Source organism: Brasilonema sennae CENA114 (genome assembly GCF_006968745.1).
Taxonomy (GTDB): domain Bacteria; phylum Cyanobacteriota; class Cyanobacteriia; order Cyanobacteriales; family Nostocaceae; genus Brasilonema; species Brasilonema sennae.
Genome location: NZ_CP030118.1, coordinates 2,858,395 through 2,916,065, shown reverse-complemented (window position 1 = coordinate 2,916,065; position 57,671 = coordinate 2,858,395). Strand labels below are relative to the sequence as shown.

The following is a 57,671-nucleotide window of genomic DNA, read 5'->3' as shown; positions in this document are numbered from 1 at the left end:
TTAACCAAGTCGTTCCAATCACGAACTTGTTTAGGATTGCCTTTACGAGTCACCAACGCAACCACGGACTTAGTAACAATCCCATTGTTAGGAGCCTCTTTTTCCCAGTTAGGACCGATTAGCCCTGCCTTCTGGATTTGGTTCACGTCTTGTCCTAACGCCAGCGCTACTACATCAGCTTCCAAACCATCAATCACTGCTCGTGTTTGGGAACCAGAACCACCATAACTTTCTCGAAAAGTGATATCCTGCTTGCGTTCTTGCTTCCACTTTTTAACAAATAGAGGAATAATTTTTGAGTAAGCCTCTTTGGTTACAGCGTAGGAAACCAGAGTTAATTCAAGTGGTTTTTGGTTCTGACTGATGAGTTCAGGCTTAGAAGTTGGGTTTTGTAGAGTCGCTCCTGCATAGACAGGTATGACTGCGCCAACACTTAAACCCGCAGCAATGAACAGGGTACGGGCACGGGTTGAAGACTTTTGCCAAGGTTGTGACCAAGACTTCCAAGTTTTGATTAGATCCATGATTGAAAATTGCTCCAGAAATAAAAGTACGGCTATTTGACTGAAAAATGTGTTTATTGATTTAATACAGTTCCATAGACTGATTAAAAAATCAAGTACCTGTGGTAACCATGACTCGCGATTAACAGAAGTCAGTTTTTCAAACCAAGTGTGAGCAACGCAGTACTGCAGGCGAGTTCCCCGACTAACAACGTCCTTCAATTGATTTCACTCCCTCCTTCCCTCTTTCCCTCAAGAGTGTTTCTTTGATTGGTCACGGGTTGCAATCGCTGCCCGTGAAGCGTTCCTACAGAACTGAACAGTGAATTTTTGTGGAATGAAACATTCGTACCAGATCAATTGAGCGATTCTGGATTATCTTGATCCCAGCCACTAGTCTAAAATTCAGAGTTTCAACATCCATGTGCCAACTGCTGGGAATGAATTGCAATGTACCAACTGATATTTGCTTTTCTTTTGAGGGCTTTTCGACGCGGGGAGGCAAAACTGACGACCATCGCGATGGTTGGGGAATTGCTTTCTTTGAAGGGAAAGGATGCCGATTTTTTTTAGATGCCAAACCCTCTGTTTTCTCTCCCGTCGCTGAGTTTGTGCGACACTATCCTATCCACTCCACTCACGTAATTGCTCATATCCGCAAAGCAACTCAAGGCAAAGTTACTTTGGAAAACTGCCATCCCTTCCGTCGTGAACTGTGGGGAAGATACTGGGTATTTGCCCACAATGGAGATTTGCCAGGTTTTGATCCTAAAGACTTTAGTTTTTATCAACCTGTAGGTAACACCGATAGTGAAAAAGCTTTTTGCCTCATACTGGAAAGATTTCGAGAATATTTTCCTCAGAAAAAGCCTCCTTTGGAGAAACTTTACTCAGTACTTAAGGAAGTCAGTGAAAAATTAGCACAAAAAGGTATTTTTAACTACTTACTTTCCGATGGCGAACACTTTTTTGCTCACTGCTCAACAAAACTCAGCTACATCGTACGTCAAGCGCCCTTTGCAGCGGCTCATTTAATTGACCAAGACGTGACTGTTGATTTTAGTGAATTGACCAGTCCAAGCGATCGCGTTGCTGTCATCGCCACCACTCCTCTAACTGACAACGAAGTCTGGACGCAAATCCTCCCCGGAGAACTGCTAGTCTTTCAAGATGGGTTACCTCATAAGTTTCCATAGCTGCTTCCCGCAACAGTTTCTCCGGCAATAGCTCCCAAAAACTTCCACTTTTCTTATCAAGAAAGTGATGAATTTCTCTTGCATTTTCGGCAAATTCTATGTATTATATCTCACAATACGCTATAAATACGGTTAACTTAGCGCTATGCCGTAAAATGTCAGGGAAAAACAACATGAGTTTTTGGCAGCATATCTTGGAATCAAAGCAAATATTCTTAAAAATAGTTAATAAATTTAGGCTGAATTCTATAAAAGGCTTTCTGTCACTGTTTTTGGTGGGAGTAAGTTTGAGTGTAGCGATCGCCGCTTGCTCTGGTAACGGTGCGAGTAATTCCTCCACTAGCACTGATGCAGGTGGTTCCACAGCAACTCCTGTAGCTGCCAACAAGCAAGATGTGAGATTAACTCTTGTTTCTTTTGCCGTCACAAAAGCAGCTCATGACGCCATTATTCCAAAATTCGTGGAACAGTGGAAGAAAGAACATAACCAGAATGTCTCCTTTGATCAAAGCTATGGGGGTTCTGGTTCTCAAACCCGTGCTGTGATTGATGGTTTAGAAGCAGATGTTGTTCACCTAGCACTTGGGTTAGACGTAGACAAGATTCAGAAGGCTAAGTTAATTGAGCCAGGATGGGAGAAAGAATTTCCCAATAATGCCATTGTCTCCAAATCTGTTGCTGCATTAGTCACTCGCCCAGGTAATCCAAAAGGTCTCAAAACTTGGGCAGATTTGGCAAAGGATAACGTAAAGTTAATTACCGCTGACCCCAAAACCTCTGGTATAGCTCGTTGGAACTTCCTCGCGCTTTGGAATTCTGTCGCGAAAACAGGAGGAGGAGATCAAAAAGCGCTAGAGTTTGTGACCAAGGTGTACAAAAATGTGCCTATTTTAACAAAAGATGCTCGTGAAGCAACTGATATCTTTGCTAAGCGGGGTCAAGGGGATGCGCTAATCAACTACGAAAACGAGATTATTCTTGCGCAACAAAAGGGCGAAAAAGTAGATTACGTCATTCCTGATGTAAACGTCTCCATCGACAATCCAATCGCAATTGTAGATCAGAACGTCGATAAACACCGAAATCGGGAAGTTGCTGAAGCTTTTGTCAAATACTTGTACACTCCAGAAGCACAGCAGGAATTTGCCAAAGTGGGATTCCGACCTATAGAAGAAACTCCACAGACCAAGGAACTTGCTAGCAAATATCCCAAGGTCAAAAGTCTAGGTACAGTTCAAGATTACGGTGGCTGGGACTCTATTCAGAAGAAGTTCTTTGAAGATGGGGCTGTTTTTGACCAAATTCAAGCAAAAAAATAGTCATTAGTCATTAGTCATAAATTATCACTAATGACTCTCTCCCAGCCTACGGCTTGCTAGCCCCGGAGGGGGCGCTGCGCAAACGCTAACACTCCCCCATCTCCCTACTTTCTCACTCACTGCTTATGACTATATCTTCACCTCCATCATCTTCACAGGAAAAACAGGTTCGTCGAAAACTTCCAGGTTGGAAGAGCTACCTGGTTGGTTTGGCTAAGCTTCCCTGGACATGGCGAATTACTTTCTTGTACTTAGCTGTAATGTTGTTTTTACCAGTAACTGCGATGTTACTGAAAGCAGGTACTGAACCTCCTGCTAAGTTTTGGGAAATTGCCACCAGTGAAATTGCGCTCTCGACATACCAAGTCACTTTTTTAACAGCCCTAGCAGCAGGTCTCATCAATGGTGTCTTTGGCACACTTATTGCTTGGGTCTTTGTCCGCTATGATTTTCCTTTTAAGCGTTTGCTTGATGCCACCGTAGATTTACCGTTTGCATTACCAACGGCAGTAGCAGGGCTAACCCTAGCAACCGTTTACAGTGACAACGGCTGGATTGGCTCTTTATTAGCACCATTTGGGATCAAGATAGCTTTCACTCGCGCAGGTGTAGCAATAGCAATGATATTCATATCCTTACCATTTATCGTCAGAACAGTACAACCTGTACTGCTAGAGATGGAAAAGGAAACTGAAGAAGCAGCTTGGAGCTTGGGTGCATCTGAGTCGCAAACTTTCTGGAAGGTTATTCTACCACCGTTATTTCCCTCGATATTGACAGGTGTTGCTTTGGGTTTCTCTCGTGCAGTCGGGGAGTATGGTTCGACCGTCATTGTAGCCTCCAACACTCCCTTCAATGACTTAATTGCACCTGTGCTTATTTTCCAGCGCTTAGAGCAGTATGACTATTCTGGAGCCACGGTTATTGGCGTAGTGTTACTCACAATTTCGTTGGTAATGCTGCTGGGAATTAATCTTTTACAAGCTTGGGGACGAAGATATGACGCAAAGTGATGATTTTCCACAACCACATTTTCATTCAACGACAGGAGCAGAACCAAATACTCAAAAGCGTGTTAAACCAAGAAATATTGCGCCAGTCATTTTGATTGGGATCGCAGTGTTCTATTTGGCTTTGGTAATCTATATTCCTGCTATCAATGTCTTCGTCCAAGCTTTTAAAGGTGGAATTGGTACCTTCTTTTCTAACCTCAGCGCACCCAACTTTATTCATGCAGCTTGGTTGACGGTAGCTTTGGCTGTCATTACTGTACCTATAAATACAGTATTTGGTTTGTGTGCAGCTTGGGCGATCGCCCGCCGCCAATTCCCAGGTCGTGCTTTTCTTTTAAGCATTATCGACCTGCCCTTTTCTATCTCGCCTGTAGTTGCAGGACTCATGGTTGTACTACTTTACGGGCGCAATGGCTGGTTCGGTCCCGCTTTACAAGCATTGGATTTCAAAGTTATCTTCGCTTTTCCGGGGATGGTACTGGCGACAGCATTCGTGAGTATGCCCTTTGTTGCGCGTGAAGTGATTCCCGTTCTAGAGGAGATAGGTGGTGACCAAGAAGAAGCAGCGAAAACGCTGGGTGCAAATGAGTGGCAGATATTTTGGCGCATCACCTTGCCAAATATCCGTTGGGGTTTGCTCTACGGCTTACTCTTAACCAACGCTAGAGCAATGGGTGAATTTGGTGCTGTTTCGGTAGTTTCTGGAAACATTGAAGGCAAAACTCAGAGCTTACCTTTATTTATAGAGGATTCCTACAAACAGTATCAAACTGAAGCAGCGTTTTCGGCTGCTGTCTTGTTAGGACTGCTTGCAGTCGTGACTTTGGTGGTGAAGGAGATTGTGGAACGGAATACAGGTAAGAAAACAAATGTAAAACATTAAAGCAGATGGTTAGTCAAGGGGTAAATTCACCTATGGTTTCAGACAATCAGCTCACCCACAAACGAATTCGGATCAGAATTCCAAAAGACTATCACCAAGAACCTGTCATTTCTCGCTTGGTGTCAGACTATGGTCTCATTGTGAATATCACAGCTGCTATGTTGGGTTCTAATGGTGTTGGAGATGGTTGGTTTGACCTAGATTTACAAGGAACTTCTGCACAAATTGATAGTGCGTTGATCTACATCAATGACTTGAATCTAGAAATTTGGCACGACATCGACACAGGGAGTTGGTGATGATTCATTCGTAATTTGTAATGACTAAGTTAATAGACCTCATTGAGTCTATTAGAAAAGTCAAGTTTTTCTGAAACCACAGACAAACACCAGAAGTACATAAACAATCTATCTTTATTGCTCTGCGTTGGTCTGCGGTTTCAAATATCTTTAAATCTCCTATTTTTGTCAAAGATCTAATGACTCACTAAAAGTGATAAATTATAAATTATTAATAACTATGATTACAGCAGTTTTTAAAAGCAGCAGTATCACAAAGATTCGCTTACGCCTACAGATTCCCGGACATTACCAACAAGAACCTGTGATTTCTCGCCTGATTGCCATTTATGGTTTAGTCGTTAATATTACGGGCGCAATGCTAGGAAAACAGACCAATGGAGAGGGATGCTTTGACTTGGAACTTCGTGGGACAGTAGCACAAATTAGGCATGGTTTAGCTTACCTGGAATCTTTAAATCTAAAAATTGTAGGTAAGCCAAACACTGAAGGAGATGGCTGGTCTTGCTAACGCATGGACAGCTATATTTCATAGTGCCAAAGTTCTTCTTCTTTTAAGACAATCCGATGCAAGGGAAGACGATGAATCAACCCCTGTTCCTCTAACTGAGTGAGGACGCGAGTGATTGTCACGCGAGTTGAATTAAGCATATCAGCAATATCTTGATGAGTTAGGCGTAAGTCAATGAGATGTCCGCTTTTTACCTCTCGACCAAATTTTTTTACTAACCAACCTAGGAGTTTAATAAGCATGACTTCCACTGTTTTATGGCTACGAATAATCATCAATTCTTCTGCTTGTTGAATATGGGCAAGCATAACATCCGTGAATGGAAACCACCCTTCTAAAGGCACTATGGTTACCTCTACTTTAGTTAGACACTCTATCTGATATGGTTCAAGTTTAGAAAACGCTTGACCAACGATATCTCCAGGTCCCCAAATACCCAAAGTCACAAGCGTACCATCTTCATGCCAAGTGATAATTCGCACAACTCCCGTTTCAATTTTTAACAAACTATTGTGCTTCAGGGGTAAGAATGAACGGGCCTTAAAGCTAAGTTTGGTGTTTTGTTCAGGAGGATTTTGAAAACGTGATGAAATAGACATTGTCATCTGATTCTCGCTTTTCGATAGACAAGCCGTACTTTTTTACAATATCAGTTTCTTGAAGGATCTTACTATGGGCATTGTTGTTGAGAATGTAACTAGGCAGTTTGGCTCTTTCCTTGCTGTTGATAACGTCAGTTTAGAAATTCCAACAGGTTCTCTTGTGGCGCTGTTAGGACCATCTGGATCTGGAAAATCAACTTTGTTGCGGATGATTGCGGGGTTAGAAGTTCCTAATTCTGGTCATATCTGGCTAATTGGTGAAGATGCAACATACAAATCGGTGCAAGAACGCCAAATAGGCTTCGTGTTTCAGCATTACGCTTTGTTTAAGCACTTGACAGTGCGCCAGAACATTGCTTTTCCCTTGGAAATCCGCAAGTTTGCCAAAAATAGAATTAAACCGCGAGTTGAGGAACTTCTGGATTTGGTGAGGTTGCAGGGATTTGGCGATCGCTATCCCTCCCAACTCTCTGGAGGTCAACGCCAACGGGTGGCGCTAGCAAGAGCATTGGCGGTTCAGCCGAGAATATTGCTGTTGGATGAACCTTTTGGAGCGTTAGATGCTAAAGTCCGTAAGGAATTAAGGGCGAGCTTACGAAAACTGCATGAAGATGTTCATGTGACAACTGTACTTGTCACCCACGACCAAGAAGAAGCAATGGAAGTTGCAGACCAAATTGTGGTGATGAATCAAGGTCGGGTAGAGCAAGTTGGTACCTCTGCTGAGATTTATGACCAGCCAGCAACACCTTTTGTCATGAGCTTTATTGGTCCAGTGAATGTTCTTCCACCTACTTCTGGTGTTTTACCAGATAGGGATTTAAATTCTCGAACAAACGAGCAAATCTTTTTACGCCCTCATGACGTTTTGATTCAGACCAGCCCGACTGAGGATGGGACACCCGCCAAGGTATTGCGCATTCTTAACTTAGGATGGGAAATTCGCCTTGAGTTAGTTCTCAAGTCTGGAGAAACAGTAAATGCTTTCCTCACTCGTGACCAGTTTAATAAGCTCAACCTTAAGGAAGAGCAGCGTGTCTATGTTACATCGAAGCAGGCAAAAGTTTTTCCGGCTTTAGGGGTGAGATGAGAAGTTGAAATGTAGCGCTTTTGACCAAAACTAAGGTCTAGTTCTGGTCATCTGTAACATTTTTTGTGCGCGATGCTCCAGCAGGGAGCGCTAGCAAGCAACATGAATTTGATAACCGTAAGGCGTGGCGCAGCGCCATAGGGAGCCAATACCTACGGAGGGTTTCCCTCCGTAGGTACTGGCGTTGGAAACCACGGCGTCTTCCTCCGTAGGCATGTAGCGTCCGCGCTGGCTCACTTCTGACTTGGTGACTCAGGAATTGCTGCTGTAAGCGGCATCATAATCTAGGTACAGAGGCATTGATCATCATCACCACATTAGGTAAAGAATTTTTACAAACTCCTCAGATTCCAATTGGTTCCAATTGAGCCAGCAAAAAACCTGATGATCTGCTCAAACCCGTAGTTGTCGGTGTTTCTAAACCCCAGGTGTCTTGACAAACCATTCAGTAAAAGCTACTATTCTTTGCTGCAAGCTTTTATTTTTCTTTCACAAAAAATGATTTTTTATACACGTAAATCTGCAATTTCTAGCATTTCTAAATAAATCTTTATAAAAAAAAATAACGCAAAGAATCGACTTTACACGACAATGATTCTATGCTCAGACAACGACTACAAACTCTAAACCTAACTTCATCGTATTACTTTTTCTAACACACCTAGCACACACTCATCCCTTTACTTGCTGGTAAGCGTGCTCCCAGCAATGTTATAGAGTTTGATTGTTAGTCATCAAATCACTTTCTGTTGTTTCTCTATTATAGTCAACCAACTTGCGGCATGAAATCCCCAGAGTCTCTCAAGTGCTAAAAATTCTCATTTGGTAGAGCATGATTGCAAAGAGCACGGGTATGATAACTTGAATCAATTTCTCTACAAGGGAATGCTAAAAGCCAAATCCTTGGGATGGCTTCAATAACCTCTCAGTCGATTGCTCAATTAGTTTTACTTGACAAAACCCCATGATGTATTCCACAAGTCGTTCTCATAATTCTGCCCAGTCTCATAATTCTTCTTCTTCTACTGGACAACTGCCACAACGATTGTTTACACGTCGCGAAATCCTTCCAGCACGTAATGACGTACTGTGGCGGATTGAGCGCGGAGCAGTTCGGACATTAACCTGGAGTGAAGATGGAACGTTTATCACTTTAGGTTATTGGGGAGCTGGGGATTTGATTGGCTATCCTTTGTCTAGAGTCAAGCCTTACCAGATTGAATGTTTAACTAGCGTAGAAGTGACCGCACTGCCACCTCACTTGTGGAGTCAGGATGTAAACGCCTTATTGTCTCACATTCAACAGGCAGAAGAGTTACTTAGCATTGTACATCGCAAGCCCATTTGCTTGCGTTTATGGCAGTTCCTTAGTTGGCTTAGTGCAAAGTTTGGCCGCGATGTGGAGCAAGGAAAACTGATCGATCTCAATGTCACTCATCAGGAGATGGCAGAAGTTTTAAATACAACACGGGTGACTGTGACTCGTTTGCTTCAGCAGTTTGAAGAAGAGGGAACCTTGATCCGTCACAAACGTCGTGTCATTCTATGTTCATCAAATAAGGAATCTAAATAGTCTACAGTAAAAAAGTGGTGATTAATTGTGTGTTAGTCACCATTAACATCTGGTACAATTCTGACAGAAAGTCATTAGTAAATTCCCCAAAAAAATATACCCATTAGGGAATAGTACCATAATTCAGTCGGTAGGTGTGAGTGAGACATAAACCATGAAGAAACTATCTAAAAAAATTCTAAGGTTAAGCCCAGTTGTTGTAGCGGCAACATTTTTTGCAGCAAATAGCGCTATGGCTGGAGAAGTCAAGGAACAGGTGACTCCCGTATCTGTGCTGACATCACAAGACAACATTGGTCAAGTAACATCTGTATCCCAATTTTCCGACGTACAGCCAACAGATTGGGCATTCCAAGCATTGCAGTCTCTGGTAGAACGCTACGGTTGTATTGCGGGTTATCCCAATGGTACCTATCGCGGTAACCGCGCTTTGACTCGTTATGAGTTTGCTGCTGGTTTGAACGCGTGTTTGGATCGGGTGAATGAACTGATTGCAACAGCAACCGCTGACTTAGTCAGGAAAGAAGACTTAGCTACTTTGCAGCGCTTGCAAGAAGAGTTCTCTGCTGAATTGGCTACCCTGCGTGGTCGTGTTGATACCTTAGAAGCTCGCACTGCTGAGTTGGAAGCAAATCAATTCTCTACCACAACAAAACTGGTTGGGGAAGCGATTTTCAATCTATCTGACGCTTTTGGTAGTGCAAGGCAGGCAGTTCCTTCTGGAGTTAACACAGCAACGGCTGCCGAGTTGCAAGAAAACATTGTTTTTTCCGACCGAGTTCGTTTGAACTTGCTCACCAGCTTCTTTGGTTCAGACCAGTTGCAAACACGTTTGCAAGCTCGCAACACTCCTATATATGATGGTGGAAGTACGAGTCAAAACAGAGCTAGCATTACGGGTACTAGCATGACCCGTCTGAGCTTTGACGGAGATAGGGGATCTGGGTCTGGTCGAGGTACTACTATAGGTTCCAATGACATCGAACTCGACAAACTCAATTATGCTTTCAACCTAGGCAGCGCTGCACGTATCAAGATTGATGCATTTGGCGCTGAGTTATACGAAAACGTCAACACCTTCAACCCAGACCTCGCGAGCTCTGGTAGAGGTGCTATTTCCCGCTACGGTCGTTTCAGCCCGATTTACCGCCAAGGAAATGGTGGTTCAGGTGCGACACTTACATTGAATCCCAAAGGACCTATCACTGTATCTGCAGCTTATGTAGCAGGTGCACCTAATTTGACTGCAAATAACCCTAACGATGGGTTTGGTCTTTTCGATGGTAGCTATGCGGCTTTGGGTCAGGTATCCTTCCAGCCGAGTCAAGCATTCAACATCGGTTTAACCTACGCTCGCACCTATCAGAATAAGGGAGGTATCAGTCTTTTTGACGGTACTGGTAGTCAGTATGCTAATAACCCCTTTAATGGCGCGGCTTTAACTGCTGATAATTATGGTGTAGAAGCCAGCTTGAGACTTGGTTCTAAAATCACCCTTGGTGGTTGGTATGGTTACACTGAAGCAGAAGCTAAGGGCGGTGCTGCAAATGGTGCCAATGCATACTCTGAGTACTGGGCTGGTACCCTCTCTTTCAAAGACTTTGCCAGACCTGGTAGTGTGCTTGCTTTTGTCTTTGGTCAACCACCTAAAACAACAGGTAACGAATTCATCCAAGCAAACGGTATTCGTCGTCAAGATAGAGACACATCATATCACTTAGAGGCACTGTACAGATTGCAACTGACTGACAACATTGCTGTTACTCCTGGTGTGTTGGTGATCTTCAACCCAGAACATAACGACAGGAACGATACCGTTTATGTAGGTACATTGCGTACTACCTTTACTTTCTAAACTTATTTTTATGGTAACTCTCATCTCTTTAGGGTGGGGTTATGTGAAAAAAGCCTGCGTAAGCAGGCTTTTTTGTTTGACTCAACTGATGAGTGTTGCATTTCTTGCAAAAATCCGGTTTAGGGGTTTTTAGAACCGCAGATGGACGCAGCCGAATAAACGCAGATAATTTAGAGCAAGTTTATTGCTCGTCGAGATTTGTTGGAGAACCAGTTCCGGAGGAGTCATCGTCCGAAGGATGCTTCATTTTAGGGCGATCGCTACTCCAAGCCCACCATACGCAACCACAATGACACTGGTAAAACTCCTGCCATTTGCGACGATAGTTTTCCGTCATCACAGGCGAACGACGATTTATCCAGACTTGTACAGCTTCTAAGCTACTGGAGTGACAGCTAGGACAGCAAAATTCATGAGCATGAATTCCTGTGTTTGTCCATTCAGGTGGAGTTGCAGCAAAAGCATCTATATTCATTAGTTATAAGTCGTTTGTCATTAGCTATATCAATTATGAATGACTACATAGAAAGCCTATAAACCATGTATTCTAAGCATAAGCATATATTATAAATTGTATGAAAGCTGATATTAACATGGAAACAAACGTTGAAATTCGCCGTTTGCTAGATGTAATGCCTGCTTCTGGTCGAATGATGACAAAAATCGTTATCAAGCCGGAACAAGCAAAAGTGATTGACGCAACATTTCCATTACCTTGGAATCGGGAACGACCAATCTATATTAACTTTGATTTATGGCGTCGCCTGACAAAAGCGCAACGCGATTTGTTACTATTGCGGACTGTTAGTTGGTTAATAGGAGTCAAGTGGTTTAAACCTGACATTTATCAGGGTATGGCGATCGCTGGTATTTTGGGTACTTTTGTAGAATCAGCCCAAGCAGATCCAGTCGGTATAGTTGTCGCTGGTGGATTAACTACGCTGGCTATGGTTCGCATTTGGCGAACGAACCGATCCCAGCAAACAGAGTTAGACGCTGATCAAGCCGCCATTCGTGTTGCACAACGACGGGGTTACTCAGAAGCTGAAGCCGCACAACACCTGTTATCTGCTATTGAAGGAGTGGCAAAAATCGAAGGGCGTTCTGGATTAGAGTTTACTGAGTTGATTCGTAGCCAAAATTTACGAGCGATCGCTGGTTTGTCATCAGTGAGTGTTCCGGAAAGTTTTGATAAGTGAGTTAGCTGACCGGAATGCACTATTCTCAACAAGACCTAAAAAACCGGGTTTATAAACGGAAAATTAAAGTAAGGCTTGTGTCGTCATTCTCAAGAAACCCGGTTTTTGACCCTGGTGCAAGATATAAGTTAGGCTACTCAAGCTATCAGTGGTGACGCTAGTTGATGAGTTGTCTGTTGCTTTAGCGTTAAGTTTGTTTGCTGTCAGAGTGATGTGAGGGCAGATTATGATTGATAATCTCAACTCCGATAAGTTCGGAGTTTTGTCGCAATTTGATAAGCAATTAGAAACCGTTTATGCCAAAGATCGCAAAGAATGGCGGGAATGGTTGGAGAAAAATCATCACACTTGTGTTGGTGTATGGCTGATCTACTACAAAATAAAAAGTGGTAAACCAAGCGTTCAGTATAGCGAAGCAGTAAAGGAAGCCTTATGCTTTGGTTGGATTGACAGTAAAGTGAAATCCTTAGACAAAGAACGTTACATGCAAATATTTACACCCCGAAAACCGAAAAGTGTGTGGTCAAAATTAAATAAGCAATATATTCAAGAACTCATCGAACAAGATTTGATGACTGAGGCTGGTTTTAAGAAGATTGAAGTTGCAAAACAAAATGGTTCATGGACTACTTTAGATGAGATCGAAGCGTTAATAATACCAGCAGATTTAAAGCAAGCATTGGAAGCAAACGAAACTGCCAATAAGTATTTTGAGGCGTTTAGTAACTCATCCAAGAAGAACATCCTCTTTTGGCTTGACAGTGCTAAACGTCCCCAGACAAGGTTGAAGAGAATTGAGCAAACTATAAGTTCAGCAGCAGAAAACAAAAATCCATTAGCACGATGACTAATCGCCACAATGATACAGTTTATACTCGTAGCCGTCTACGAATGGTAACGATTTCGCTTGCATAACACAGTTTTTAACTTCCTCAGGTTGAGGAGCATAAAAGTTTACTAACCATAAGTCAAAAGGACGTGGTAGCATTTTTAATGTGTTTTGGAGTGCAACCGTGGAAATACTGGCGTCTTCGTCTTGATGAGCAAGGAGAAAGAGCGGTGATGTGGATTTGGAATTTTGTATAGAATTTTGTATTTTATATTCCCTCGCTATCCCCATCATTTCCCCAATTTGTACGTGAGTTTTCTGAGTTGTGGCGATGAGTACAGGGACATGGGATGTTTGTTCAATAAGTTTTACAAATAAGTCTGGACGGTAGTATTTTTGATAGCCCAAATTGCAGACAACAGTGATAGCACTCGCCAATCCCATCAACAAAATGATGATCACAGCTTTTTTGCCATTTATTCCCCATCTTCCTTTTTCCAAAATGGGATGACGCCAACAAACTGCCAGACTTGCCCCAACTAAGACTATCACAGCAGGAAAGTAAACAAAGTTGTAACGAGCGCCTCGTGTCAAATCAATACCAAAAAAGTAAGTAAAAATAAAAAATAAAACTATAGCCCCGACAACTAAACCAGCAAACACTTGAACCATCAAACGGGTTTGTGGTTGTTTGAAATAAACTTTAATTCCACGCACCAAAATTGGTACTGCCCAAATGAAAAAAATCAGCATCACTAGTCCAGAAACAATCACAACTGCTAGCTGTGATGCTTCGACTGGTAGCAAAGAAATCATTGTAATCCATGCTGCCAATGCTTGAAATATTGGGTTGAGCCAAGCCATCCCAGTACGTGGACCTTGAATCCATTCAGTCAACTTACCTCCATAGCTATTGTGTAAAAACACTGGAAGCCAAATTAAAGCAGCAACAAATGTACCTACCGCCACAGCGTAGATGCGGAACCAGGGAGTGTGGGAGTGAGAGAGTGAGAGAGTGGGGGAGTGTGGGAAAATATCTTTCGCTCCCCCTCTCCCTCCTTCCCTCGTCTTCCTTCTCCACTGTCGCCAAGCAAGAAACAGCAAAACCAACGCTTCACAGCAGAGGGTGAGAGTGAAAAAGTAATGAGTCGCAATACCAATAGCATTAATTACCACCCACGAGAGTGCTATCTTGATGGGTATTGGAGTATTGTTTTGGATGTGACGACTGGCAATGACTAAGCAAGCAAAAGAAGCAATCACCCATAAAATTGCTAAAGTATAATGACGGGCTTCCTGTGCTAAAAAAATGCCGTAGGGTGATATTGCCATCATTGCAGCCGCTAAATGGCTGACAAGACGGGAACGAAATGCTAGCCCAGTTAAAGCATAAATAGCTGGAATAGATGCTGCACCGAAAAAAGCAGCGAGCGATCGCGCCCCCCACAACGACACCAAACCCTCATGTGTCGGAAACAGCCGCATCCACAAGTGAGTCAGGAAAAAGTAAAGCGGCGGATGATTGCTTTCAGTAGATAAGTGTTTCCATACATCTTGTATGCCAGATGTAGGTTGTGGTTGTAGTGGTTGTAAGAGAACATCAACAGATATCGGCTGATCTAACGGTACTGGCAAAAAGCTATTTCCGAGGCTAAACACCAGAGTAGAAAACTCGTCAGTCCAAGGTGGCTTAGCACTCAAGTTCGTTAAACGCAAGCCGACACCAATGAGTAGCCAAATCGCCAGCAGTAAGAGAGTTTTGAGTTTTGAGTTTTGAGTTTTGATAATGACATTCATAAATTATGATTTACCACTCATAACTTAATAACTCAAAACATATAGCTGTTTGTTCCCTTCTATTTTACCTGAGTCACACGCCAACTGAGCTTCAAATTCACCCAGAAGTTCCAAACAGTAGCAACAGCGATCGCAATCAGGTTAGCAACGTAGCGGTTAGGAATCACGAAATTGAACACCAAGTTCAACACCAACACATTCAACACCAATCCCGCAAGACAAATCATGTTAAATTTCAAAAACCGCTTTAAACGCTGACGCCATTCCCGCTGCTGGCTGCTGACATCAGCAAACGTCCAGATGTCATTCCACAAGAAATTATTTAAAATTGCCACTTCCCCAGCAATGATTTTACTGCGTGTTAGGGGGAAACCCAAAGTCGTTGGGTCACTGAGCAAGTACAGTACTGTCATATCCACAAACACCCCCGATAATCCTACCAAGCCAAAGCGGAGGAAGCGATCGATGGGGAATTGTTGACTAATTTGACTAAATTTCGAGAGTCTCCCTGTGGATAAGCGTAAGCGGATTAAGTGATGGATGTAATCGACATATTGCTTCCAAGTTACCTTACTTTCACCCTCTTTGCGCTCACAGAACACATAACCAACTTCAGCGATTTTGCCCACGTTTCCGCGCCCGATGGTTTCCAGCAGAATTTTGTATCCTACCGGATTGAGGGTTTTACCGACTATACAGTGGCGACGGAACATAAAATAACCACTCATCGGATCTGACACTCTTGACAGAACGCCTGGTAAGATGAGCAATCCTAACAGCTGAGCACCCCGAGACAACAAACGCCTGACAAAACTCCAACTACTGACTCCACCACCTTCTATGTGACGACTCGCGACGGCTAAGTCTGCTCCCTCCTCAATTGCTTGCAATAATTGCAGCAGCACATGGGGTGGATGTTGTAAATCAGCGTCTATAACTCCTAAAATACTTCCACTAGCAGCTTGCCATCCGCGAATCACAGCGCTGGATAGTCCCCGTTCACTCTGTCGTCGCATAACCCGCAATTGGGGATATTCTGTCATCAATGACTGTGCAATGTTCCATGTTCCATCTGGACTGTCGTCGTCTACCACTATCAACTCGTACTTACCTGGTATAGATTCATCCAGTAAGTTGCTTAATCTAGAGACGATTTTTTGGATATTTCCTGCTTCTTTGTAGGTGGGAATAATTAGAGAAAATAAGATGGGTTCAGTATTTGCGTTTGTTGTTGCAGCTGACGATTCTAATATCTGCAATGAACCAGTGGGTACTGGTAAAAGGGAATTAGGTTGGATGATACTCATTTAGAAATGATGATATGGTAAACAGATTTCCAGTGGTTTTGTTAATAACAGCCTTACCAGGTTTTGGGTGGTGTTGTTTTATAGTACTTGACTAAAATAAATTTTATTCACAAAGTACCACTCAGACGCGCATTAGCTGATCAATCTATCTTTAAGCAGCACGTCTTGCTGATTTATACTAGGTTTCCACATTAGGTAAAGAACAAAACCTATTGCCAGATATATGAAGAATGGTGTCATTGAAGAGAGATGAATGTTGTAATACTGAGGCAAAATAACTTTGTAGAAGTAATCTTGCCAATGAAGTAATGGTCCTCGATACAGAAACATCGCTATATTTATAAGTAAATTATTAGACGGAATCGTAGAGACTCCAGCCAGATTAATAAACATGGATAGTACCCCCAATAACTTAATATACTTTAGAGGAGAGTACACCACTGGGAGAAGAATAAATGGGGTAGCAACCACTAAATGACGTGGACCAAAACAAACATCACCAGACCATGCATAGTAAGAAGCATTTAACACAAAGATAAAGGCAAAGAATATAAAACAGAACAATATGACATTATTTTTTTGGTAAGTCTTTTTTACAAAAGAGCCAATAAATAAAAAACTCATAGGAAAATATAGAAAAATTCCTCTAAATGAACTGAATGTCAAACCCCAAATAGTTCCTAAGGAAGGAACCATAAACATGCTTTTTTGGATAGAGTCTTCTTGATTTAACTGTTTGAGGAACAGCGAGTTAGGAGTTTGAAGCACTGACCCTGTAATGCTTTGGTTATAGTACATAATTATTCCTACAAATATCGAGTAACCGAACAATAGCAACAACATATTTGTCAACATACTTGTATAGTTTCTCTCTTTAATCATTAAATATATCCAAAATCCAATTAATAAAGATATTGGGACGATCGCAATATAATCAACCATTTGAGCAAAGCCTAAGGAAAGCCCAATAAAAAATCCATTTGCTTGATGGATTATCAAATAAAAAGCTATAAAAATAAACGACATTGTATAGACATGAGACCAAATCCCATTAGTAGAGTAGAAGAAAACTAATGAACCGAAGATGAAGGTAAAAACGAGCCATAATTTCTTGACAAGATCATTCGTGAAATAATCTAAAGTCTTAAACATTATGACAGCCACTATTCCAAGAAGAGGAGCGCTAACACAAACGTTCGATAAGATATCAAATATTGACCAATAAACTTCTCCTTCTGGAATACCAATCAGCCTCATTAACATTTGGTGAAGAAAGTAAAGAGGAGCCAAAAGAATTGGAATCCCGGGCGGGATAACAGAGTAAGCATTATTATTAAGCAGCAAAATATCTATATGAGATCGGTATCCTTTTTGCAGTGCAAACGTACCAAAATTAACAAAGGAGTGAATGCTATCAGTGTAGCGACTTGTTTGAGGTCCATCAGGTGATGCATGAAGAGCAATCAAAATAAATACAGTGATGAATATTTTATGAGAAATGTGCTTTATCATTTTTAAATACTTGCCATTACAAAGTTTGCCCTATCGAAAGGATAGGTCACCAAAAGCTAGAGAACTAAATTTACAGCAGAACTTAGCAGTAAAAGCTTATACCTACTTTAAAGTGATAGTACTATGCATTTTAGAGTTTACTTTCTGACTAGATAGTCTTCCAATTAACTAGTGAATAAGTATTCGCGGCTTACTTTCACCAGACCTGACCACTTCAAACTAGGTATAATTGATGCCACCTGGCGTAATGAGCAAATTATAACACTGCTGTTCGTAAATAAAATCGCTTGATTTACTCTTGACAAAATCTTAAAAAAATCAAAAATATCGTTAAGCTTTACTCTTCTTCTTGACAAATAAAATTTTCTAGCATAAAAAAGTCTGATTAAAATTTGGTTAACAGTTGATGTAAATTAGCATTCAATAACACCTTTTCCATAAGAGAAAACTTCTGGTAAAGTTATTTATTTGATGTCGCAAGCGGTTTACCTTAAATAGTGTTTACGAATATGGGAAACTCTGCCACAAGCCTGAAGCATTAATCTTGCGTAAATCTCTAAATACTTTTCAATGATTAGAGTTGCAAAATGTGCGAATAGCCTCAGACAAAAAATAAGATTTTTTGATAAGTATGTCTGATTTTGTGCCGATATACTTATCAAAAATGTCAAAATAATAAATGTGGTTTGCTTTTGAGAAACTGTGGTTACTGTAACTGTTGATGCTATTCTTGAACGTGCTTTAACTGGGTATGATTTATTTCCGGAAGAGGCAGTGGTATTACTCAAACAAAATGACAAAAGTGCAGTTGGTGCTATTCGCGCTACAGCGGACAAATTGCGTCAACGGCAAGCAGGCGATACTGTTACTTACGTTATTAATCGTAATATCAATTTTACCAACATCTGTGAACAACACTGTAGTTTCTGTGCTTTCCGGCGAGATGAGGGGGAGGAGGGTGCTTACTGGTTAGATTGGGCGCGTATTTTAGAAAAGGCGACAGATGCGGTGCAACGGGGTGCAACGGAAATCTGTATGCAGGGAGGCTTAAACCTACAGGCGAAGGTGAACGGAAAATCTCTGCCTTATTACCTCAAGGTTGTGGAAAAGATTAAACAAGAATTTCCTCAACTGCATCTACATGCTTTTTCTCCCCAAGAAGTGCAATTCATCGCACGAGAAGATGGACTGGAATATGCCGATGTGATTATCGCTTTGCAAGATGCTGGTGTTGATTCTATGCCAGGAACCGCAGCTGAAGTGTTAGATGATCAAGTGCGGCGCATTCTTTGTCCAGAAAAAATTAACACAAGCCTTTGGCTGGAAATTGTGAGTACAGCTCATAGACTTGGTTTATACACCACGAGCACAATTCTATCAGGGCATATTGAGACGCCAGAACAACAAATTAAACATTTGGAAAAACTGCGATCGCTCCAACAAACTGCGATTGATCGAGACTACCCTGCTCGCATCACTGAGTTTATTATATTACCTTTCGTTGGTAAAGAAGCCCCCAAACCTCTACGTCATCGTGTAGGACACGATCAACCTATTTTGGCAGATGCACTGCTACTGACTGCTGTTGCACGAATTTTTTTAGGAAACTGGATTCCTAACCATCAACCAAGTTGGGTAAAACTGGGTTTGGCAGGTGCAACAGAAGCTTTATTGTGGGGTTGCAACGATATTGGTGGCACATTAATGGAAGAACATATTACGACAATGGCAGGTGCTCAAGGTGGAACCAACATGGAAGTTGAAACCTTGCAAGCTGCTATCACCGATCTAGGGCGTCCTTACCAACAACGAGATACTTTATATCAAAGAGTGGGATGAGGGGGGAAGGATCTTGGTGTAAGGGAGGAAGGAACAGAGGGAGGGAAAAGTTAATGCGAAATCAGTCTTTTCCCTCACTCCCACACTCCTTAATATCAAATCCGGGTAAATGCACATGGTACAAAAAACCCATAAACATTATAAATTAAGGGTGAAGGTTTGTGGGAACTGCGTGCAATCAACAGGATTTGATATAACTCCTTATTTCGCATACTCCTACACTCGTCCATCTCCCGATCAGATGATCCCCAAGATACCAATCCAGGATACGATGGACGTTGATTTAGGTATTGTTTCACTTTAATGTTTATGAAGCGCTATTGGTCACGTCTGCTTGCCCTAGTTTTGCTTGTCGTCGTTGGTTTGATGGGCTGTAACAACACTCCGGCTACTTTAACAGGAGATTACCGCCAAGATACCCTAGCTGTGGTAAATACTTTGAGGACTACTATAGACTTACCACAAGATTCTCCAGATAGAGTATCACTTCAAGCACAAGCGCGTAAGAAAATTAATGATTTTGCAGCTCGCTATCAGCGAGATGACTCTGTTGCTGGTTTGGCTTCCTTTACAACCATGCGAACCGCCCTTAACTCCCTAGCCGGACACTATAGTTCTTATCCAAATCGTCCCGTGCCACAAAAACTCAAAGACCGATTAGAGCAGGAGTTTGAGCGGGTAGAAGTGGCGTTAAAGCGTGGTGCTTAAGTATTGGGCGTAATTCCCACCACTAAACGGAGCACCGTTATAGCGGTGGGATATTAGCCAAAAAGATGATAAAAATATCCCTGAAGTAAGCCTGTAAAACAAAACTCAGCTGACTCATAAGTCCAGATTTTAAAGTCTTGAGTGCTGAACTTTTACTCTATACTAGTAAGAATTTTACCACATATTTATAGTCAAAAGAGTCTTTTGATTTTTTGTAATTTTAAAATTTTGCATCGTCAAATCTTGTAGATACCATAGGATTCTTGCTCTGAATATAACAAACAGTCTGTTTCTCAAGACGTTGTATGAAAATTTCGTGTTACTTAAACTGAATCACAAAATTCGGCAACAGAAATAGGGGTTTGGCAGTCTATACCATCTGGGCTTCAAAGCCCCTATTTATCAATAATAGAATTTGATACAAATTATCCTACGTAACGTCCGTTGGGATTGATGGCTGTTTTGTCTTTCTACTTGTACGTATGTCCAACCGTCCTTTGAATGTTGCAACAATATTTTTTTGGCAACGCCTGCTTGCTGCTCTGATTTTTAGCAGTAGTTTGCTGATTCCCTTTTTCAAAAATCAGCCAGCAGCGGCGCAAGTTACTCAGTATTGCCAGTTACCACAAGCACAGGCACAAGAAAAAGAAAACTTACGTTTGTCTGCACTTAAGGGTGATCAACAGGCACAAAGTCGTTACCAGCAATTGTTACAACAAAATGCACAAGTTTTGCAAGAATGCCGCAACCGTACTTGGCCTGAGTTGCAAGCAATTTGGTTGCGCTTGTATCCTTGTGATGTTCAACCGGGAATGGTTGACCAAATCATGGATCGGATTGTTAACCGAGGTTATAACGAAGTTTATTTGGAAGTTTTTTACGATGGTCAAGTACTTCTGCCAAAAGGGGCTAATCCCACCGTTTGGCCTTCTGTGATTCGCACACCAGGAACAGAAAAGACTGATTTGCTCGCCACAGCTATTCAAAAAGGGCGGGAACGGGGTCTGAAAGTTTACGCTTGGATGTTCACCACAAATTTTGGCTATACTTACGCCCAGCGTTCAGATAGAGAAGGGGCAGTTGCCCGCAACGGTAAGGGTCAAACCAGCCTCTACGTCGTAGATAACGGCTCTCAGGTCTTTATCGATCCCTACAACTTGCAAGCCAAACGAGACTACTATCAAATGTTACAGCAAGTGCTACGCCGTCGCCCAGATGGGGTACTCTTCGACTATGTACGCTATCCACGGCAAGCAGGCACTGATTCGATCGCCACCAAAGTTACAGATTTATGGCTGTATACTGACGCAACTCAACAGGCTTTATTCCGACGAGCACTAAATTACAAAGGATTGGAATTAATTAGACGCTTTTTAGCTAAGGGATATATCACACCCGGAGATGTAAATGAGGCTGATAAACTCTATCCTCAAGAAGGAGAACCCTTATGGCAAGGTCGGACTCCACCCCAAGAGCAAAAGTCAATCCTTCCCCCAGAGCAAAGGCAACCGCAACTACAATTGGAGCTATGGCAGTTATCAGTTGCTCACGCCATGCAAGGCATTGTAGATTTTTTAGCCTTAGCTGCTTATCCAGCACAGCAACAAGGTATTCCAGCGGGAGCGGTATTTTTTCCTGATGGTAACCAAATGGTTGGTCAAGGATATGATTCTCGCTTGCAGCCTTGGGATAAATTCCCAAACACAATACAATGGCATCCTATGTCCTATGCAAATTGTGCTAGTGCCGATTGTATTGCGGCGCAGGTGCAGCGGGTTTTGAACATGTCAAAACCAGGTACCCAGGTGATTCCAGCTATAGCCGGTCAGTGGGGAGCGTCAATAAGCAATCGTCCTCCCTTGGAAGTGCAAATGCAGGCACTGCGCAAACTTGCACCGCAAATCAAGGGAGTCAGTCATTTTGCTTTTTCTTGGCAAGATCCACAGTATGATAACCAGCGTAAGTTCTGCCGCGTCCAGTAATTAGGGATTGACATCCCTTCTACTATACCTGGCGGTATAGTAGAGGAGGATCCCAAGTGATACCAAATCCGGTTTTCAAACCTCTCATGAGCTTGTAGTCTAAACTCCAATTAGGTTGATGGGGCTAGTGCGGATCTACCATAGTTAAAAGAGTGTCATTTATGCGTATCGCTATCATTGCTTTAGGAAGTCAAGGCGATGTTCAACCTTATGTTGCTTTGGGAAAAGGTTTAAAACAAGCGGGTCATGTTGTGCGCGTATTGACCCATGAAAACTTTGAAGATCTGGTTAGTTCGCATGGTCTGGATTTCTGGGCTTTTCAGGGTAATGTGCAACAAATCATTGAAACCCAGAAAATGCGTGAGCTTTTGGAGAAAGGGAATTTCCTTGGCATTATGTTCCATACCGCAAAGGAATCCCAGCGCCTAGCGATCAATTGGGCACAAGAAGGTTTAGTGGCTTGTCAAGGCATGGATATGTTGTTGACAGGAGTTGGAGGACTATATATTGGTATTTCACTGGCTCAGAAGTTAAGGCTTCCATTGCTTCAAGCCTATGTCTTTCCCTTTACACCTACTAAAGCATTTCCTGGTGTTGTGTTTGCGCAGTCCATTGCCAAGTTTGGAAGTGCAGTTAATTGGTTGTCCCATCATTTGATTAGGCAGATAATGTGGCAGGGGTTCCGAACAGCCGATGCATCAGCACGAAAGCAGGTACTTAACTTGCCTGTAGCCCCGTTTTTTGGCCCATACAATGCCACCTGTCTACATCGTTATCCAATTCTTTATGGTTTCAGCCCATCCATAATTCCCCAGCCATCGGATTGGAAGAACACCCATGTCACTGGCTACTGGTTTTTGGATTCAGCACCTAATTGGACTCCACCCTCAGCCCTGATGGAGTTCCTGCAAGGCGGTTCACCTCCTGTGTATATCGGGTTTGGGAGTATGGGCAATCGGAATCCGGAAGAAACTGCCAATCTCGTCTTGCAAACCCTGGCACGAACGCGGCAACGTGGCATCATACTCTCTGGCTGGAGTGGTCTGCATAAAGAAAATTTACCGGACACCGTTTATCGTTTGGACTCCATACCCCATTCATGGCTTTTCCCGCGTGTCGCGGCTGTTGTGCATCATGGCGGTGCGGGAACAACAGCTGCCGGACTCAGGGCAGGTGTTCCTACGATTGTTATTCCCTTCTTTGGTGATCAACCCTTTTGGGGACGCCGCGTAGCGGAATTAGGTGTTGGACCAGAACCTATTCCACGTAAGCAACTAACGGTTGAACGATTTGCCCAAGCGATTCAAAAGGCTATGAGCGATCAAACGATGCGTCAACGTGCAGCGAATCTGGGGAAAAAAATCCAAGCCGAAGATGGAATCGCAAGCGTTGTTGCTGTTGTACAGGATATAGAAAGACGTAGGATTGCCTAATGAAGTTCCGTTCCTTTTATTCTTGAACACTTCAGTACCGTTGACAGCTAGCTAAAGCTTTGTACGATCAGTCAAAATCTCGTATCCAGTTTCTGTCACCAACACAGTATGCTCAAACTGAGCGGATAGAGAATTATCCACTGTTACAGCTGTCCAACGGTCAGATAATATGCGTGTATACCTGGAACCAGCATTCAAAATTGGCTCAATCGCCAGCGTCATACCTGCACGCAGTTTGACATTAGGCATTTCACGGGTGCGGAAGTTAAAAACCGAGGGTTCTTCATGTAGGTTGCGACCAACACCGTGTCCAGTAAAATCTTCTACCACAACAAACTTGTTTGCTTTGACATGATCTTCAATTGCCCCAGCAATATCCATCAGGTCGTTTCCTGCTTTCACTTGTTCAATGCCTTTAAAAAGAGTTTCTTCTGCAACACGAATCAGTCTGGCTGCTTCTGGGGTGACTTCGCCGACAGCGATTGTGATGCAAGAATCACCATGAAAGCCTTGGTAATATGCGCCAGTATCAACTTTTAAAACATCTCCAGTGCGGATAACTTTTTTTGGATTAGGGATGCCATGCACAACTTCATTGTTGATGCTAGAGCAGATTGAACCAGGAAAGCCATGATATCCCTTAAAACTTGGTGTTGCGTCCATTTCTCGGATACGTTTTTCCGCATGAGCATCCAAATCAGCGGTCGTCATACCTGGCTTGACCAGCTCAGAAATTTCTTTTAGCACAGTTGCCACTATTTTTGCTGATTGCCGCATAATGTCAATTTCACGCGGCGATTTTATTTCAATTCCTCTACGTTGTCTTTTTTGACCGTTGTTTTGAGCTGGTTGAAAAAGCAGGTTACTGAGAATGTTCATGGGAAATTAATAATTTTTGTGCCTTGTCTGTTGTGTGTTAAGACTTCTTCTAACTTTGTTGAAAAATAATACTTGTATCTTGATCTCTAAGGTAACTTATTTTTTGCTATAGCGACTTTCAATCATAAGCCCTACAAGCTGACGTGAACAACAAGATTCCCGACTTCTGGCTCCAAGTCAGGAATCTGAACCAATAGATTTATGCACTACGCGCAGGCACTTTCACAAAAATCAAACACGTTAACGCCGCAGCAACTTCAAGCCAATCTCTCCACCCATGTTCTGAGCATAAGCCAGTTGTACCAAGAGCATCATTGCTGGTTCAATAAAGCGTGCATTCTTCAGTGATCCAGCGTCAAGCAGTACAAATTACTTGTATGAGTTATGCCGACTGATTCGCTGGTGTGATCAGCAGGCGACCAATATTTACGTTGCTGGGTTGCTGTAGCAGGAATCGAATTCCTCTGGCGATATCCTCTGCGACAAGCGGTTGTTCGATCGCAACCATTTGCTTTTCCTCTTCACTCCAGTTTTGGTAAAGGTTCGTCGCTACCTTGCCCGGTTCAACACAGCCAACACCAACCCCAGAACCCGCCAACTCTAACCGCAAGCAATCGGTAAAGGATTCTATGGCATGTTTACTACCGCAGTAAGCTGCCATTGTGGGGTAGTTCGTCGTCCCTGAAATGCTGGACAAGTTGACAATAAATCCATTCCCATGTTGTTTGAAGTGCCTTGCAAAAACATAAGCCATGCGAAAAGCTGCTTCAACATTGATGCGTACCATCTGGCAAAGTGCTTCAATATCAACGGTTTCAACTGTTCCAACGACCATCACCCCAGCATTGTTAACAAGGGCATCTGCTCGACCAAATGAGCTAAGTGCCTCTTCTAATAAACGTTTGGGTAATTCTGGATCGCTCACCTCACCAGCAACAAACGTAGCATGAGTGAGGCTAGCAGCTAACTTGTTGAGTTTGTCTTCACTTCTAGCGGTGAGGACGAGATTCATTCCGGCAGCATCCAATTCACGAGCAGTAGCTTCACCGATACCACTGCTTGCTCCGGTGATGATGGCAACTTTATTTTGTAAGTCCATAATTCTCCTGTTATTTCACTGTTTCGTTAACGTATTTCTTTGCCCAGAACTTTTCCAAGCTGCATCAGATATCTATCTCAAGATTTCCAATCACAGCATCCTTTAAAACTGGGTACATAATGTATTCAAATGGAAAGTTTGTAGCACTAACGATATTTTCAACAATCTTTCCGTTTCTGAAAGTAAGTATGTGAACCTCCTTCAGCGGTACTATTTGATTGGTTGCTTTTACATCGTAATAGTCTTTCTTGAAAACACTGGTTGCGGTAAACCGCACCACAACTTTGTCATTGACACCAAAGATATCGTCAATGACAAAGTGCTTTACTGGCCAAGCGTCAGCAAATGAGGAGAAGATTTGCTTATAGTTCTCTATCCCTTGGATGGATGCGGCGGGACTTAATCCTGTTGTGACTGTGATGTTCGGATCTAAAATATCATCAAACACCTTCATATTAGCCTTGGCGATACCTTGATTGATGAATCGCTTCGCAACTTCAATGTTTTGTAGTTCTTCAGTCATTATTTCCTCGTAATATTTTCGGTTGTTCAGCCTGTGCACAAGTAATCATTGTCATCTATGAATCCATCTTGGTAAGAGATACCATAAGCAATCAATAGTTACCAAATAGATACTAATGAAGTTGTTATGAGAGCATCACAGTTGGGAACAGAATATACTTGCCCTGTCCAAGTAACCCTTGAGGTGATTGGCGGCAAATGGAAGTGTGTCATCTTGTGGTGGCTAAGACGAGATGCAAAGCGGTTTGGAGAATTGAAACTTTTGATTCCTGGAATTACTCAAAAGGTTTTGACGCAACAGTTACGTGAACTGGAACGAGATGGGCTGATTCGTCGAGAAACTTACCCTGAGACTCCGCCTCGCGTTGAATACTCGCTCACACCATACGGTGAGACGATTCGACCAATCACAGAATTGATGTGTGACTGGGGTAAGAGCCATAGATCAGAGTACGAGTTCGGCTATCTCCGGCTAAAAGGCTTACGAATATTAGTCGTGGCGGCTGAGGCTGAGGTGCGCTATCGCCTACGCACAGTGCTTGAAGAACGTAATGTCCACGTAATTGCAGTTACATCAGCTAATGCAGCACTCGAATTGCTTCAAGATCCACCACAAGCGCTAGTCGTTGATATTGGAGCATTAGGCGAAGACAGTTATACTCTGATTCGTCAGGTAAGAAATCTTTCAGACCAGCAAGGCGTAAAAATTCCGGCTATAGCGCTAACCAATAATAATTTGGAGGGTTCACGAGTTATTAAAGAGGGGTTTCAAGTTCATTTAGCCCAACCGTTTGATCCGGTGGAGTTGGTTGCCACTCTCGCTAGTCTCACTTATTACCACAAATGACAGCATATTTAGTATAAGATCTGTGCTATTAACCCACACTTGGGCGAGTATTTACCTCCAACCAGTAACCTACAAATGCCTGGACTGTCTTTTGCAGTTCTTGAGTATCCATTGGCTTGATGAGATAGCCGTTTGCACCTTTTTGGTAGCAAAGTTCGATATCTTTTGGATTAGATGATGTGGTGAAAACAATAATGGGGATTTCCCTAAAGCTGTTATCTTGCTTCAGCCGTTCTAAGATGTCACGACCATCTATCCCTGGCAAATTGAGGTCAAGCAAGATAACACAAGGTCTTGGTGCTAAGTCAGGGTCTTGATAATTCCCTTCTTTATAGAGAAACTCTAAAACCTCATCCCCATTCGTACAGCGATATATGGGGTTTGAGACAGCCATTCGCCGCATTAGGCGTTGTAGCATCCTAAAATCCTCATTGCTGTCCTCAACAACCAGCAGTGGTTCATTGAGTTTTGTGATCATTGGTTTTCTTTACAAATCGTATTAAAAAGAAATATTTTGTAATGTTATTTTCAGCTATTATAGCGTAAAGTATAAGGCTGAACCAATACCAACACACGATTCAACCCAGATAAGACCACCGTGACGCTCAACAATCTTCTTAGAAATAGCTAACCCCGCACCTGTACCTCCACCATACTTTTCTTGAGAGTGGAGCCGCTTAAAGAGTCGGAAAATAGTTTGGTAGTGATGTTCTGGAATACCGATACCGTTATCCTGTACATAAAAGACATAAGGTGCTGAAGTTTGCGGTTGCAGTTGTTGCAATCTCTTTTCTGGTTGCTGATGAATATCCAAATAACCAATTTCAACCCATTTGTCTTGCTTATCATTGTATTTAAACGCATTAATAATCAAGTTACTAAAGACTTCGCTAACGAGAACTGGCTCACATTGAATCGTGGGCATTAGTCTAGGGATGCGAATATCTAACTGAGCGGGTGTTCGGCTAGCACGTACAACATCAATTACTTGACAAAGCAAGTTGTTGAGGTCAGTTGCTTGTAGGTTCAGTTGACCTTGCCCCAACAGAGAAAGTCTCAGAAGTGAATTAATCAGAGTTTCCATGCGTACGGACAAGGATACCACGGTGTTTAGGTACTCCATTCCATCCTCATCCAGTAGTTGAGCGTAATCTTCCAGCAAGACATTTGAGTAGTTGTAAATGCCCCGCAAAGGTTCCTTTAAATCATGAGAAGCGGCGAAGGCAAAAGAAGCGAGATCGCGGTTGCTGCGCTCTAAGTCTTGATTGATTTTGGCTAACTCATCTGCCTTAGAAAGTACAATGCCCACAATTGCATTTCTAAGAGCGATCGCACTCTCAACTTCACACGATTTCCAACAGAACGAAGTCAATCGAACCGTTTCTTGCCACAGTTCAAAGGATACTCGCGGACAAAGGGTAAAGCTACCATCAGGATTAACCTGAATTGGTTCATTAGGTTGACCTGCCCAGTTTACCGTTTGGATAACTTCAGGACGAAACCAAAGGATGTAATAGCGCCGAAGTTTAGAAATTCGCAACACTAGCAAACCACTTGCAGTATCTTTAAAAGCAACAGCCTCTGGATAAAGCTTGGGCAGAGAATCCGTGGAAAAGAGATTGTCAGTGATCTGGGTGTCTACCCATTCAATAAGGGCGCGAACTTCCTCAATTGTTGGTGTTGCACCTACAAGCGTAATGTCATTATCTAAACAAACTGCAGCTCCTTGAGCATTGACAATATCCAGTAAGCGAGGCTCAGGGTAAATAAGCGCTTCTCTAAAGTTATCTGCTTTAGATATGGACTCTATGAAATCTGCCTGTAGCGATTGAAGCTTGATTTTATAGTCTAATTCAGACTGATTGACTTTGTGTTCTAATTCTAAGGACACAATCTGTCCTAAAAATTCGCACATTTTCCGCACTTCGTAAGGAATATGCTTTGGTGCTTGATGATGGCAAGAAATGAGTCCCCAAAGTTTTTGTTCCTTAATAAGCGCTATCACCAGGATAGCTGTTACACCCATGTTTTGATGATATTCAACACAGCAAGGATGAGTACTCCGAAGTACAGACAAGTTTAAATCAACAGGTGTAGAATGCGTTTCGGGATTTTCAACTGCCAGAAGCTCGACAGGTTGAGCATTCATATCAGGAATGAATCGAAGCAGACAGCGCTGATACAACTCCCTAGCTTGCTGGGGGATATCTGTAGCTGGATAGTGTAGTCCCAAATAAGGTGATAAATCCGAACGTTTAACTTCGGCAACTACGGAACCTGCTCCCATTTGATCGAATTGGTAGACCATGACCCGATCAAATTTTGTGACTTTTTGCACTTCGGATACAACCAGATGCAAAAAATCTGTGAGGTTCGATGTCGTTCGCATTTTGGCGATCGCCTCTTGCACCAAGGCATGGAAGTTCAAAAAGCTGATCTGGTTGATAGAATCAGTTGGTTCTAGCTCAAGAATCACAGTACTTTGCGTACGATGAGCGATCGCATCAAAATATTGCTCACCCTTTGAAGTTTGGATAGACAGCTTGAAAGAATAAACGCTACTTTCCTGGTGTTGGCAAAACTGCTCAATAGCTTTGACTTGTTCTGCATTAAGCAGAGTGCTGAGGGGTTGATTGAGTAATTCGCGTGGCTGTTTACCTAAGAAATCTTGAGTATTATTGCTCAGCCATCCAATTTCGAGCTGAGAACTAAGCCCCAGCAGTACGCCATGAGGCTGAATTGAAGTAGGCAGGTAAATTGGTTCGTGGTGAATCAGGTTAGTAGCTTGGGTAGGGGTAATATCAGAGTGGCTCATAGCTTGACTCACGAGAACCAAACTTATTTTTTTACGATACCGCAATTAAACGTTATATTTTTTAAAAATTTAATGCATAAGTATAGGAATTTGGTTTGGTTTATGAGCGAACTGGTTGAGCTAGGGAACACAACGACCACGCTCCCTGAGTCCTGAGCCTGCGGCACGGCGTGCGCTTGCGCTTACGACAAGTTTTACACTGAGTTTATCGAAGTGCTCAGGGCGGCGCAATGCATTGCAGGGAATAGGGAACAGGGAATACCCGAACACTTAACTCTTAACGTTTAAGATTAACTGTACGAAGCTTGTGATCTACTCCTGATCTGCCTCACTTCGTACTATTTTCATTCTTGCGTCAAAGGTAAACCCAACCAATCACTTAATTCATGAGCAAGCCATTCAATTTCTGGTTCAGATTTTATAGGACCATGACCACCACCAAGCTGATATTTACGCACTCCGGCCCAAATTATCAACTGAGGTAAAATGTCAACTCTCTTACCCTGAGAATCTATTTGAAAGGTCTTCGGTGAGTATACTAACTTAGTGATATCCTGTGTTGGTGCTGAAGCAACACGATTGAATTTCAAGCCAAAAAAATCCCAGACGAAGGCAATTTTTTCCCGATTTAAACGAAGTCGAGTCCTTCTGCACAAAGGAAATAAAATCGAAGACAACATCTGAAAACCAGCACCCCAAAAAGGAAGCGAGAATAAAGCAAAGGGTATGTTTATTGGAAAAGGTGCTGCAAGGGCGCAGATTGTCCAAAAAAGAATAAAAGTATTCCAAGAAATAGCAAACAAAACCATGAACGTCATCGACGGCTGAAAACCAGTTGGTGGAATCAGAAGATCAAAAGAATTTTCATCTTGCTTGAGTGTGATTTTGCTTCCTGCTGGTTTCGTCATTTGAATGGTTAAACTATGACGTCCAGACTCACTTTTGGTGTTAAGCTTTTGCGAAACTTCTTGATCTTTAGTAATCCAATGTTGACCATCCCAATACCAACTCCCTCTCTTCCTGTCTGTAAGGAGCATTTCTTCTGAGTGCTGTTGTTGTAAAAGTAGTGGATGTTCTAAAGCTGCTAGTGCTTCACGCGCAGAACTTAACCGTCGTTCTAAACTAGGTTCGCTCATCCAGCGTAACCACTCAGTTAAAATAGGACTCAGAATTGCCGTTTGCTCAAATTGAATCCGTAAGTCCTTTTGAGGTAAATCTGCTGGTTGTATCCCCGTGACTAAGTAAATTAAAGTCGCACCCAAGCTGTAGAGATCAGATGCCGGAACCGTACGTCCACCAAATTGCTCTTGTGGCATGTAGCCATAAGTTCCGACTACAGTTATTGTCCCGCCTTCACCTGCGGCTACAGTCTGCACTGAGCCAAAATCTACCAAGTAGATTTCACCGACACTATTGCCAGAGCGATTTGTCAGCAAAATATTACTAGGCTTAATATCTCGGTGGATTGTAGGAGGTTTTTGCTCGTGTAAGTAGATGAGAATTTTTAAAAGTGCTTTAGCTATCTGTTTAACTTCTGGTTCTGTAAAAGTACGTCCAGCTTTGATGTATTGTTCTAAGGTTTGTGCTGGTATATAAGTTTGTACGAGAGCAAACCCTTTGATATTTGATGAATTTATCTCAAAATAGTCTAAATAGCGAGGAATACACGGATGTGCTATCTTCTTTAGAGTTTCAGCTTCTCGCTCAAACAGCTTGAGATCATCCCACTCAAAGTCACTGCTAAAAGACAGTAACTTGACAACCACCATTTCGTTTGTCAGAAGATCACGAGCTAAAAGCGTCCGTCGCCCAGTCTTTTTCCCTAATTGCTGCTGTACTTCGTAGCGATCGCCTAATACTTGAGCATTCATTACGATTACTTATGGATATAAATTTAAAGCCTTTTTATTTATTCTATTTACCTAACCTAGCTAGATACATATCTTTTTTTTAATTTTGAATAAGCGAATGGGTGAATATGTCTATGCCCTGCCAACTTTGGCCTTATATTACTCCTGGTATTCCAGATGATTTATTTGAACGCTTGCCAGGAATTCCCCTCAGCAAGCGAGAAATTCGACTGCTGTTGCTTGCCCAACTGCGTCTTTTACCCAACACTGTGTTATGGGATATTGGTGCAGGTACAGGAACGATTCCAATAGAAGTGGGGTTACTGTGCCCAAGAGGACAGATCTTTGCTGTAGAACGAGATGAAGAAGTCGCCAACTTGATCCGCCACAATTGCGATCGCTTTGAGGTAAAAAATGTCGAAGTCATTGAAGGGAGCGCTCCTGAGTGTTTACATAACTTAAAACTTGCTCCTGATCGTGTTTGTATTGAAGGAGGACATTCCATTCAAGAAATTATGAAGGCAGCGTGGCATTACTTGCAACCCTCAGGTCGAGTTGTCGCCACAGCTGCTAATCTAGAAAGTCTGTATGCTATTTCTCAAAGCTTTGCCCAACTGCAAGCGAGAAATGTTGAAGTCATCCAGTCGGCTGTGAACCGTTTAGAAACGCGAGGTTCTTCTGCGACTTTTACTGCGGTTAATCCCATTTTTATTCTCAGTGGTGAGAAACTAGACTAGAAAACAGAATCATCGAACAAAGAAGTACGAAGAAACGAAGATGCAAAATTTCTTCAATCTTCATTTTTCTTTTTTAACTCTTGACTTTTTCGTTCTTTTGCCCATGCCCTGGTCTCGGATTTTTAGTGGAATTGTTGCAATAGCCCTTGCTTTGAGCGCCACTCTTTTGGGTGGATGGCCTTATACTCTTTTATTTGCGGTTATTGTCTTTCTAGGTCAACTAGAATATTTTGATTTGGTGCGAGCAAAAGGCATAGCTCCTACTGCTAAAACCACCATGTTTGTCAGTCAAGTCTTGCTCATTATTTGCACTTTAGATCGGAACTTGGCTGATGCCGTAATGCCACTGGCTGGCACTTTTATTTGTTTTTACCTGCTGTTTCAGCCAAAAATGGCAACAATAGCGGATATTGCCGCTTCCATTTTAGGACTATTTTACACAGGGTATCTGCCGAGTTATTGGGTGCGGTTGCGATCGCTCGACAGTGCGACTATCAGCAATCTACCTGTGAGTGATTACCTGTCCATAATTTGGACAAATATAGTCAACGGAAATTTTAGCGCATTACCCCAAGGTCTGACCGGAACAGCACTCACATTTATGTGTATTTGGGCCGCTGACATTGGTGCTTACTTTTTTGGGAAATTTTTTGGGAAAACGCCTTTATCAAATATCAGTCCGAAAAAAACAGTCGAAGGAGCGGTTTTTGGTATTGCTGGCAGTGTTATCGTCGCTGTCGTCACAGCATATTATCTCAATTGGCCTAAGTTCGTTTTTACTGGTGTCGCATTAGGTTTGCTGATTGGTATTGCTAGTTTATTGGGTGATTTGACCGAATCTATGCTCAAGCGTGATGCTGGGGTAAAGGATTCAGGGCAGTTAATTCCTGGTCATGGAGGTATCTTGGATCGTACGGATAGTTATATTTTCACGGCTCCTTTGGTTTATTATTTTGTGACTTTGTTGTTGCCATTGGTGGGTAAGTAGGGAATAAACTTCTTGCAAAAGTGAATTACTATTAAACGAGTATTGATTTGATTGTGTCGCACTCAAGGAACCGAAGTTCGAGATTGATGGGCTGTTTGTGCTAAATGCTCCCGAAATCCCACTCGTAACTTATTGGTGCCAAAATGACACCAATAAGTTAAAATTAGGAGAACATCACACCATTATCTCCATGTCTAATAGTCACAAAAATACAGTTCGGATAACAGCGAGAATTGCTGTGAGTATTCAAGAAACTCTAGAAAGAGCAGCAGAATTATCAGGTGCTACCTTGAATCAGTTTATGATTCAGGCAGCGTTGAAAGAAGCAAAAAAAATCATAGAAGATGAACGAGTGATTATTTTGTCACAAAATGATGCTGATACGGTATTTAGCCTAATTGAGAATCCTCCTGTACCGAATGCCAAGTTAAAAGCAGCCTTGAAAAAGCACAAGGAATTTTTCAGTGATAGTCATTGAATTATTAGGTAAGCAGCATGACCGCGATAGCTTTAACTGTGGCAATGAAGCATTAAATCAATTCCTTAAACAAACAGCAAGACAGCATATCCAAAAAGGTGTTTCCCGTACTTTCGTTCTAGTTAATACAGAGCAGCCAGAGGCGATAATTGGTTTCTTCACATTAACATTGTGTGAAGTGCGCGTAGACAATTTGAGCGCGAAATTTTTTAAGAAATATCCTTCAAAAGTTCCTGGTGTCAAGCTGGCAAGATTAGCAGTCGATCAAGCCTATCAGCGACAAGGAATTGGAGAAGTTTTGATGATTGAAGCAATGCAGCGTGCCTTAATTGTTGCAGAAAATGCGGGAAGCATTGGTTTATTTGTTGATGCAAAAGATGAAAGTGCAAAAACCTACTACTCTGGCTATGGCTTCGTCAGCTTGGAAGATGCGTCTTTAGAACTATTTTTGCCATTGTCAGTCATTGAGCAAATGCTTGAGTAATGGTTAAGCTACCTCAAGGCGCGATTTACAGACGAATGAGGAACCTCAGAACGATTTATTGGTATCAGCTATTTCAGTGCAAGCGATCGTTTCTTCAACTGATACACAGCTTTTTCTAATTCAAATAAATCCCAGACGGATGTTTTGTACTCTGGATAATTTTCAAGATCTGCGACTGTTCCCAAGTATACATAGTGGAAGTTGCGAGCGATCGCCTTTTTCCCCGCCGTATCGTTTTCGGAAATTAGCAAATAATGATATAGTTTCTTAATTAAATCTTTTTATAAGTGAAGCAACTTGACGATCAGCATCTCAGAGGAAGCCTTCGACGATTTATATGATGAAACTGTTGAAGATTGCTATCAATTAGATCCCGATGACGAGCTAGATATGGTGCAGCTAACGCCTATGCTTGTGGGACATGGCTATTCAAGAAAAATTATACTAAGGGAAGGGCTGGAACTACACATTGATAATTCTCGATGGTGCAATCGCCTGCTTATTATTCGCCCAGAACGGGAAAGCTGGTTAGATTTTCACTTCCATCTCTGTGGACAACACAAGGATAAATATACTGAGGTGGGTGACCATCAGTACGTGCTTTATGGTAGCGGCATAGCCCCCAAAGACACAATAGATAGTGTTCACAGCGATTATGTTTTGGAAGTAACAGTCTCTATGCAACCAGAGGTGCTACATTCTTTCATTGGCAACTTCCAAGGACAGCTTCCTGCCCAATTTTGCCATTTGATTCGTAAACCCGATCAAGAACACTACACGCGCTGTGGAAGTATAACACCTATGATGAAGCGTATGTTGTGGCAAATTTTACGCTGTCCCTATCAGGGTATTACTAAACGGATGTGTTTGCAAGGAAAAGTACTGGAAGTAGTGGCATTGGTACTAGAGCAAGAGGCAGAAATTTACAAAGGGCAAATACAAAGTGTTAGTTTAGAGCCAGAGCGACGCGATCGCATCTATCACGCTAGAGAAATTTTATTACAGAATTTAGATCATCCGCTTTCATTGGGCGAGTTAGCAAGGCAAGCAGGACTAAACGAATGCACCCTCAAGCGTGAATTTCGTCAAGTGTTTGGTAAGACAGTGTTTAGCTACTTGCGTGATTATCGCTTAGAACAAGCCCGCCAACTACTGGAAACGGAAGATATAAGTACGACGGAAGTTTCGCGGCTGGTGGGATTTGCTAATCGGGGTTATTTTGCGGCTGCATTCCGAGAGAAATTTGGACTAAATCCCAAAGAATACAAAAAGCAACGAAAAAATTCCGTCTAGCGATCAAAAAAATTCCGTCTAGCGATCAAAACTCTATTCCTCTGGACTGAACAAAGTTATAGAGTAATTGAGAGTATTTTTCAGTGTGGTGTGAGCAATGTTGAATCAGCTACAGTGCTTATCTTTAATGGGTGCTTTATTAGTGCTGGTAGCTCAACCAGCAAAGGCACAAGAAAGTAGCGATCAAATAGATGAAAAGGTTGCAGTTACAGATAAAGAATTTGCGTTGCCGAAGCCGGGCGTAGTCATCGCCAAATCTCCAGTTGGTGTCCTTCGTTCCAGGAAACCCCAACTCAAACGGTCTCAAAGTGCAAGTTTACCGCAAAGAGCAAAGTCGGATGAAGCAAGTAAAAATATTTCCCAACTGAGTGAAATCAAACTTCCCGCTAATAGCGCTCAAATGCTGGTACAGTCGCCAACACCAAACAACCCTCCTACCCAACCAGGTTCAGTTGTAGCAATCACGTCACGGGGATTAAAGCAAATCCTACAGACAAAGGTGTGGAGGTAATTTTAGAGACAACCCAAGGAACTCGACTACAAGTTACAAATCGCAGTACAGGTAATAATTTTATTGCCGATTTATCTGGTGGGCAGTTGCGTTTACCGTCAGGCAAAGCTTTTACGTTTCGTTCCGAAAAACCACTTGCGGAAATTACTGAAATAACAGTACAGAATATTGATGCAAATACTGTGCGAGTCACGGTGGTGGGTGAGAAAGCTTTACCTACAGTTGAGTTATTTGATGATAATGCGGGTTTGGTTTTTGGGGTAGTATCACAGGTAACAGCAACGCAGCCACCCCAAACACCTGCACTCCCTGCACCGCAACAGCAACCAGCAGCGCAACAGGATGACGCGATTGAGTTGGTGGTGACGGGGGAACGGGATGGGTATCGAGTACCGAATGCAAGTACTGCAACGAAGACAGATACACCATTACGGGATATTCCGCAGTCGATTCAGGTTGTACCGCAGGAAGTATTGCGCGATCGCAAGGTGAGAAACCTAACGGAAGCAGTGGAAACTGTCGCTGGTGTGATAGATGGTGGCAACCGAGCTGGTTCATCCGCATCCAGCAGATTCATCCGAGGATTTGAGCAATCAGGTAACTTTCGCAATCGCTATCGAGATGCGCCTAATACATACATCCTCAGCAGTCCCATTGGCACAATTGAGCAAGTGGAAGTTGTGAAAGGCCCCGCTTCTGTGCTTTTTGGAGACACAGAACCTGGTGGAATTGTCAATGTCACCACGAAAAAACCCCTGAGTCAACCTTTTTACAGTATTGGGTTGGAGGTGGGAAACTACGGATTCTACCAACCAACTATCGATTTATCAGGCCAATTGACGACCAAGCGTGATCTACTGTACCGCTTAATCGCTGGTTATAAAGGTGAAGGCAATATTCAAGATTTCGTCGAGAAGAATGAGGTGACAGTAGCACCCTCAATCACTTGGGAACTAAGGGATAATACAGAGTTAAATGTGTACTATGAGTACACTAAATTTGTTGCCGATCCTGCTGTGAGTAGTGGTTTGCTACTGAGTGATAATCGTCTAACTCCACGAAATCTCTATACTAGTTACCCCAACTTCACTGATAGCGAACAGTCCGCCCAAAGATTTGGCTACACTTTAACTCACAAATTTAATGACAACTGGCAAGTTCGGAATAATTTTGCGGGGCTACTTTCTAAACTCATACAAACCCAAACTTATACAACCAATGTGACGGGCGATCGCTTTGCCACAGTAGAGTCCTACGATTTGGACTATGGCTATGATAACTACTTCGGACAAATCGATTTATTAGGCAAGTTCAAAACAGGATCAATTTCCCATCAACTGCTGATTGGCTTTGATGTCAATGATTATACTGATACTTACCAGGGGCTGTTTAATACCAATTTACCCCTTCTTGACCTGAACAACCCCAATTATGATGTTCCAGAGCCAACTTATGATCCATTTCTCAAATTTCAAAACCGGGTGCGTTCCTATGGAATCTATCTTCAGGATCAAGTTACGTTTGCTGAAAATTTCAAACTGCTGATTGGTGGTCGTTATGATTGGGTTTCTAGCACATTTGAAATTGGTGATTTTGGCTCACTGGGAAATACCACAGATGAGCCAGAAAGAAATGCTGGAGCTTTTAGTCCTCGGATCGGTTTAGTCTATCAGCCCAGTGATACGATTTCTCTCTATGCCAGCTACAGTCGCTCATTTCGCGCCCAAACCTTCTTTAATTCCGCTACTCAACCCTTTGATCCCACCAAAGGCACTCAGTACGAAGTTGGCATCAAAGCAGATTGGCTAGAGGGTAAGCTCTCCACAACTTTAGCGGCTTATCATCTCACTAAGACTAACGTGGCAACGACCGATCCAAACAACCCCGTGTTTTCGATTCAGACTGGAGAGCAACGCAGCCAAGGGATTGAGTTAGATGTTGCAGGTGAGATTCTACCTGGGTGGAAGGTGATTGCTGCCTACGCTTACACTGATGCAGAAGTCACCAAGGATACTACTACTCCGGTTGGTAATCGACTCAATAATGTACCTACAAATCAAGCAAGCCTTTGGACTACATATCAGATTCAGCAGGGCACTCTGCAAGGGTTAGGATTTGGTTTTGGGCTATTTTATGTAGGCGAGAGACAGGGTGATTTAGCTAACTCGTTTCAGATAAAGGATTACTTGCGTACTGATGCAGCCCTTTACTACCGTCGCGATCGCTTCCAGGCCGCACTCAACGTCCGTAATCTATTTGATATAGACTACGCCAGTTCCGCCTATGGCAGAAATTATATCAACAGAGGTGAGCCGTTTACCATTACTGGCTCCATCAGTTGGGAGTTTTAACTAGCTCACTTTGTTGCTCATAACTTATGGCGATCGCTATTCGATTAACAAGCGATCGCTAGTTTTCCAGTCGTCTTAGATGTGACTTTGACCAAACAGCGATGTCTACGACGGTCACTGAGCTTTGTGGAAGTGCAACCTGCGCCTACGCAACAAGGACGCTAGCAACCAAAGTAGCTTTCTGATAACACTATAGTAAAAATTTTCTTATTGACAAGTTCTGTTTGGTTTTGGGGTGCAATCACTGCAACTGCAACTGTTTTACTGGAGAGTTTTGTAATTAAACTCTGTATGGTTATGCTAAATTTATCATTAATTTAAGCATTTTAGCTGAATTGGCAGATTGATATGGCGATCGCACTCTCACACCAAGCCTCTTGTGAATTGTTTGAAGAAGTGGATCAGACGCAGCAGTACAGTGATCTAACCGATGATTTGGATATTACCTGGAAACATCCAAAACAATTGGGAGAGGGATGGGTAACGGTAATAAATGAAAAGAGATAAACTATTTCAAAGCTTTCTGCTTATAAGCGGGATTATTGTTTTAATTGGTACTCCCGCAAAAGGTGAGGAAGTACGGGAGAATGGAATAGTCCAACCTTCTACCCAGACAGTAGGAAAAGTTCTAGAAAATAATTTTGTAGTGAAAGATGTCCAGAGCAAATCTCCGGTATCTGTTTCGAGTTCCGGAAAACCTCGGCAATTCCAATCTCAAATAGCAAATTCTTTAAGTCCGGTCAAGTCGGATAAACCAAGTAAGAATATTCCCCAACTCAGCGAAATAGAACGTCCCGCGACCAGTGCAGCTATGTTAGTACAGGCGGGAGCAACACCAACCAACTCCCCGAATCCAGCCCCCAGGAATGTCTCTCCAGAGCAAAGGGGGCAACACAGAGGTACTGTACTAATTACAGGTGTAAAAGCAAATCCCACAGACAAAGGTTTAGAGGTAATCTTAGAAACAACCCAAAAGGATCAGCTGCAAGTTGTTAATCGCAGTACAGGTAATAATTTTATTGCCGATATTACGGGCGGACAGTTGCGATTACCCTCACCAGATGCTTTCACCTTTCGTTCCGAAAAACCCCTTGCGGGGATTATAGAAATAACAGTAACGAATGTTGATGCAAATACTGTGCGGGTGACGGTGGTTGGTGAGAAAGCTTTGCCTGTGGTTGAGTTGTTTGATGATAATGTCGGGTTGGTTTTTGGCGTGGGCAGAAGTGCTACTATGACACAACCAGAGACCCCGCAAACTACTAAAAAGCCAGCAACCCAGACGCAGCAAGATAAGCCAGCCGCACAACAGGATAACCCAATTGAATTGGTGGTAACAGGGAAGCAAGATGGGTATCGAGTACCTGACGCGAACACTGGTACAAGATTAGATATTCCTCTTCTGGAAACTCCTGCCTCTATTGGAGTAATTACAAGAGAATTGATCGATGATACGACTCCAAAGCGTGGAGAAGACTTGATCCCCTTTATCCCTGGTGTCAGCAGAGGGTCAGAAGCAGATGATAATCAGGGAGGTAATGTCCCTGAATTTACGATTCGGGGCTTTAGTGTTGCCAGACAAATTTACATCAATGGTTTACGAGATAGCCGACGTTTTGTGATTCGAGACCTGGCAAATGTAGACCGGATTGAAATTCTCAAAGGACTTTCTTCCTTGCTGTATGGAACAGGCGCACCTGGAGGCGTGGTCAACTACATCACGAAAAAGCCCCAAGCAACATCAAGTAATAATATTACTTTTCAGGCAGGTAGCTTTAATTCCTACCGTGGAGAAGTCGATTTTACAGGTCCACTAAATACAGAGAAGACATTGCTTTATCGGTTTGTAGGAGCGGCTCAAGATGCTGATTCGTTTTACGATAACGTTGAGGACAACCGTCTTTTAATTGCGTCAACGCTTACATGGTTAACTGGCAATGGTGGTTCAATAACACTTGAAGGTGATTATTTTCAGCAAGAGCTAAACTTTAATTCCGGAATCAAGTTTTTTAAAAACAAATTTCTTTACGATCGCAGCTACGTTGATCCGCGCGATCGTAGTCAACGGGATAACTATCGGGTAAGTACCTATATTGACCAACCATTAACCAAAAATTGGTCGATCAATCTCAGTGGTCAGTATATTGACATCAACCGAGATTTAGATATTTTCTCTGCTGCAGTGTTTAATCAAGACAGGTTAAGGTTTATAACCCGACCACTCACAGAAAGTTATACTCAAGGAGATTTGAAGGCTGAGTTACGAGGCAATTTCAAAATAGGCGCATCGGAACACAAACAACTGGTCGGTTTTGAGTACAATACCTTCAAAGCTGACACAATTTTAAACATCAGCAATTTGATTGTTGGTTCTATTGACCCACTCAATCCTGTTTTTAACGAACCACTTCCTAACTTTAATTTAGGTAACCAGTTTTATAGCAACAAACAATATGGTATTTACATACAAGATTTCATGAAACTTGGGCAATTTCGTGTTCTTGCGGGTTTACGTTATGGCTCATTTAAGTCCAAGTTTAAGCCTGCAAATCCCACAATTGTTGAAACAAATGCACAGACAACTTTTATTTCTCCTACTGTAGGATTAGTCTATAATTTCACAGATTCTGCTTCTGTGTACGCCAGTTTTAGTCGCTCAACTGAGCCAAACGATGGTAGACGTGCAGATGGTAGCTTGCTCGAACCCAAAACGGCAACCCAATACGAAATTGGCACCAAAGTTAACCTGCTGAATAATCAACTCAGCATCACTGGTGCCCTTTTCGACCTCACTCAAACCAACATTGCAGAACCTGATCCAAATAATCCAGATTTCAGCATCCTCGTTGGTGAGGTTCGCAGTCGCGGCTTAGAACTGCAAGCAGCAGGTAAAGTAACGGATAACTTGAGCCTGATAGCAGCTTACACGCTATTGGATACTAAAATTAATAAGAATTCCGAAGGCTTGCACGGGAACACGTTTATTAATTCTCCTAGCAATAGTTTAGGAATTTATGCAAAGTATAACTTTACTAAAGGTGCTTTGAGAGGACTTAGCCTCAGTAGTGGTCTAATTTATGTAAGTGAAAGACAAGGAGACAGCGCTAATTCTTTTGAAGTGCCTAGCTATGTGCGGGTAGATTTAGGGGCTGCATATACGGTGAATCACCTCATATTCCGCTTAGGGATTGAGAACTTATTCGATACAAGATATGTTGTGTCTGTTGGAAACGCTGCTAATGTGCTTCAAGGTTCTCCCTTAGCTGTTACAGGTTCAGTGTCCATCAAGTTTTAGCGTTGATAATTCAGCTTTGAAGTTTAGAGTAAGGGATTTAAGTAGATGATTATTTGCGGACTGATACAGCACTTTATTATCGACGCGATCGCCTCAAAGCGGCAATGAATATAAGCGAAATGCCGCTAAATACTACTTAATATTTGATTTCACTGCTTTCACTACAGCTACTTCCTCATGACTCAGTGGCATTAATGCCTGTAATTGAAAAGATGTACTAATAAGTGTTGCTTGAACACCCCGCACTATAACTTTATCCTGTTGAGTTGTGGGTTCTGGAACCAAACTTGATTGATAGTCTTTCACAATTAACAAAGGCTGTAACCGCTCTATATTGCGGAAAATCAATTGTGTTTGTTCGTAAGTTCCGATAATTTCAATATTGATACTACTGCGTTTTAATTTGCCATTTACCAATGGACCAAAACTACCATCAGTAATGGGTTCAGCTTTTCCAGTCGGCACATATTTCTTCAGTTTAGCTTTGACTGCATCAGCAGAAACTTGAGTGTTGCTAGACTCAACCAAGCGATTCAAATCTAGTAGTAAAGTATCCAAAGTTTTCTCGTTAGCAAATAAAGCTAAAACCTGGATTTGTTGCTGTTTAGCAAGCGCTTGCTCCTGTTGAACTTTGTCAATTTGTTTAATGTAAGTTTTCTTTTGGTCAATAGTCTGCTGTAACTCGTTCTGTTTTGTTTGCTGCTGTTGAAAATTATCCCACGCTGGCATCACGAAATTCATCAGCATATAAGCTGCTCCCGCAACCCCTAAAACTCCTAAAATAAGACCGATCACTTTTGGTGTTAAGGTGATGCCAAAAGCAACAGGATAACTTGAGGAAGTTGTCTCAAATTGCGTGTCTTCTACAAAATCGAAATCATCACCCACCGTCATCTTGGAATGACTCCTGTCTGTTGCATACTGCGAATCCGAGTCACAAGTCCTACTGTGCCTTTTTGCTCTAATTCACGAATGAATTCAGAAGCGGGAATATCACTCAGACTAGATTGAATTGTGTATTTGACTATTTGGGGTGGTTTCATTTGTAAGCTTGTTGCAGATGTAGTACCTGGTTGTATGGGTGCATCTACTAATTCTGCTGTGATAATTTTTGTTTGTGCAGCTTTGAAGAAACGAGATTGTTGTAAAGTCAACGTGAAATCGTTGACATCGCTAAAGGAACGAGCAAACCCAGATATTTCTAAACTTCCAGCAGGATTGGATGCTGATTGTCCTTGTGTTGGTGTAGTGGGTGCGATTTGTTTGATACTATCAATTTGGACTGTTGTTGGGATGCGATCGCGCAAATCTTGCAACATAGCTGACCAAGGACGAATTTGGTCAAAAACACTCACTAAAGCTTGAGTTTCCTGCTTAATTTTACTTGTTTCGACTTGGATTTGATTAACACTTTCTATTTCTACTTCTAATCTTTTCTTTTCCTGTTCCATTTGTGCGATGTTCTGCTCTAATACTGTATTTTTACTTTGCACAAACCACCAACCAACTCCCACCAACGCTGGAAACAATAGACCAACGACTAGTCCTATATACACTGGTGTTAAATTGCCTGTAGGTAGAGATATTCCTAGTTGCTTCTCTTCAAAATTATTCTCAATTTTGCGGTTTTTAAGAAAGTTAATATCTATATTATACATTTATATAGGAATCCGGTTTTATTTCTGAATTGACTCGTAGAGATAGGGAACGCTTAACAGGGAACAGGGAACATAAAGTGTACCTAGCTTCGTCAAAAATAAAATCTGAGTCTTATATTTATTTTTTGTGAACTTTGAATTTTGAATTTTGAATTGTTATTCTGCCTCTCGCATTCCTAAACCAAGCACAATTCCCAATCCAGAACGTTCCACTAAGGAGTATTTCTCTTCATCAATTTGCAATGACAAAGCTGCTACTGGATCAATTTGAGAAGTTGGTAAATTCAATTGTTGTGTCAAAAAATCATCAAGTTGTCTGAGTCCGCCTCCAGGTCCAGCCAGCATAACCTGTGCTACCTGCAAATTTTCATCTTGGTTGAGATAAAAATCAATGGAACGGCGCAGTTCATCAGTGAGTTCTTCCAACACTTTCATCAATGCTACTACGCCTAGATTGATTTCAGGAATGTCATGATCAGCGTCCGTTTTTCCTCCATTTATATTACTTGAAGGAATAGATATTTCATACAACAGTTCTATCTCTTGTGAAACAGGTAAGTTCATTGCTTCAGAGAAGACAGTTTGCATGAGACCTATTCCAATAGGAATTGTACGCAAAAAGTGTGGAATTCCGTTAACAATAATCGCTATTTCTGTACAATCAAATTCTATATCTACGAGTACGACTGCTTCTTGCGAACCAAATTCTCGAAGTTGTTCACGAAGTGTGCGAATCAAAGCAAAAATGTTAATATCTAGAACATCGATTCGCAATCCGGCTAGTTCAAATGTATTTATATATGTATCAGTAATTTCTTTTCGTGTAGCGACTAACAGTATCTGTATTTTTTCAATGCCGTCATCATCTACAAAGTACCCAAGTTTCTGATAATCTAAATCCGCTTCTTCACAAGGAAAAGGTAAATACAAACCTGCTTCGTGGTTTAGTACCATGTGGCGTAGTTCTTGATCATCTAACTCCGCTGGCACAGATATGGTGCGTATAATTGATTCTCGCCCCGGTATAGCAGTAGCAACACGAGAAGCTTTGATGTTACTTTCAGCTAACGCTTGCTGAATAAATTGCGCCATTGTTGGGGAGTCAACGATTTGACTATTCACGAAAACCCCCTCAGGAAGAGACACCGATGTTAATGTTTCTAGTTTCAAACCTTGACGTAACTTACGCAGTTGAACTAAATTCACACGTTGCGGTGACAGTTCTATACCAACCCCTTTCTGGAATTTACCAAACAAACTATTGAATAGCTTCACTACAGTTTTGCTCGTTGGATTGCAAATTTAAAAATGAAATGATATTGAAGAAGAACTCAGTTGTCAGAACGCAGAATTCAGCAATCTTTTGGATCGGTGCAGCACCAAACCAATTGTAGACACCGCCATTAACTCTCGTTATTTAAACCCCTCTACTCATCACCCAGTCGTACAGAAGTTCATTCTGAGTTCTGAGTTCTGAGTTCTTTTTTGTTAAGGATTGATATCATTACGAAGAAATTGTTTTAGCTTATAATCTCCACAATTGTTTCATAAGTACCTTAAACCCAATAGACTTAAATAAAATACAAGCACGATGGTTAGCATTCAAAAATTCAAAAAACTAATTATTTGGGCACTAGTCGGTGTATTAACCAGTTGGATGGTTAGTTGTGGTACAGGCAATGTTGGTAATAGCACAAAACAAGCATCATCAGGAATCGCAAATGTTCAATTTTGGACTATGCAACTCCAACCCCAATTTACTGACTACTTTAAAAGCCTGATAACATCTTTTGAGTCAAAAAACCCTGGTATAAAAGTGAGTTGGGTTGACGTGCCTTGGACGGCAATGCAGAGCAAAATTTTAACAGCCGTTTCAGGAAAAACACCGCCTGATGTTGTGAACCTCAATCCAGATTTTGCCTCCCAACTTGCAGGAAGAAATGCCTGGTTAGATTTAGATGCAAAAGTCCCAAAACAAGTGCGTTCCTCCTATTTACCGAACATTTGGCAAGCAAGCACGCTCAATAACAAGAGTTTTGGGATTCCCTGGTACCTCACCACGCAACTAACCATTTATAACACTGATTTATTGAAACAGGCAGGTATCAATAAAGCACCTGCCACCTACGCGGAATTAGCGCAGGCTGCTCAACAAATTAAGGACAAAACTGGTAAATATGCCTTTTTTGTAACTTTCGTTCCCCAAGATGCTGCAGAGGTGTTAGAGTCCTTGGTACAAATGGGGGTGACTTTAGTGGATGCTGAAGGTAAAGCAGCATTTAACTCCCCACAAGGTAAAGCAGCGTTTCAGTATTGGGTAGACTTATACAAAAAAGGACTTATCCCCAAAGAAACATTGACACAAGGACATCGTCGTGCTGTTGATTTGTACCAAGCTGGAGAAACAGCGTTCTTGTTTTCTGGAGGAGAGTTTCTGGAGAACATTAATAAAAATGCGCCAGGTATAGCCAAAGTTTCGGCGATCGCACCACAAGTCACTGGTGAAACTGGCAAGAAAAATGTCGCTGTCATGAACGTTGTGATTCCTCGCGACAGCAAACAACCCGACGCCGCCCTCAAATTCGCCTTGTTCCTGACAAATGACGAGAACCAACTCAGTTTTGCCAAAGCCGCGAATGTTCTCCCATCCACAACGAAGTCCCTTGCTGATAGCTACTTCAAAGACGCACCTGCCAACGCTTCGACTTTAGATAAGGCGCGAGTGATGAGTGCGCAAGAACTGCAAAAGGCAGAGATATTAACTCCAGTGCTCAAGGATATAAAACTTTTGCAAAAAGCAATTTACGAGAACTTGCAAGCGGCTATGCTGGGTGAGAAGACTGTAGATAAAGCTGTGGAGGATGCAGCACAAGAGTGGAATAGCACGAGAACTTAAAAGTTATTACAATCTCGTTTCCAGGTTCCACCTGGAAATGCGCTTGGGGCTGCTCTGCCGCAAGTAATACAATAAACGAGTTTGACTCAGATCTTACACCTCGACTTTAGTACGCCTTGAACTTAAGTTCAAGGCTCATAGCCAAAGTCCGTTAAAACGGACTCAAAAACTTACCTAGTCCGTTTTAACGGACTTAAACTTTGAGCCAAGAAATTTATTTCTTGGCGGACGAGAATTATGGTTCAATATCTGAGCCTTTAACTCATATGCTCTTAAGCGCTAATATCGTTTCTGGTTGAATCTGAATCATTAAAAAACCGCACCAGGCGCACCAGAACGCAGAGGGAGTGTTGGATAAATAATTCCGGTACAAACGGATTTGATATAACAACATACTTTGCTTGTTCGCTGTTCCCTGTTCCCTATTCCCTGTATATAATTTCCCACCATTAACTATGAGCTACTTTCGTCCTGCTATTGATGCCATGACTGGCTACATTCCTGGTGAACAACCCAAACCAGGAACAAAAATTATCAAACTCAACACAAATGAAAATCCTTATCCGCCCTCCCCAAAAGCGATGGAGGTGCTGCACAATTTAGATGGTGAATGGCTACGACGCTACCCTGATCCATTTGCCAGAGAGTTTTGTCAAGCAGTGAGTGATGCGTTGGGAGTACCTGCAGATTGGATTATTGTAGGTAATGGGAGCGATGATGTGTTGAATGTGTTGGTGCGTTCCTGTGCGGAGGGGAGTGAGCGCAAAGTCCTGTATCCCATGCCAACCTACGTGCTGTATCGGACTTTATCAGCCATACAACCTGCGCAAGTGGTTGAAGTTCCTTACCCTGCCGATTTTCAGTTACCAATTAAGGAACTCATTGCGGCGAATGGAGCAATTACCTTTATTGCTTCTCCCAATAGTCCCTCTGGTCATGTGGTACCTTTAGATGATCTGCGGGAATTGGCACAGCAAGTGTCAGGAATTGTGGTGGTTGATGAAGCTTACACTGACTTTGCTGAGTATAGCGCGTTGCGCTTGGTGCAAGAATTCGAGAACGTGATTGTCTTACGTACTTTGTCCAAAGGGTATTCCTTGGCAGGGTTGCGGATGGGTTTTGGGGTGGCAAATCCAAAACTGCTGGCTGGCTTATTTAAGGTAAAAGATAGTTACAATATTGATGCGATCGCTATAGCTGTGGGTACAGCTGCAATGCGAGATCAGGCTTACAAGAATGCTTGTGCAGACAAAGTGAAAATCTCGCGGACGAAGCTAGCGCAAGATTTGAAGAATCTGGGATGGAAAGTGCTTGATTCTCAAGCTAACTTTGTTTTGGCAACTCCGACTGAGGGAAATGCAGAGTCTATTTACTTGGGGTTGAAAGAACGAGGAATTTTGGTGCGTTACTTTAAGCAACCTGGGTTAGAGGATAAGCTGCGGATTACGGTTGGGACGGATGAGCAAAATCAGATGTTGGTAGAAGCGTTAGTTAGCGTAAATAAATAAGTACAGGACTTACGCAAAATAATGAAAAAATGAACCGTATATACAAGGGAGCAGTGAGACAGCGCGAATAACAGCTTTGCCTCACTTGGCGACTGCAAACCCAAAGGTAGCAGTGGGAGCATCTTGCTCCCTACTTTACACACTGCCATCCCTTGAGCGCCCAGTATTGCTTATTTGAGATAACTTCCTTGTCGGTTACTTTAACAGTAGAAGGGGATGTTTTATTAGGAGTATTTTGCATTTTTTCCTTGTCTTGTTTATATTTCGTTGTTCTCAATATATCCAAGAACTCCCAATCCCCAACTCCACCCATTGATTTAATACTATCTCTATCTGCAGCAATATTATCCTCTCCTGCCTGATCGAATCAGTGAACAGTGAACACTAAACAGTGAGTCCAGTGCTGCAGGAGGGTTTCCCGACCTAGGCATCTGGCGTTCACCCTTCGGGTGAACAAGGGCTGGACGAGTCCCTTTCCTACCTGATAACTGATAACTGATAACTGGTAACTGTTAAACCCGACAGCGACCTAAGCATTTGTACTTCCTAAAAAATGCCCAACTAAATACAGCGAACCACACAAAATTACCAAATCATCCGTGGAGGCAAAAGCTGCCTCAAGGGCTGAGAATAATTCTGGGTAAGTATGACAAAAACTCAATTCTGGGCAGATACTTTGAGCCAGTTTTGCTAATTCCTCAGGATTGGCTGAACTATGATCAGGAACTGGCACTAAATATAATCGGTCATTTGGTTGCAGTAAAGCTTGGAATATCTCCCCATGCTCTTTTGTGGAAAGCATTCCCATCACCCAACTAACTGATTTCACATTCAGTGTGTTTACATAATCTCGCAAAACTTGGGCAGCTGCTGGATTATGAGCACCATCTAGCAACAATTTATGGTTTTTCCAAGTTGTCCATTGCATCCGCCCCAGCCATTTTGTATTTGCCATTCCTTGAACAATGGCTGATTCAGACATCTTCCAACCCTGCGTTTGTAAAATTTCTATAGCGGCTAGAGCCAAAGCTGAATTCGTTAACTGAATTTGTCCCTGTAACGGCAAAGGGTATTTAATTAAATTTGAATTTCTAAAGAGTGAACTTTGTGTTTGATACTCCGCCCATCCTGGAGAAAAAGCAGTGGAAGGTTGAGGCGCAATCACAGGACATTGCAATTCTGAAGCACGCGATCGCACAACTTCTTCTGCTTCCCTTGGCAATGGTCCCACAACAGCAGGACACCCAAGTTTAAGAATACCAGCTTTTTCTCTGGCAATATCAGCAACAGTAGGACCGAGAACCTGCCAATGTTCACGGCTGATTGAAGTGATAATAGTGACCAAAGGTTTTGAGCAGACGTTTGTTGCATCCAAGCGTCCTCCTAATCCAACTTCTACCACCGCCACATCTACTTTAGCTTGTGCAAAATATAACCAAGCTGCTGCAGTAATGACTTCAAATTGAGTTGGTGACTCTTCACCTTGGGGAACTGCTGCTTGCACCTGTAGTAACAACTGGCAAAATTCCTCTGAGGAAATCGGCTGTTCATTCAGACAAATACGTTCCGTCCAATCTACCAAATGAGGTGAAATGTAGCGTCCAGTGCGATAACCTTTTGAAGTGAGAATAGAACTCAGGTAAGCACAAACGGAACCTTTGCCATTAGTCCCAGCAACATGAATCACTCGAACTTGCTCATGAGGATTTCCAAGATTTGCCAGCAGCTTAACAATGCGTTCTAATCCAAGATGAACGCCAAAGTGTTGGAAGGGTTGAAGTAGGGAGTCGATATCCACAAAAGGTAGTCAGGTGAGTAGGTTAAATTTTTTACACAGTGAACAGTAAACAGTAAACAGTGAGCAGTGAACAAGGGGTGGACGAGTCCGTTTCCTACCTGATAACCCTTCGGGTGTGCGCAGAGCGCACGCCTTACGGCGAACGCCAGTCGCCTACGGAGGGAGACCCTCCTGTAGCGCTGGCTCACTGATAACTGTTAACTGACAACTGATAAACAAAACCGACTGCTTTATGAATCAAAACAGTCGGTTAAATATTTTGTGGTAATCAGTTGATTTTAAGCTTCTTCTCTATTCAAAAAGTTTTGCAATTGATTGAGAGCAGCAGCACCAATGTTAAAGAATGCCCAACCAGCAGCAATGAGAAGTGGTGCTAAAACAATGATCAAACGCATATCTGGAAGACTCATATCTACACCTCTCTGTTCTGTTATATATATGTTAAAGTTTTGTCAACTTTTCTCATTATTTATTTTGTACCTGAACCAGTCAACTTTGCCAAACAATACGTAAAGAATCTTTACAAAAACTAGGGGTGTAAGGGCAACGCCTAGAGCGCGAGCGCCGAACGGTGTGGGGGTGTAAGGGGAGCCAGTGCTTTAGGCGGGTTTCCCCACTTGAGGTACCTGGCGTTGTGGGAAAGACGAAAATCCTATGTCGAAGGGCTTCGCCTGCTCCCTGCTCCCTTCTCCCTGCTCCCTGCTCCCTGCTCCCTGCTCCCTGCTCCCTTCTCCCTTCTCTCTGCTCCCTTCTCCCTTCTCCCTGCTCCCTGCTCCCTTCTCCCTTCTCCCTTCTCCCTTCTCCCTACTCCCTTCTCCCTACTCCCTTCTCCCTACTCCTTCTTACTCGGGTGCCTCAAACCCAATATCCGTACCCTTGCCTGCATGAACCAACGCTAACTTTTTGTAACGTTCAGCATGTTCAATCAGTTCTGCTGCTTCCGCTTCGGAGATTTGGCGGACGACTTTGCCAGGAACACCCACAACCAGGGATAGAGGTGGTACATCTTTCGTAACGACTGCGCCAGCACCAATAATGCTACCACTACCCACTCGCACACCATCTAAAACAACTGCGCCAATTCCAATCAAGCTGCCGTGTTCAATGTAGGCAGAGTGTACAACAGCACGATGCCCGACAGTAACATGATCTTCTAACACCGTGGGTTTTCCAGGATCACCGTGTAATATTGCTCCATCCTGAATGTTTGTACATTCGCCAATTTCTATGGATTCCACATCTGCCCTAACAACTGCTCCGTACCAGATGCTCACCCCGGCTGCAATTTTGACTGAACCCATAACAATAGCGTTCGCTGCTATAAAGGCGGCTTGAGAAATATCAGGAGAAGACCAGTAGGAAGCGATAGACACGGTAGAATAGAGGTGTGGTACCCAGGAACACTGGAGGAACTCCAACCTTGGTAGGTTGCAAAACCAGGATATCACGGTGTAGAGCCTCGTGGCTCGCAAGGGCAGCAGCAAATCGGTGTCCAACAAGGTGGAGCAGAAGTGTAAAAGGAACCAACACGACTGGTGAAGACAAAAATATGTTTGTAAGCACTTCATGATGAATCCAGCCTTGCAGTACCCCATATTCGGTGCAGAAATTCAGTGTCCCCATTGCCGCCAAACAATCCCGGCTTTGACACTAACTGACACTTATTTATGCCCGCGTCACGGCGCGTTTGAAGCAAATCCCGAAACTGGGGAACTCATCCACCTACAATCAGGACGTCATTGGCGCAGATGGAATAGCGACTGGTATCGGCAACATACTCATCCCGATGGCATTAGGTTTGAAATTCATGAAGCACTAGACAAGCTTTATACCCAAGGCTATCGGGCGACACGAGTTATAATTGCTAGACGCTATCAAGAACTAATGAGTGGTTATCTAGAACGTAGCACTAACTGGCGTTCTGGACAGTCGGAGACAACTCCGGCACGACTTTATGGTTTACCTGTGGAGTTTAGCGCTGATTCTTTGGATGATCCTTGTTGGGATGTGATTAATTTCGATTTGGAAAAAGAACCTGGTGTACCAGTACGGTATCCCTATTTCCGATTATTTGAGTAATTGAGAGTTAGGCATTACACTCGTTTTGGAGGGTTTTGCTGCGCCCCGTAACTTAGGCTATTTTTGTTGAGCTTTGGCGTTGAGTCATTTGTTTTTTGTCCTTTGTGGTTTAGCAAAGGGCAAATGACAAATAACAAAGGAAAAAATTATGCATCACACTTCTATTCGTACCGGAAATATTCATCGGGCGATCGCCTTCTACGAACAGCTAGGGTTTACAGTCTGTGAACGCTTCACAACAGGCTATACTCTTGCATGCTGGATGGAAGGACTCAACGGCAGAATTGAACTGATCCAAATTCCTGAACCAAAACCTGCCCCAGATGCATTTGCAGATGAACACTACGTGGGGTACTATCATCTCTCGTTTGATTTAACTCAAATAACACCAGATTTATCTAGTTGGTTAACAAATTTAAAAGAACGTTTTTTAGTGTTATCAAAAAGTAATCCTGACCTGTTACAACCACTTAAAATCCTTTTAGAACCTACACAGCAGCAGATAGGTCAGAAAATTTATGAAGTAACTTTTCTTGCAGATACTGATAATTTGCCTTTAGAATTCATCCGCGTATTAGCAACACTGTCCTAGTTGAACTTCTAATTTTTTATCTGTACAATACTACTTTGCTCGTTCTGTAGTCTTGTTGAGATCACAGACTAGTCAGAAAAGTCAGATTAATATATTCAAGAAAAATAAAAATTTTGTAACAACCTTTACAGACAATATAGTAAAATTTATGTCTGTGTTGCCGAAAGTGCATCGATACCGTTTTCGTTTACTACTGTTAACTCTTTCGCTAATGACAGTGTTGTTGCTTGGAGATGGATTTTTTGATACCCAGATAACAACTTCTTCCTCATCGTTAGATTCACAAAAAATAACAGTTTCTCAAAAAAAAGAGCGTATTTCATTGACTGAGCATGTTCAAAAAACACTGTTGGACAATGGTCTAACTGTCTTGAGTAGGGAAATTCACTCCAGCCCGGTAGTGAGTGTACAAGTATGGTACAAGGTGGGATCACGTAACGAAGAACCTGGATTGAATGGTATTGCCCACCAATTAGAGCACATGATGTTTAAAGGCACAAAAAATCGCCCAATTCAATTTGGGCGGTTGTTGAGTGCTTTGGGCAGTGACTCAAATGCTTTCACAAGTTATGACCAAACGGCATACTACAATACAGCAGAACGCGATAAGCTCACGGCTTTACTAACGCTAGAAGCAGACAGAATGGAAAATGCTCGGATTGATCCGACAGAATTGCAGAGCGAAAAGCGAGTTGTAATTTCTGAGTTGCAAGGTTACGAAAATAGTCCTGACTACCGCTTAAACCGCGCTGTTATGAAGGCTGCGTTTTCCAACCATGCTTACGGGTTACCGATTGGTGGGACTCAAGCTGATGTCCAAAGGTTTGATTTAGAGCAGGTGCAGAAATACTACCGCAATTTCTACAGTCCTGACAATGCTGTTTTGGTGATTGTTGGAGATTTCCAAACTGAACCAACTCTTGAAGCGGTTAAAGAGATTTTTGGGAAAATACCTAAGAATCAGAACTCAGAAGTGAGCCAGCGCGGTCTTGGGGGTTTCCCCCATGAGCGACTGGCGAACCCCGAAGGGGTCAGAACTCAGAACTCAGGAGTTTTACAACCGACGCTTAAGATTTCACAATCTAAACCAATTGTTTTAAAAGAACCAGGATCAGGATTGTTGCTGCAAGCTGTGTATCCGTTACCAAATGCAAAGAGTCCAGATGTAGCAGCGTTGGATCTGATGGATCGGATTTTAACAGATGGACGGAACTCTCGCCTGGAACAAGCATTGGTGGAATCAGGTTTAGCAAGTGATGTTTCAGCTTCTGTGGTTAACTTGATGGAATTAGGCTGGTATGAGTTGTTAGTCACAGCAGATCCTGAGCAAAATGTAAAAAAAATTGATTCGGTTTTAAAAAGTGCGATCGCCAAACTGACAAAAAAAGGAGTCACAGCAGAAGAACTCAATCGCGCCAAGATGAAGTTAGAAGCATCTGTTGTTTTAACTAACCGTGATATTACTAGTCTGGGATTGCAATTGGGTAATGATGAGACAACTACTGGTGATTATCGTTATACAGACCGTTACTTGGCGGCTGTTCGTCAAGTAACCGTACAAGATGTACAGCGTGTAGCAAATAAATATCTGAAACAAGAAGCACGTACAGTGGGCTTTTTTAAGCCGACTCGTTTAAAAACAAAGGGGAATGATCACAAAGCAACTTCCAAACACAATACAGAAAATTTTGCACATGGTGCATCTGTAACCACAGAGGAAGTGACAAAGTACTTACCACCAGTAGATTTGGCTAGTGTTGCTACAAGCCATACATTACCAGAACAATTCACTTTATCTAATGGTTTACGAGTATTGCTTGTGCCCGATAAGAGCACTCCTACAGTCACTCTGTCTGGCTACATCAAAGCTGGTAAGGAATTTGACACAGAAGAAAAAGCAGGGTTGGCGTCTCTTGTCGCCGAGAATTTAATCAATGGGACGAAAACAAAAGATGTTTTGACTGTTGCGAAAACTTTAGAAGATCGAGGCGCAAATCTTGAGTTTGAAACGTACCGAGAAGGTGTGCGAATTGAAGGCGATAGTTTGGCAGCAGACTTAAGCGTTCTGATTCAAACTTTAGCAGATGTTGTCAGAAATGCTAATTTTCCTATAAAAGAGTTAGAACTGAGTCGAAAACAAGCATTAACAGCCCTGAAGCATGAATTAGATGATCCTTCAGAAGTCGCACAAAGAACATTTGTACAATCAGTTTACCCAAAACAACATCCCTTACATGTCTTCCCTACAGAGGAAAGTTTACGACGGGTTAGCCGTAAGGATGTGATTGAATTTAGAAAAAAACATTATCGTCCCGATACAACGGTGCTAGCACTGGTAGGAGATTTTGCTCCAGAAAAAATCCAAAAACTGATAAACTTAGAGTTTGGTAACTGGAAAGCAAAGGGTTCACCACCGACATTAAAGTATCCAACGGTATCAATGCCCGAAAAAGTTATCAACCTTAACCCAGTAGTTCCAGGTAAAGCTCAAGCTATTACCTATATGGGTAACACAGGTATTAACCGCAAAGACTCCCGTTTTTACGCAGCCTTGGTGTTGAATCAGATTTTAGGTGGCGATACTTTATCAAGTCGGCTGGGAGCACAAGTGCGCGATCGCCAAGGACTCACCTACGGAATTTATAGTAGTTTCGTTACTGGAAACGATTCTGGAACGTTCATGATTGAGATGCAAACCAGTCCAGAAGATACCCGTCAGGCGATCGCCAGTACCCGTGAACTGCTCAAAGAAATTCATCAAAAAGGTGTTACTGAACGGGAAGTAGAAACAGCTAAACAGATCTTGATTAGCAACTACATTGTATCCCTGGCAAATCCAGAGGAATTGATCGGCAAAATTTTGATGAATCAGGTATACGGACTAGATAAAGAGGAACTGCACAATTTTACTGCAAAAATTCAAGCAGTTAAGTTTGAACAAGTTAATCAAGCGGCTCGTGAGTTACTTTATCCAGATAAAATTGTTGTAGTCACAGCCGGACCTGATGTTTCCACGCAAGGCAGTATAAGTCAATAACCTCACCAAAAGGGGTGTAAGGGGGTAAGGGTATAAGGGTGTAAGGGGAAACCCTCCTATGCACTCCGGACACGCTGCGCGAACAGTACTAGCTCACGCCACATGCACGCCACTTGCTACAACGGGGGGAACCCGACAGCCAGTCGCCACAACGGTCAAAGCTCGCCGCTTGGGTTGCTTCCCCCGGCAGACTTTGGGGGAACCCCAACGCCAGATCCCTCTGTCGGGAAACCCTCTCCGAAGTTGCCACAACGCGGGGAACCCGCGCAAGGCACTTCTCTCTGCAGGACTGGCTCCGCAAGGCGCTGCTCTCCGCAACGCAGTGGCTCCTCAACGCGCTTAACCCGCGCACGGTGAGACAGCACGGCGCAGGAGGGTCTCCAACGCCAGATACCTGGCTGTCGGGAAACCCTCCCGCAGTACTGGCTCCTCCGTAGGCGACTGCGTAAGCGCAAGCGCACGAATCGAGCGTTCGCGCAGCGTCTCCGTAGGAGATACGCGTAAGCGTGTCCCTTTGGGACTTACAAAGTAGCGTCTGTGCAGGAGATACCCGAAGGGCAGTGGCTCTCCTACACCCCTACACCCTTACACCCCTACACCCCTTCTGAGTCATAAGTCATAAATCATTCAAATTAAAATTTTTATTTGTTTAAACTTTTGTTAAAAATCTTATGATAGATGAAAAGCTTGTTGAACAAATGCAACAAGTCTCGTTCATCCTTTTATGTCAGACACCAGGACGCTACTCATCATTGATGATTGTGCAGAGGATCGAAGAATCTATCGGCGATACCTTTTAAAAGATCCTCATCAGTCTTATCAGATTTTGGAAGCAGACTCTGCAAAGGACGCACTTGCCTTGTGCCAAAAAATACTGTGCGATGTTATTCTGCTGGATTTTAACCTACCTGATATGACTGGATTAGAAATCCTTGATCATCTCACACAGCAAATATCTGACACAAATGCACCCGTAATTATGCTGACAGGCCAAGGTGATGAAGCGGTCGCTGTACAAGCTATGAAAAAGGGTGTTCAAGATTACTTGGTCAAGCAACATCTTAAACCGGATGTGTTGCAGTTAGCAGTCCGCAATGTGATTCAGCACTCCCAGTTGCAAAGCGTACTCACCAAAACCAAGGAAAGACAGCGCCTCATTATCCAACAAGCAGAGTTGCTTGCTCAAACTCAAGCAGCTCTTATAAACGAGCAAAAACTTAACGCATTTAAATCCCAAATCATTGCAACAGTTTCTTACGAGTATCGAACTCCGTTATCTTCTATTCTGACAGCAGCATCCACCCTCAAGCAATATGGCGAGAAGCTAGATGAGTGTAAACAACAAAAGTTTCTACAAATTATTGAACACAAAGCTCGCTACATGGCTAAACTAGTCGATGACTTGCTTGTGTTTAACCAGTTTGAATTAAACAAAGCGCAGTTTAAGCCACAACCACTCAACTTGTACCACTTTTTTTCTGGCTTGATAGAAGAGCAGCAGGAAAAATTAAGCGATAGCCATCATTTCGTTTATGAGATAAGTGGAAATTACAAAGGCTTCTGGGGTGATGGACGACTTTTGCGGCAAATCTTTGTCAACTTAATGTCCAATGCGATTAAATTCTCCCCAGATGGGGGTAGTATACAGTTCCATCTAATTGGGGGTGAATCACAAGTTATCTTTGACATCAAAGACGAAGGTATTGGTATACCAATAAGAGAACAAAAAAATTTATTTCAACCTTTTTGTCGTGGGAGTAACGTTGACGCAATTCCTGGAACAGGCTTAGGTCTTGCTATTGCGAAAATTTGCGTAGAGTTACATGGCGGTGATATTACTTTAGAAAGTCAGATGGGAAAAGGAACGAGGGTTATAGTAACTTTACCGAAGCGATCCTCAATTTAACTGGAAGTTAGGCGTATTAATATAGTGACATCTCCTACACTCCTGCTCAAAAGTGAGTGTTGGCTTCCAAGACAATCCGGCGATAGGTTAGCTGCAGCATAGCGGCAGATCGCGAAGGTAGACTGTTGGCTTTATTATGGTAGAGTCGATGTCAGGTAGTCGGGTAAGGTTCGAGCGTCACCGCTCTCCCCTCCCCTAAGAACGCAGCATGAGACTTTCGCACTCACTGCGCTCAAGCCTTACTTCAAGCGAGTTGACTTGGATTTTGTGTGTACCTGCTTATGACACGCTTTGTGTAGATGCTGAAGGTTTTTTACGTCATCAAGTCCACCTTGAGCAACAGGTACGATGTGATGGGTTTCTATTTCCTCTCCATTGAATAATGGTTCACCACAGGTACATTTCCAGTCTTGGTTTTGAGCGATTTTATAATTCCGAGAGTTTTTCTCCCAGTAGCTCTTACCATATTTTTGGTGGCGTTTTTCCCAATATTCTTTGAGTGAGGGGTCATCCGGTGATGCTTCCCCCTTGACCTTTACATGGCGTTCGATGGGCGTGTACGCTATCGGGTATAGGATTAAATCCTTTTGTTTGCCTC

53 protein-coding genes (2 of these 53 only partly in view) are annotated in these 57,671 nt (G+C 42.6%); 32 read left to right on the top strand and 21 right to left on the bottom strand.

What is annotated here, in order from left to right; all coding sequences use genetic code 11:
- A protein-coding gene (locus DP114_RS12470) for a sulfate ABC transporter substrate-binding protein (RefSeq protein WP_171976220.1) crosses the window boundary here: on the bottom strand, nt 1–524 show its 5' portion. The gene continues 583 nt to the left of window position 1, outside the view; only the first 524 of its 1,107 coding nucleotides appear in the window; the start codon lies at nt 522–524; the stop codon falls past the left edge of the window.
- A 401-nt stretch (nt 525–925) separates the two neighbouring features.
- On the opposite strand from DP114_RS12470, the gene DP114_RS12465 reads away from it, so the two are divergent.
- The 6 genes from DP114_RS12465 to DP114_RS12440 all read left to right on the top strand — a co-directional run bounded on the left by DP114_RS12465 (nt 926) and on the right by DP114_RS12440 (nt 5,724).
- Nucleotides 926–1,699 carry a class II glutamine amidotransferase gene (locus tag DP114_RS12465; RefSeq protein WP_169265427.1) on the top strand — a complete coding sequence of 258 codons (774 nt, stop codon included), beginning with the start codon at nt 926–928 and terminating at the stop codon, nt 1,697–1,699.
- Between the two features lie 173 nt (nt 1,700–1,872).
- On the top strand, nt 1,873–3,018 hold the full coding sequence (locus DP114_RS12460; RefSeq protein ID WP_171976219.1) for a sulfate ABC transporter substrate-binding protein: 1,146 nt from the start codon (nt 1,873–1,875) through the stop codon (nt 3,016–3,018).
- Between the two features lie 125 nt (nt 3,019–3,143).
- Nucleotides 3,144–4,031: a sulfate ABC transporter permease subunit CysT gene (gene cysT, locus DP114_RS12455; protein ID WP_171976218.1), complete on the top strand. Its 888-nt coding sequence runs from the start codon at nt 3,144–3,146 to the stop codon at nt 4,029–4,031.
- The gene (gene cysW / locus DP114_RS12450) at nt 4,018–4,914 is read left to right on the top strand and encodes a sulfate ABC transporter permease subunit CysW (protein ID WP_169265424.1); all 897 of its coding nucleotides are present in this window, start codon (nt 4,018–4,020) and stop codon (nt 4,912–4,914) included. The genes cysT and cysW overlap by 14 nt, the downstream gene beginning before the upstream one ends.
- A 32-nt stretch (nt 4,915–4,946) precedes the next feature.
- Nucleotides 4,947–5,213, top strand: coding sequence for an NIL domain-containing protein (locus tag DP114_RS12445; protein ID WP_169265423.1), 267 nt, complete (start codon nt 4,947–4,949; stop codon nt 5,211–5,213).
- A 220-nt stretch (nt 5,214–5,433) separates the two neighbouring features.
- Nucleotides 5,434–5,724 carry an NIL domain-containing protein gene (locus tag DP114_RS12440; RefSeq protein ID WP_171976217.1) on the top strand — a complete coding sequence of 97 codons (291 nt, stop codon included), beginning with the start codon at nt 5,434–5,436 and terminating at the stop codon, nt 5,722–5,724.
- An 11-nt stretch (nt 5,725–5,735) separates the two neighbouring features.
- Here the strand turns inward: DP114_RS12440 and DP114_RS12435 are convergent, their stop codons facing one another.
- Complete coding sequence (locus DP114_RS12435; RefSeq protein ID WP_169265422.1) at nt 5,736–6,323, bottom strand: Crp/Fnr family transcriptional regulator; 588 nt, start codon at nt 6,321–6,323, stop codon at nt 5,736–5,738.
- Nucleotides 6,324–6,396: 73 nt separating this feature from the next.
- On the opposite strand from DP114_RS12435, the gene DP114_RS12430 reads away from it, so the two are divergent.
- Nucleotides 6,397–7,416, top strand: a complete 1,020-nt coding sequence (locus DP114_RS12430) for a sulfate/molybdate ABC transporter ATP-binding protein (RefSeq protein ID WP_169265421.1) — start codon at nt 6,397–6,399, stop codon at nt 7,414–7,416.
- A 90-nt stretch (nt 7,417–7,506) separates the two neighbouring features.
- Here DP114_RS12430 and DP114_RS12425 read toward each other — a convergent pair whose 3' ends face one another.
- Nucleotides 7,507–7,653: a hypothetical protein gene (locus DP114_RS12425; RefSeq protein ID WP_169265420.1), complete on the bottom strand. Its 147-nt coding sequence runs from the start codon at nt 7,651–7,653 to the stop codon at nt 7,507–7,509.
- A 730-nt stretch (nt 7,654–8,383) separates the two neighbouring features.
- Between DP114_RS12425 and DP114_RS12420 the strand changes: the two genes are divergently transcribed.
- Both DP114_RS12420 and DP114_RS12415 read left to right on the top strand, forming a co-directional pair.
- On the top strand, nt 8,384–8,989 hold the full coding sequence (locus DP114_RS12420; protein ID WP_417281513.1) for a Crp/Fnr family transcriptional regulator: 606 nt from the start codon (nt 8,384–8,386) through the stop codon (nt 8,987–8,989).
- A gap of 154 nt (nt 8,990–9,143) precedes the next feature.
- Nucleotides 9,144–10,844 (top strand): iron uptake porin, encoded by a 1,701-nt coding sequence (locus tag DP114_RS12415; RefSeq protein ID WP_169265418.1) that lies wholly within the window; start codon nt 9,144–9,146, stop codon nt 10,842–10,844.
- A 181-nt stretch (nt 10,845–11,025) separates the two neighbouring features.
- Here DP114_RS12415 and DP114_RS12410 read toward each other — a convergent pair whose 3' ends face one another.
- On the bottom strand, nt 11,026–11,319 hold the full coding sequence (locus tag DP114_RS12410; protein WP_169265417.1) for a hypothetical protein: 294 nt from the start codon (nt 11,317–11,319) through the stop codon (nt 11,026–11,028).
- 118 nt (nt 11,320–11,437) lie between these two features.
- Here DP114_RS12410 and DP114_RS12405 point away from each other — a divergent pair, with 118 nt between their 5' ends.
- Complete coding sequence (locus tag DP114_RS12405) at nt 11,438–12,043, top strand: DUF3318 domain-containing protein (RefSeq protein ID WP_171978173.1); 606 nt, start codon at nt 11,438–11,440, stop codon at nt 12,041–12,043.
- 226 nt (nt 12,044–12,269) lie between these two features.
- Nucleotides 12,270–12,890: a YdeI/OmpD-associated family protein gene (locus tag DP114_RS12400; protein ID WP_370460789.1), complete on the top strand. Its 621-nt coding sequence runs from the start codon at nt 12,270–12,272 to the stop codon at nt 12,888–12,890.
- On the opposite strand, the gene DP114_RS12395 is transcribed toward DP114_RS12400, so the two are convergent.
- The 3 genes from DP114_RS12395 to DP114_RS12385 all read right to left on the bottom strand — a co-directional run bounded on the left by DP114_RS12395 (nt 12,891) and on the right by DP114_RS12385 (nt 17,488).
- On the bottom strand, nt 12,891–14,669 hold the full coding sequence (locus tag DP114_RS12395; RefSeq protein ID WP_171976216.1) for a glycosyltransferase family 39 protein: 1,779 nt from the start codon (nt 14,667–14,669) through the stop codon (nt 12,891–12,893).
- Nucleotides 14,670–14,728: 59 nt separating this feature from the next.
- Complete coding sequence (locus DP114_RS12390) at nt 14,729–15,976, bottom strand: glycosyltransferase (RefSeq protein ID WP_169265414.1); 1,248 nt, start codon at nt 15,974–15,976, stop codon at nt 14,729–14,731.
- A gap of 132 nt (nt 15,977–16,108) precedes the next feature.
- Nucleotides 16,109–17,488, bottom strand: coding sequence for a hypothetical protein (locus tag DP114_RS12385; RefSeq protein ID WP_171976215.1), 1,380 nt, complete (start codon nt 17,486–17,488; stop codon nt 16,109–16,111).
- A gap of 702 nt (nt 17,489–18,190) precedes the next feature.
- On the opposite strand from DP114_RS12385, the gene cofH reads away from it, so the two are divergent.
- The 4 genes from cofH (at nt 18,191) to DP114_RS12365 (ending at nt 23,450) form a co-directional block, all read left to right on the top strand.
- On the top strand, nt 18,191–19,327 hold the full coding sequence (gene cofH, locus DP114_RS12380; RefSeq protein ID WP_169265412.1) for a 7,8-didemethyl-8-hydroxy-5-deazariboflavin synthase subunit CofH: 1,137 nt from the start codon (nt 18,191–18,193) through the stop codon (nt 19,325–19,327).
- Nucleotides 19,328–19,636: 309 nt separating this feature from the next.
- Complete coding sequence (gene psb27 / locus DP114_RS12375; protein WP_169265411.1) at nt 19,637–20,035, top strand: photosystem II protein Psb27; 399 nt, start codon at nt 19,637–19,639, stop codon at nt 20,033–20,035.
- 482 nt (nt 20,036–20,517) lie between these two features.
- Entirely contained in the window at nt 20,518–22,017 is a 1,500-nt protein-coding gene (locus DP114_RS12370; RefSeq protein WP_169265410.1) for a family 10 glycosylhydrolase, read from the top strand.
- A 161-nt stretch (nt 22,018–22,178) separates the two neighbouring features.
- On the top strand, nt 22,179–23,450 hold the full coding sequence (locus DP114_RS12365) for a glycosyltransferase (protein ID WP_171976214.1): 1,272 nt from the start codon (nt 22,179–22,181) through the stop codon (nt 23,448–23,450).
- A gap of 51 nt (nt 23,451–23,501) precedes the next feature.
- On the opposite strand, the gene map is transcribed toward DP114_RS12365, so the two are convergent.
- The 3 genes from map to DP114_RS12350 form a co-directional block, all read right to left on the bottom strand.
- Nucleotides 23,502–24,329, bottom strand: a complete 828-nt coding sequence (gene map / locus DP114_RS12360; protein WP_171976213.1) for a type I methionyl aminopeptidase — start codon at nt 24,327–24,329, stop codon at nt 23,502–23,504.
- Between the two features lie 382 nt (nt 24,330–24,711).
- Complete coding sequence (locus DP114_RS12355; protein WP_171976212.1) at nt 24,712–25,428, bottom strand: SDR family oxidoreductase; 717 nt, start codon at nt 25,426–25,428, stop codon at nt 24,712–24,714.
- Nucleotides 25,429–25,492: 64 nt separating this feature from the next.
- Entirely contained in the window at nt 25,493–25,951 is a 459-nt protein-coding gene (locus DP114_RS12350; protein WP_171976211.1) for an ester cyclase, read from the bottom strand.
- A gap of 126 nt (nt 25,952–26,077) precedes the next feature.
- On the opposite strand from DP114_RS12350, the gene DP114_RS36030 reads away from it, so the two are divergent.
- Nucleotides 26,078–26,797, top strand: a complete 720-nt coding sequence (locus DP114_RS36030) for a winged helix-turn-helix transcriptional regulator (protein WP_171976210.1) — start codon at nt 26,078–26,080, stop codon at nt 26,795–26,797.
- Nucleotides 26,798–26,825: 28 nt separating this feature from the next.
- Here the strand turns inward: DP114_RS36030 and DP114_RS12340 are convergent, their stop codons facing one another.
- The 3 genes from DP114_RS12340 to DP114_RS12330 all read right to left on the bottom strand — a co-directional run bounded on the left by DP114_RS12340 (nt 26,826) and on the right by DP114_RS12330 (nt 31,483).
- On the bottom strand, nt 26,826–27,275 hold the full coding sequence (locus DP114_RS12340; RefSeq protein WP_169265404.1) for a response regulator: 450 nt from the start codon (nt 27,273–27,275) through the stop codon (nt 26,826–26,828).
- Between the two features lie 57 nt (nt 27,276–27,332).
- Nucleotides 27,333–29,612: an ATP-binding protein gene (locus DP114_RS12335; protein ID WP_171976209.1), complete on the bottom strand. Its 2,280-nt coding sequence runs from the start codon at nt 29,610–29,612 to the stop codon at nt 27,333–27,335.
- A 344-nt stretch (nt 29,613–29,956) separates the two neighbouring features.
- Nucleotides 29,957–31,483: a serine/threonine protein kinase gene (locus DP114_RS12330; protein ID WP_171976208.1), complete on the bottom strand. Its 1,527-nt coding sequence runs from the start codon at nt 31,481–31,483 to the stop codon at nt 29,957–29,959.
- Between the two features lie 113 nt (nt 31,484–31,596).
- Here DP114_RS12330 and cbiT point away from each other — a divergent pair, with 113 nt between their 5' ends.
- The 4 genes from cbiT to DP114_RS12310 all read left to right on the top strand — a co-directional run bounded on the left by cbiT (nt 31,597) and on the right by DP114_RS12310 (nt 34,149).
- On the top strand, nt 31,597–32,199 hold the full coding sequence (cbiT, locus tag DP114_RS12325; RefSeq protein WP_171976207.1) for a precorrin-6Y C5,15-methyltransferase subunit CbiT: 603 nt from the start codon (nt 31,597–31,599) through the stop codon (nt 32,197–32,199).
- Nucleotides 32,200–32,302: 103 nt separating this feature from the next.
- Nucleotides 32,303–33,187 carry a phosphatidate cytidylyltransferase gene (locus DP114_RS12320; RefSeq protein WP_169265429.1) on the top strand — a complete coding sequence of 295 codons (885 nt, stop codon included), beginning with the start codon at nt 32,303–32,305 and terminating at the stop codon, nt 33,185–33,187.
- 190 nt (nt 33,188–33,377) lie between these two features.
- On the top strand, nt 33,378–33,665 hold the full coding sequence (locus DP114_RS12315) for a type II toxin-antitoxin system TacA family antitoxin (protein ID WP_171976206.1): 288 nt from the start codon (nt 33,378–33,380) through the stop codon (nt 33,663–33,665).
- A complete protein-coding gene (locus DP114_RS12310) occupies nt 33,652–34,149 on the top strand; it encodes a GNAT family N-acetyltransferase (protein WP_171976205.1) in 498 nt (165 codons plus the stop codon). Before DP114_RS12315 ends, DP114_RS12310 begins: the two co-directional genes overlap by 14 nt.
- 68 nt (nt 34,150–34,217) lie before the next feature.
- Here the strand turns inward: DP114_RS12310 and DP114_RS12305 are convergent, their stop codons facing one another.
- On the bottom strand, nt 34,218–34,400 hold the full coding sequence (locus tag DP114_RS12305; protein ID WP_171976204.1) for a hypothetical protein: 183 nt from the start codon (nt 34,398–34,400) through the stop codon (nt 34,218–34,220).
- A gap of 46 nt (nt 34,401–34,446) precedes the next feature.
- Here DP114_RS12305 and DP114_RS12300 point away from each other — a divergent pair, with 46 nt between their 5' ends.
- The 5 genes from DP114_RS12300 to DP114_RS12285 all read left to right on the top strand — a co-directional run bounded on the left by DP114_RS12300 (nt 34,447) and on the right by DP114_RS12285 (nt 41,599).
- A complete protein-coding gene (locus DP114_RS12300; protein WP_169265397.1) occupies nt 34,447–35,442 on the top strand; it encodes an AraC family transcriptional regulator in 996 nt (331 codons plus the stop codon).
- A 97-nt stretch (nt 35,443–35,539) separates the two neighbouring features.
- Nucleotides 35,540–35,953: a hypothetical protein gene (locus DP114_RS34900; protein WP_246163140.1), complete on the top strand. Its 414-nt coding sequence runs from the start codon at nt 35,540–35,542 to the stop codon at nt 35,951–35,953.
- Nucleotides 35,944–38,304: a TonB-dependent siderophore receptor gene (locus tag DP114_RS12295; RefSeq protein WP_246163138.1), complete on the top strand. Its 2,361-nt coding sequence runs from the start codon at nt 35,944–35,946 to the stop codon at nt 38,302–38,304. Before DP114_RS34900 ends, DP114_RS12295 begins: the two co-directional genes overlap by 10 nt.
- Before the next feature lie 348 nt (nt 38,305–38,652).
- Complete coding sequence (locus tag DP114_RS12290; protein WP_169265396.1) at nt 38,653–38,811, top strand: hypothetical protein; 159 nt, start codon at nt 38,653–38,655, stop codon at nt 38,809–38,811.
- Entirely contained in the window at nt 38,798–41,599 is a 2,802-nt protein-coding gene (locus DP114_RS12285; protein WP_171976203.1) for a TonB-dependent siderophore receptor, read from the top strand. The genes DP114_RS12290 and DP114_RS12285 overlap by 14 nt, the downstream gene beginning before the upstream one ends.
- Nucleotides 41,600–41,731: 132 nt before the next feature.
- On the opposite strand, the gene DP114_RS12280 is transcribed toward DP114_RS12285, so the two are convergent.
- The 3 genes from DP114_RS12280 to pilM all read right to left on the bottom strand — a co-directional run bounded on the left by DP114_RS12280 (nt 41,732) and on the right by pilM (nt 44,532).
- Complete coding sequence (locus DP114_RS12280) at nt 41,732–42,493, bottom strand: pilus assembly protein PilO (RefSeq protein ID WP_171976202.1); 762 nt, start codon at nt 42,491–42,493, stop codon at nt 41,732–41,734.
- Nucleotides 42,490–43,257: a PilN domain-containing protein gene (locus DP114_RS12275; protein ID WP_171976201.1), complete on the bottom strand. Its 768-nt coding sequence runs from the start codon at nt 43,255–43,257 to the stop codon at nt 42,490–42,492. The genes DP114_RS12280 and DP114_RS12275 overlap by 4 nt, the downstream gene beginning before the upstream one ends.
- Before the next feature lie 156 nt (nt 43,258–43,413).
- A complete protein-coding gene (pilM, locus tag DP114_RS12270; protein WP_171976200.1) occupies nt 43,414–44,532 on the bottom strand; it encodes a type IV pilus assembly protein PilM in 1,119 nt (372 codons plus the stop codon).
- Nucleotides 44,533–44,848: 316 nt separating this feature from the next.
- Between pilM and DP114_RS12265 the strand changes: the two genes are divergently transcribed.
- Nucleotides 44,849–46,153 (top strand): ABC transporter substrate-binding protein, encoded by a 1,305-nt coding sequence (locus tag DP114_RS12265; RefSeq protein WP_171976199.1) that lies wholly within the window; start codon nt 44,849–44,851, stop codon nt 46,151–46,153.
- A 455-nt stretch (nt 46,154–46,608) separates the two neighbouring features.
- Entirely contained in the window at nt 46,609–47,661 is a 1,053-nt protein-coding gene (hisC, locus tag DP114_RS12260; RefSeq protein WP_171976198.1) for a histidinol-phosphate transaminase, read from the top strand.
- A 529-nt stretch (nt 47,662–48,190) separates the two neighbouring features.
- On the opposite strand, the gene DP114_RS12255 is transcribed toward hisC, so the two are convergent.
- The 3 genes from DP114_RS12255 to DP114_RS12245 all read right to left on the bottom strand — a co-directional run bounded on the left by DP114_RS12255 (nt 48,191) and on the right by DP114_RS12245 (nt 50,832).
- Nucleotides 48,191–49,459, bottom strand: a complete 1,269-nt coding sequence (locus DP114_RS12255; protein WP_172195203.1) for a bifunctional folylpolyglutamate synthase/dihydrofolate synthase — start codon at nt 49,457–49,459, stop codon at nt 48,191–48,193.
- Between the two features lie 278 nt (nt 49,460–49,737).
- Nucleotides 49,738–49,869, bottom strand: coding sequence for a photosystem II protein Y (locus DP114_RS12250; protein WP_169268918.1), 132 nt, complete (start codon nt 49,867–49,869; stop codon nt 49,738–49,740).
- A gap of 432 nt (nt 49,870–50,301) precedes the next feature.
- Entirely contained in the window at nt 50,302–50,832 is a 531-nt protein-coding gene (locus DP114_RS12245) for a gamma carbonic anhydrase family protein (RefSeq protein ID WP_171976196.1), read from the bottom strand.
- Nucleotides 50,833–51,028: 196 nt separating this feature from the next.
- Between DP114_RS12245 and DP114_RS12240 the strand changes: the two genes are divergently transcribed.
- The 5 genes from DP114_RS12240 (at nt 51,029) to DP114_RS12220 (ending at nt 57,073) form a co-directional block, all read left to right on the top strand.
- On the top strand, nt 51,029–51,538 hold the full coding sequence (locus DP114_RS12240; protein WP_441293686.1) for a TIGR02652 family protein: 510 nt from the start codon (nt 51,029–51,031) through the stop codon (nt 51,536–51,538).
- 148 nt (nt 51,539–51,686) lie between these two features.
- On the top strand, nt 51,687–52,130 hold the full coding sequence (locus DP114_RS12235) for a VOC family protein (RefSeq protein ID WP_169268915.1): 444 nt from the start codon (nt 51,687–51,689) through the stop codon (nt 52,128–52,130).
- 148 nt (nt 52,131–52,278) lie between these two features.
- Nucleotides 52,279–55,167, top strand: a complete 2,889-nt coding sequence (locus DP114_RS12230; protein ID WP_172195201.1) for a M16 family metallopeptidase — start codon at nt 52,279–52,281, stop codon at nt 55,165–55,167.
- Between the two features lie 58 nt (nt 55,168–55,225).
- Entirely contained in the window at nt 55,226–55,510 is a 285-nt protein-coding gene (locus DP114_RS12225) for a hypothetical protein (RefSeq protein WP_171976194.1), read from the top strand.
- Between the two features lie 381 nt (nt 55,511–55,891).
- Complete coding sequence (locus DP114_RS12220; RefSeq protein ID WP_169268982.1) at nt 55,892–57,073, top strand: hybrid sensor histidine kinase/response regulator; 1,182 nt, start codon at nt 55,892–55,894, stop codon at nt 57,071–57,073.
- A gap of 239 nt (nt 57,074–57,312) precedes the next feature.
- On the opposite strand, the gene ltrA is transcribed toward DP114_RS12220, so the two are convergent.
- Nucleotides 57,313–57,671 carry the 3' end of a group II intron reverse transcriptase/maturase gene (gene ltrA, locus DP114_RS12215; RefSeq protein WP_169264597.1) on the bottom strand. It continues 1,297 nt past the right edge of the window, so only the last 359 of its 1,656 coding nucleotides appear in the window; the start codon falls outside the window, past its right edge; the stop codon is at nt 57,313–57,315.

Bases quoted from the DNA above. Each gene is read 5' to 3' on its own strand.
- DP114_RS12335 (WP_171976209.1), bottom strand. From the start codon at position 29,612: ATGAGCCACTCTGATATTACCCCTACCCAAGCTACTAACCTGATTCAC.
- DP114_RS12445 (WP_169265423.1), top strand. From the start codon at position 4,947: ATGGTTTCAGACAATCAGCTCACCCACAAACGAATTCGGATCAGAATT.
- DP114_RS12250 (WP_169268918.1), bottom strand. From the start codon at position 49,869: ATGAGTCTTCCAGATATGCGTTTGATCATTGTTTTAGCACCACTTCTC.
- cbiT (WP_171976207.1), top strand. From the start codon at position 31,597: ATGCCCTGCCAACTTTGGCCTTATATTACTCCTGGTATTCCAGATGAT.
- DP114_RS12400 (WP_370460789.1), top strand. From the start codon at position 12,270: ATGATTGATAATCTCAACTCCGATAAGTTCGGAGTTTTGTCGCAATTT.
- DP114_RS12460 (WP_171976219.1), top strand. From the start codon at position 1,873: ATGAGTTTTTGGCAGCATATCTTGGAATCAAAGCAAATATTCTTAAAA.
- DP114_RS12430 (WP_169265421.1), top strand. From the start codon at position 6,397: ATGGGCATTGTTGTTGAGAATGTAACTAGGCAGTTTGGCTCTTTCCTT.
- cysW (WP_169265424.1), top strand. From the start codon at position 4,018: ATGACGCAAAGTGATGATTTTCCACAACCACATTTTCATTCAACGACA.
- DP114_RS12220 (WP_169268982.1), top strand. From the start codon at position 55,892: ATGTCAGACACCAGGACGCTACTCATCATTGATGATTGTGCAGAGGAT.
- psb27 (WP_169265411.1), top strand. From the start codon at position 19,637: ATGAAGCGCTATTGGTCACGTCTGCTTGCCCTAGTTTTGCTTGTCGTC.
- DP114_RS12235 (WP_169268915.1), top strand. From the start codon at position 51,687: ATGCATCACACTTCTATTCGTACCGGAAATATTCATCGGGCGATCGCC.
- DP114_RS12395 (WP_171976216.1), bottom strand. From the start codon at position 14,669: ATGAATGTCATTATCAAAACTCAAAACTCAAAACTCAAAACTCTCTTA.
- hisC (WP_171976198.1), top strand. From the start codon at position 46,609: ATGAGCTACTTTCGTCCTGCTATTGATGCCATGACTGGCTACATTCCT.
- DP114_RS12465 (WP_169265427.1), top strand. From the start codon at position 926: ATGTGCCAACTGCTGGGAATGAATTGCAATGTACCAACTGATATTTGC.
- DP114_RS12350 (WP_171976211.1), bottom strand. From the start codon at position 25,951: ATGACTGAAGAACTACAAAACATTGAAGTTGCGAAGCGATTCATCAAT.
- DP114_RS12275 (WP_171976201.1), bottom strand. From the start codon at position 43,257: ATGTATAATATAGATATTAACTTTCTTAAAAACCGCAAAATTGAGAAT.
- DP114_RS12330 (WP_171976208.1), bottom strand. From the start codon at position 31,483: ATGAATGCTCAAGTATTAGGCGATCGCTACGAAGTACAGCAGCAATTA.
- DP114_RS12230 (WP_172195201.1), top strand. From the start codon at position 52,279: ATGTCTGTGTTGCCGAAAGTGCATCGATACCGTTTTCGTTTACTACTG.
- DP114_RS12390 (WP_169265414.1), bottom strand. From the start codon at position 15,976: ATGAGTATCATCCAACCTAATTCCCTTTTACCAGTACCCACTGGTTCA.
- DP114_RS36030 (WP_171976210.1), top strand. From the start codon at position 26,078: ATGAGAGCATCACAGTTGGGAACAGAATATACTTGCCCTGTCCAAGTA.
- map (WP_171976213.1), bottom strand. From the start codon at position 24,329: ATGAACATTCTCAGTAACCTGCTTTTTCAACCAGCTCAAAACAACGGT.
- DP114_RS12240 (WP_441293686.1), top strand. From the start codon at position 51,029: ATGAATCCAGCCTTGCAGTACCCCATATTCGGTGCAGAAATTCAGTGT.
- DP114_RS12355 (WP_171976212.1), bottom strand. From the start codon at position 25,428: ATGGACTTACAAAATAAAGTTGCCATCATCACCGGAGCAAGCAGTGGT.
- DP114_RS12280 (WP_171976202.1), bottom strand. From the start codon at position 42,493: ATGACGGTGGGTGATGATTTCGATTTTGTAGAAGACACGCAATTTGAG.
- DP114_RS12385 (WP_171976215.1), bottom strand. From the start codon at position 17,488: ATGATAAAGCACATTTCTCATAAAATATTCATCACTGTATTTATTTTG.
- DP114_RS34900 (WP_246163140.1), top strand. From the start codon at position 35,540: ATGTTGAATCAGCTACAGTGCTTATCTTTAATGGGTGCTTTATTAGTG.
- DP114_RS12370 (WP_169265410.1), top strand. From the start codon at position 20,518: ATGTCCAACCGTCCTTTGAATGTTGCAACAATATTTTTTTGGCAACGC.
- DP114_RS12365 (WP_171976214.1), top strand. From the start codon at position 22,179: ATGCGTATCGCTATCATTGCTTTAGGAAGTCAAGGCGATGTTCAACCT.
- cysT (WP_171976218.1), top strand. From the start codon at position 3,144: ATGACTATATCTTCACCTCCATCATCTTCACAGGAAAAACAGGTTCGT.
- DP114_RS12405 (WP_171978173.1), top strand. From the start codon at position 11,438: ATGGAAACAAACGTTGAAATTCGCCGTTTGCTAGATGTAATGCCTGCT.
- DP114_RS12340 (WP_169265404.1), bottom strand. From the start codon at position 27,275: ATGATCACAAAACTCAATGAACCACTGCTGGTTGTTGAGGACAGCAAT.
- DP114_RS12290 (WP_169265396.1), top strand. From the start codon at position 38,653: ATGGCGATCGCACTCTCACACCAAGCCTCTTGTGAATTGTTTGAAGAA.
- DP114_RS12320 (WP_169265429.1), top strand. From the start codon at position 32,303: ATGCCCTGGTCTCGGATTTTTAGTGGAATTGTTGCAATAGCCCTTGCT.
- DP114_RS12435 (WP_169265422.1), bottom strand. From the start codon at position 6,323: ATGTCTATTTCATCACGTTTTCAAAATCCTCCTGAACAAAACACCAAA.
- DP114_RS12410 (WP_169265417.1), bottom strand. From the start codon at position 11,319: ATGAATATAGATGCTTTTGCTGCAACTCCACCTGAATGGACAAACACA.
- DP114_RS12315 (WP_171976206.1), top strand. From the start codon at position 33,378: ATGTCTAATAGTCACAAAAATACAGTTCGGATAACAGCGAGAATTGCT.
- DP114_RS12420 (WP_417281513.1), top strand. From the start codon at position 8,384: ATGTATTCCACAAGTCGTTCTCATAATTCTGCCCAGTCTCATAATTCT.
- DP114_RS12440 (WP_171976217.1), top strand. From the start codon at position 5,434: ATGATTACAGCAGTTTTTAAAAGCAGCAGTATCACAAAGATTCGCTTA.
- DP114_RS12415 (WP_169265418.1), top strand. From the start codon at position 9,144: ATGAAGAAACTATCTAAAAAAATTCTAAGGTTAAGCCCAGTTGTTGTA.
- DP114_RS12265 (WP_171976199.1), top strand. From the start codon at position 44,849: ATGGTTAGCATTCAAAAATTCAAAAAACTAATTATTTGGGCACTAGTC.
- DP114_RS12285 (WP_171976203.1), top strand. From the start codon at position 38,798: ATGAAAAGAGATAAACTATTTCAAAGCTTTCTGCTTATAAGCGGGATT.
- DP114_RS12225 (WP_171976194.1), top strand. From the start codon at position 55,226: ATGCACTCCGGACACGCTGCGCGAACAGTACTAGCTCACGCCACATGC.